Source organism: Pseudoblastomonas marina (assembly GCF_034374265.1).
Taxonomy (GTDB): Bacteria; Pseudomonadota; Alphaproteobacteria; order Sphingomonadales; family Sphingomonadaceae; genus Alteriqipengyuania_A; species Alteriqipengyuania_A marina.
In genome coordinates this window covers 447,095-504,765 of sequence record NZ_CP139718.1, presented here as the reverse complement: position 1 = coordinate 504,765, position 57,671 = coordinate 447,095, and the positions used below count along the sequence as shown (strand labels likewise).

Here is a 57,671-nt window from a genome sequence, read left to right as displayed (position 1 = left end):
CCGCCGGTCGACGGCTATCGCGAAAGCCTCGGCCCGATGGAGCGGCGGATCGTCGAACACGTCTCGCTGGCCAGCGCGGTCGGTACGCCCGCCATGGTCCGCGAGAGGATCGCCGCCTTCGTCAAGCGCACGCAGGCGGACGAGATCATCGTCGCCGGCGCGACCTACGACCCCCGGGCGCGCGAAACCTCGCTGCGCCTGACCGCCGAAGCGCTCGCCTCGTGAGCGATCGTTACGACGCGATCGTGCTCGGCGGAGGCGCGGCCGGGCTGATGTGCGCGGCGCGCGCGGGCCAGCGCGGTAAGCGCGTGCTGGTACTCGAACGCGCGGCCAAGCCGGGGAAGAAGATCCTGATCTCGGGCGGCGGGCGCTGCAATTTCACCAATATCGGCGCGGGCCCGGGCAATTACCTCTCGTCCAACCCGCATTTCGCCAAGTCCGCACTGGCCCGCTACACCGCGCGCGATTTCCTCGCGTTGGTCGAACGCTACGGCATCGACTGGCACGAGAAGACGCTCGGCCAGCTGTTCTGCGACGGATCGGCGCAACAGATCGTCGACCTACTGCTCGCGGAATGCGCGAATGGCGATGTCGAGGTCCGCTGCGGCGAGGAGATCGAAGAGGTCACGCATGACGGTCGCTTCAACGTAGCCACGCAAACGGGCAACTACGAAGCCGATGCGCTCGTGATCGCCACCGGCGGTCCCTCGATCCCCAAGATGGGCGCGACCGGCTTCGCCTACGATCTCGCGCGCCAGTTCGGGCTCAAGGTGGTCGAACCGCGCCCCGCTCTCGTCCCGCTCACGCTCGGCGGCGAGGAAGTGCTGTTTCGCGAGATCAGCGGCGTTTCCGCCCCGGTGGTCGCCAGCGCGGGCAAGGGCCGGTTTCCCGAGGCCGCGCTATTCACCCATCGCGGGCTGTCGGGCCCGGCGATCCTGCAGGCCTCGTCCTACTGGTATCCGGGCGATCCGGTCACCATCGACTTCCTCCCCGAACAAAAGGGCGACTGGCTGCTCGAGCGCAAGCGCGAACAGCCGCGCGCCACGCTGCGATCGACCTTGCGCGAGTTGCTGCCCCAGCGCTTGGCCGACATCCTTGCCGACAAGCTCGCGATCGAGACCGAATTCGGCAATGCCCCCGACAAGGACTTGCGCGCGGCGCAGGAACGGCTTGCGCGCTGGACCTTCCATCCCAATGGCAGCGAAGGCTTTGCCAAGGCCGAAGTCACCATTGGCGGGATCGCCACCGCAGAGCTTTCCTCGAAGACGATGGAAGCGAAGCGCGTGCCCGGCCTCTACGCGATCGGCGAGGCGGTCGACGTCACCGGCTGGCTCGGCGGGTACAATTTCCAGTGGGCCTGGGCGAGCGGGGTGGCGGCGGGCGACAGCCTTTGAGCAACCGTACGAGTCGCGGGCTGACCTGCAACCTGCCAACGGTTCACTCGGACTATAGCACATCGCTTTATTTCAATGATTTACAGAGACTTCTCGCGCCCAATTTGACGGATCGGCCAAACAGGCGCTTAATCGCTTCGCCGTTGTGAATGGAGGATATCCATGCTCCGAATGGTGAAGGGACTGGCCTGTTCGCTGATGCTCGTCGCAACCCCGGCGCTTGCCGAGGAATGGCACGAATTCGCCAAGACCGGAGAGACGATCGGCTTCGTCGACACCGATACGCTCCGCACCGACGCCGCGCCCGTCACCTTCGATATGTTCGTCGGCTACATGTACGGCCAGGGCAAGGATGGCGAGGTCTACTACGTCATCTACCGGATGAGTGCGGATTGCAGCAGCGGCACCCTGACGGTCCTTTCGCTGCGGGCTTTCGATATCGATCGTAAGCCGATTCCCAATGCCAGCCGCGACACGATCGAAGACCCGTTGGCCGAACGCACCTTCGCCAGCGATGTGCACGACCTCGCATGTGTCGCGAAGGGTCGCTCGTCGGGCAAGACGAACGACCCCTATCGCGCGAGCGACGACTATTTCGGCGGGTTCTGAGCGGCCCTAGAACGCTTTCCTGAAATCGATCTCGAACGAGCGACCGTATGGATCGAGCCGATCGGGCAGGAAGGCATTGGGCACATCGCCGTTCTGGTCGACGATCGAACGGCGAGAATCGAAGATGTTCGACACCGAGAACGAGAAGCGCGACCCTTCGAGGAAGGGCACCGCCGCAACGATGCTCTCGCGCTGGTCGAAATCGATGAAGAAGCGCGCATTGAGCGTGAACTGCTCGCCATAGAACAGGTCGGTGCTGCCCGGCAGGCCGCTGCCGTCGACGCGCGTCTCGCCGGTGTAGTTCGCACTCAGGAAGCTGCCGAAGCCGCGATAGAACGCCCCGCCGAAAACGCGGAATTCGTGGCGCGGGCTACCACCGCCCGCAATCGAATCGCCGTCGAGCAGGTCGAGGAACGGTCCGCCCGGGGCGATCAGCACCTCGTCCTCGAGCCGCAGCGTGTAGTCGGCATTGGCGAAGAACCGCCCGCGCCCGTCACCGCCGCCGCCAAAACCACCCCCGCCGCGACGCCCGCCGCGTGACCGCTGCTGGCCACCGCCACCGCCACCGCCGCCTTCGGCGCGTTGTCCGCCCTCACCCCCAGGACCGGCGGCACAGATGCGCTGGCGCAGCTGTTCGGCCTTCTCGGGGTCGATCTCGCCATTCTCGTCCTTGATCTGGTCGAGGATGAAGGACGGGATCGCCGGGCGATCGCCCTCCGCGATCTCGCCACTCTCGGCACGCGCGACTTCGGCCCTGAGGCGTTCGAGGAAATCGGACGGGCTGAGCGAGCACAGTTCCTGCCGGATCGCGGCGAGGCGTTCGCGGTCGGGGCCGCCGGGGGCGCCCGGCGTACCTTCGCTCTCGCCATCGCCGGTGCGGCAGAACTGGCGACGAACGAATTCGACTCGCTGCGGGTCGAGCTCGCCGGCATCGTTCTTGAGCCGCGCCAGCATCTGCGGCGGGAATGGCGGATTTTCGCTTTCCGCCGCCGCCTTGAGGCGGGCGAGGAATTCTTCGGGATCGTCCGAACAAAGCTGGTCGCGCAATTGCTGCATCCGCTCGGGCGAGAACATTCCGCCGCCCTGGCCGCCACCACCACCGCGCGCCTGTGATCCCCCGCCGGGAGGACCGCCGCGACGGCCCTGTGCCGCCGGTTCTTCCCCCTCGGGGAAAGCCGACCCGAACGGGCCGGAGAGGTTGAGCGAGAAGCGCAGCGATTCCGAATTGCGCTCTGCGAAGGTCACCGGGCGCAGGTCGAGCTCCTGCAGTCGCCCGGTCGCGTCGCGCGAGACGCGACCCGGGAAAGCCGCCTCGATCTCGGGCGTGAGCGTCGGGAAGCCCGCGGTCACGTCGTCCGAATCATTGGTGAAATATTCGACCTGGAAGCGCCCGTTCTCGATGAAGGGAAGATTGTAATTGAAGGCGAATTTCCAGTCGCGTTGGGTCTCGCGCAGGAGGTCCGGATTACCTCCGCCGATCACCGTCGCCAGCGTCGTCTCGTTGCGCGCGAGGTCGAAGACGGGCGTGTTGAAGTTCTCGGTCAGCGGACTGCCCAGCTGGGTCAGCGACGGGGCTTCCTGCCGGTACTGGTAGGTCGCGGTGAAGCCGACAGCCTCGATCGGGCGCCAGTTGAGCGAGCTCGACCAGGCATAGAGCGAACCGAAATCGGACAAATCGTTGATCGAGGCCCCGAGATCGAGCGTGATGTCGCCGAGAAAATCGCCGAAGCCTTCGTCGACGCTGGTGATCGGGACTCCCAGCGTCACCCCGCCGGAAAAGCGCGTGCGGTCGAGGAAGGTCTCGCCCAGCCCGCTGCGCGTGTCGTCGCTGCGGATGTCGTTATAGGTGAAGCCGCCCTTCAGCGTTACCAACAGGTCGCCGCCGGGGAGGAGCAAGGGGCGGCCGATCAGCGTTGCGTCGGTATCGAGACGGTTGGTCTTGCTATTGGCGAAATCGACCCCCGCGAGGGGCAGCCCCGGCAGCACGCCGTCGATCGCAAGCGTCCCGGCCAGCGCCTGCGCCTGCAGGATACCGACATCGGCGCGACGATCGATCCGGGTGAAACCCTCGGTATGGGCGCCGTCGCCCGTCAGGCTCAGCTGCCAGTCGCCGATATTGGTCGAAAACGCGCTCCCGATCTGCGCGGTAACGTTGCGGGTGCGCCGCTCGAGCGGATCGGCCAGCGTGCGGACCTGCGTGTTGCCGAGCGGATCGGTGAGGGTAACGGTGTCGAGCCCCGCGAGCGAGCGCGAGCTGCTGCGCGACAGCGTGCCGTTGACCGAGAGCGAGCCGTCCTTGCCGCCCTCCCCGATCGGGACAGCGACCGTTCCGTTGAGCGACAATTCGTCGCTTTCGGGCACTAGCGTGCGGAATTCGGCCGGATCCGGATCACCGGCCAGCCGGTCCTCGGAGCCATCGGCGACCGGTAGGTCGCGGTCGGCCTCGGTGATCCGCTGGCGCGCCTCGGCCTCGAGCGCGAGGCTGATCCTTGTGCTGCCCGAAATATTCAGCGCGCTGGCTTCAAGTTGGCCGCGCGTGAAGCCGTCCTGGAACGGCCCCCCGCCTTCGATCTCGACCGTCTTGGCGGTGAAATTGTCCTTTAGAATGAAGTTGATCACCCGCTGGTTGGGCGAAAAACCGAAGCGGACCGCGGTTTCCTCGGGCAGGACCTCGACGCGCTCGATCGCCTCGGGCGGGAAGTTGCGCAATTCGCGGAAGCCCGAGATGCGCACGCCGTTGAGCAGGATGGCCGGCGGTCCGCCGCCGCGCGCACCGCCCGAGCTGACCGTTGGGCCGAGCTGCTGGACCAGCTCGGCGATCGAGCCTGCGCCGTAGGCCGCGATATCGGCCTCGTCGAGCGTCTGGATCGGTTCCTGCGCCGCATCGACCTGCCCCAGCAGCCGCTCGGCCGAGACGACGATGCAATTGATGTCTTCGGCACAGCTATCGCCGACTTCTGCATCCGCCGCGGCGACGGCATCCTCGCCTTCGGCGTCCTGCGCGATGACAGAAGTGGGGGCGCAGACCAGGGCAATGAGGGGAAGGCCGATCAGGGAACGCAAGGCTTTGCTCCAATTATGAAAACGACCGCGAGCGCGGTCGGGACGAACGCAGTGCCCCGCCGGCATGGCCTTGGGGACGGTGGAGGTACGCAGCAAGTCGCAAAATGTCTCAGCGATGCGCCCTTTTCTTTTGACGTTGTGGCGTTTATGCCGCGCGCCATGCGAAACCTCATCGGAACGAGCCGTTAATGGCGAAAGAAGAACTCCTCGAAATGCGTGGGAAAGTCGTCGAACTACTTCCCAACGCCATGTTCCGCGTCGAACTCGAGAACGGACACGAAATCCTCGGCCACACCGCGGGCAAGATGCGCAAGAATCGCATCCGCGTTCTGGTGGGCGACGAAGTGCTCTGCGAACTGACGCCCTACGACCTGACCAAGGGTCGGATCACCTATCGCTTCATGCCGGGTCGCGGCGGACCTGGCCCCCAGTAAGATAGCAGCGGGATGAGCGACATGAAGCTCGTCCTCGCCTCGGCCAGCCCGCGGCGGCGCGAACTGCTCGCGCGGCTCGGGATCGAGCCGAGCGAAATCGCTGCCGCCGAAATCGACGAAACGCCGGGGCCGAACGAACGCCCGAAGGACTACGCGATCCGCATGGCGCGCGAGAAGGCGATGGCGCTCGCGCGCGCCGATGCGCATGTGCTGGCGGGCGATACCGTGGTCTCGATGGGACGCCGTATACTGCCCAAGGCCGAGGATCTCGACACCGCACAGGCCTGCCTGCAGGCGCTGTCGGGCCGCCGCCACCTTGTGCTGAGTTCGGTCGCGCTGCGCTATCCGGACGGCACGCTCCGTCACAAGCTCAACGAGACGGTGGTTCGCTTCAAGGCCCTCGAACCCGCCGAGATCGCCGCCTATCTCGACAGCGGCGAATGGCACGGCAAGGCCGGCGGCTACGCGATCCAGGGCACGGCCGAAGGATTGGTCCAGTGGATCCGCGGCAGCCATTCGGCGGTAATGGGCCTGCCGCTGTTCGAAACGCGCGCGCTGCTCAGATCGGCGGGCTTTCCCCTTGGCTGAGTGGTATGCCGAGCGCGGGATCGGCGAGACGCGGCTGGTATGCGTCGAACATGATGAAATCGTCGCGGCGAAGCTCGACTGGCACGAGCGCCTAGCAGCCGGAGCACGAATCGAGGGCCGGGTCGCCAAGCGTCGCGCTGGCGCATCGCGCGCCGTCGCCGAGACCGCACGGGGCGAGGAGGTGCTCCTTCAGCGCCTGCCCGCCTCCGCCACCGAAGGCAGCACGGTCACTATCGAAATCACCCGCGCCGCCATCGGCGAGCGTGGTCGGCGCAAGCCGGCGCAAGGAATCGTAACCGACGAAGCCCCACGCGACTGGCGCGCGATCGACGCCCTCAAGGCCGACGGTCACGAAGTGCAGGAGGTCCGCCGCTTCCCGGTCGAGGGCTGGGACGACATCTTGCAATCCGCCTTCGAGGGCACGACCGAATTCGACGGTGGCAGCCTGCTGTTCAGCGCGACGCCGGCGATGACGCTGATCGATATCGACGGGACGCTGCCGCCGCGCGAACTCGCGCTCGCCGCGATCGGACCGCTGGCGCGGCAATTGCGGCTGCTCGACCTGTCGGGCTCGATCGGGATCGATTTTCCTACCCTCGCCGCGAAGGCCGATCGCAAGGCGGTCGACGAAGCGCTGGGCGCAGCGCTCGGCGGATATCGCCACGAGCGGACCGGGATCAACGGCTTCGGCTTCGTCCAGATCGTCAGCCGCGTGACCGGCCCCTCGATCCTCAACCGCGCGCAATTCCGCCGCACCCGCGCGGCAATCCGGCAATTGTTCCGCCGGGCCGAGAGGGTCGAGCAGCCCGGCGCGTTGCTGCTGACCGCGCATCCGGCGCTGCAACCGCTTTTCCGCGACGAATGGCGCGACGAACTCGCGCGGCGGACGGGACGGGAAATCCGCTGGAAAATCGATCCGGCGGTTGCGATCGAGGGCGGATTCGCGCAGGCGATCTCCCCATGAACACGCCCGTCCGCCGCTGCCCGATCTGCAAGAAGCCTCGCGTCGCGGAGCACGCCCCCTTCTGTTCGAAGCGCTGCCGCGACCGCGACCTGGGCGCCTGGTTGACCGATAGTTATGCGGTGCCCGCCGAGCCGGTCGATCCCGAAAGCATCGGGCCGGGGAACTTGGGCGAAGAAAGCGACGATTGACCCCTTGCCAAAGCGTCTGCGCCACGCCATAGGCGCGCCTTCCGAACGCGGTGACTTGTGCACCAGACGACGGAATGCCCGGGTAGCTCAGTGGTAGAGCAGACGACTGAAAATCGTCGTGTCGGTGGTTCGACTCCGCCCCTGGGCACCATTTCCCCTCAATTGAACCTGTCGAGCTCCCCGACGATGATCGGCGCCACGTCGCGCGCGGCATCGCGGCCGATGAACAGGTCCATATGGGCGTAATCGGGGATCACGATCTGCTCGTAGAGCGCCGGATCGTTGTGCGCCGCCAACCAGGCCCGCGTGCGCTGCGCGCCTTCGGGATAGAAGATCTGGTTGTTCGCGCCCGAAAGGAAGGTGATCGGCAGCGCCATGCGATGCACATTCTCGGTTCCTAGATAGACGTCCTTGCCTGCCGCATCGACCACCTTGCCCTCGTGCATGATCGCCGAGAGTTGGTCGAAAGGTTTCAGCGAAATATCGCTGAACATGGAAGCGATCGCGACGTGGGTGGCGTGACCGAGCTGCGCATGGTCGTAGCTCGGGCCGAAAATGCCGAAGACGCGGCGGCAGGCGGGATTCTTGCACTCCTGCCCTTCAGGTACCGGCAAATTGTAGGCGACCGCGTCGATCTCGTAATCGAGCTCGGTTCCCGTGGGCGCGAAGCCGATATGCCCGCCGAGCTGTGCAACCTGCCCCATAAGCTTGGCGGTACCGATATCGGCCTTCAGGTAGTTCATCCAGTCGGTCACCGGATGCAGCGTGAGTTGCGAACTGACCACCGAGCGGATGCCCGATACGTGGCCGGCGGCGAGAGCCATCAGCAGGCTCATCGAGCCCACGCAATGCGCCATCGCCTGCACGCTCTCCGCGCCGGTCCGCGCGCGCACGAAATCGACCGCGGCGGGCCAGTCGTGCTGCGCGACATCGTCGATCGTGAAAGGCTTGGGCGGGTCGAGCGGATTCCCGCTATCGGCGCTGGCGCGATAGTCGAACAGCCAGACGTCGTAATCGGCGGCGCAGAGCTCCTCGACGAGGTTGCGCGCCACCGTGTCGGTCGCGAAACTCGACGCCTTCACCGAGAAACCCGGCGCGAGCAACACCGGCCCCTTCGCGCCGCCCTGGTAACGGGTCAATGCGACCTTCCAGCCGTCCGCCGTCGGCACGACATGCCGCTCCGGCGCGGGCGCATCGAGCGTGCGATGGCGTAGCTCCTCCGCCTGCTTGGCGGGAAAGTCGTTGAGCGTGGCGAGCATGCCGCCATAGGCCTGGAAGCTCGACAGGCCGAACAGCGCCGCGAACTTGGCGAGGAAATATTCGGCGATGGCGTCCTTCGCCGCCGGGACCCGGTAGATCAGATGGCCGGCGAGATTGTCCTGGCACGGCAGGGCGAAGCTCTTCGCCTGCCACATCAGGTCGGTGAGCTCGAGCTTGAGGATTCCCTTGGCGAGCACCGCACCGTTTCCGTCCTCGCCTTCGCTGATCGTCAGGAACAGCGTGGTGAGGTCGGTCCAGGGATCGGAGCCCCTGCGCTGCTGCAAGGTTTTGAAACCGTGGAAGTGCACCGGTTCGCCACCTTCGCGCTCGAGCACCATCACATAGCTCATCAGCCAGCGCTCGGGGCAGTCGGGATCGACGGTCAGCAGGTTGAAGCGGCCATCTCGAACCTTCATCGGTGCAGGCGAAACGAGATCGCAGGCAACCTCGCCCGTCAGCACACCCTGGTGCTCGGGGCGCGAGACCAGCGCATTGAGGTCGTCGGTATGAACGGTCAGTTCGAAGGCGCAGGAGGTCCCCTCGCTCTCGCCCCAGGCGGCACCGGCGGCGAAATCGTCGGAGATGCGCTCGCCCGGGCAGCAGGGATTGCCCAACCCTTCGGCGCTGACGAACCCTGCCATACGCTCGGTAAAGCCGAATTGCGGGCTCATCAGGTCGGGATACTCGATCACCAGCTTCTTCACCGCGCGCTTGGCCTCGTCGAGCGCGCCCTGCGATGCGGCGTGCTCGATCCCCGCCACCGCATGCGCGACCTTGGCCAGCACGCTGTCGTCGACGAGGTGCGCGATGCGCTGGTGGACTTGTGCGAAATGCTTCGGATGCGGCGTGTCCGCCTCGGGTTGTGGAGCTTCGGCCTCGAGCGCGGGCAGCGGGGCTTCTTCGCCCATCGTCCAGTCGATCTGCCAGCCTTCGCGCTGCGCCATCAATTCCATCGCCCGTTCGGCAACGGCAGTGATCGTGAGCAGCGGGTTGACCCCGACGGGCCCGGACATCGCCGCGCCGTCGCAGACGTAAAGCCCGCGATAGGTCGCGTCGCCCTCGCCGGTGAACACGCGGCAGGCATGGTCGATCACGCCGTGGGCCGCATCGTCGCCCATTCCGCAGCCGCCGACCGGGTGGACCGTGACGAGCTTCTTGCCCAGCGGATCGGTCCAGAGCGGGTTGGGGAAGAACTGGCCAGACATCGCGCCGGCGACCTGTGCAAGCACGTTGTTGTCTTGGACGATCGAGGGATCTTCGCCGACCTTGGGCCAGTCGATCTTCAGTCGGTCGTTGTCGAGCTCGAGCGTACCGCGCCCCACTTCGACGCTCATCACGAGGAAGGTCTGAAGGCGCGAGACCGGGCCCTTATAAGCCCATTCGCCGATCGCGCCGGGATCGGACTGGAACGAGAGCCCCATGTCCTTGGCGTCCATCAGCCGCGGCTTGATCTCTTCGATGCCGAAGCGTGCGAAATTGCCGCCATTGGCCTCGCAGAAGAAGAACGCAGGCGCGAGCAGCGGCGCGATGATCGAGGGCACGACGCCTTCCTCCACCACCAGTCCACGCCCGACGTCGGCGCAGTCGCGCATGTCGATCACGCCGGTGATGCACGGCCCCGGCGCGCCCTGATCGGGCACGGCGTCGCTGGCATGGCCGATCGCATTGACCGGCTCGCTGGTGACGTTGCCGTCTTCGTCCTTCGACGTCTTCCAGTAGCTGTCGTAGCTGTAGCCGAGCACGTCGCCATTGCCCGAGAAGCCCTTGCCGAGACGATCGGAGAGCTTCAGCCCGCGTGCTTTCGATCTTAAGAGTATTTCGGTGGAACCGAGCGTTCCTGCTCCCAAAACAACATGTTGTGCAGAAATACTGCGACCGTTTTCGAGGTGGACTATCCAGGTTTCGCCGTCCCGCTCGACCCAATCGACACGCGCTTCGGTGAATATCTGTGCACCGTGGTTCGCGGCGTCGGGCAGGTAGTTCATCAGCGTGGTGTTCTTCGCGCCGACGTTGCAGCCCGAGACGCAATTGCCGCAATCGTTGCAGGCCGGTTGCGGCACGCCGAAGCGATTGGTCTTGTCCTCGAAATTGACGTTGATCGGCGTGCGGTAATGCTTCTGCTGGAGCTTCTCCGCCGCCTCGCGCAACGCCGCCAGCTTGTTCGGCTCGGCGCGACTGGCCGGGTATGGATTGGCACCGAGCATTTCGCGCGCACGGTCGTAGAAAGGTTCGAGCATCGCCGGGTCGTCGCGGAAGGCCTGCGGCCAGTGCCCGGCTTCGAGCAGGCGCGGCTCGATCTCGAGCGACACGTTGGCGTTGATCAGCGAGGTCCCGCCGAGCCCGCACCCGACCAGCGCCCACAGGTCGTCGTTGACGTGCATCTCGAACATTGCGTGCGGATCGCCGAGCCGGCCGCGCCTGGTATTCGCCTGCATCGCATCTTGCGCGTCGGCGAGCTTCTCCGGATATTCGCCTGGGCGGATTTCGCGCCCGCGCTCGACCAAGCAGACCTCGCGCCCTGCGCGCGCCAGCCGCGAGGCCGCGACGCCCGCGCCGTAACCCGAGCCAATGACGACGATCTCGTAGGCATCTTGCGCATGGTCGATATGGCGCGACAGGCGCGCGGCGCGCGGGAACTTGGTGATCGCGTTCATTGGGCCGCCTCCTTCAACACGCAGTGCACGCGGTCGAGGAGGCGCTCCACTGTCTCGGCGCTGCCGCGCTCGATCCGGTTCTTCGTGGCGGCGGTGAAGGCATCCCAGCCCGCGCGATTGGCCTCGACCTGCGATTGCAGCTGCGTGACCAGCGCCGCGTCCTCGCGCGTGCGCATCCCGCAGCCCGCCGCGTGGACCTCGCGCATCCGCCCGCCGACGCAATCGTTGAACAGGCGCAGGCTCGCCACGCCGAGCTGGTCGTCGACGAACATCGCCGCGCCGCCCTGCGTCGCCATCAGAGTCGGCTGGTCGAGCACCCAGCCGCCGGTATTGTAGACGCCGAGCGGCTTGGCGAAGCCGTCGGCCTTCACCTGATCCTGGAACGGCTTGTGGGTGTGGCCGAAGATCAGCGAGCAGTTTTCGGGCACGCGGCCGAGTTCTTGCTCGAGCTGCTTCGCCACCGGGCCCGACATGAACCAGCCGAGATCGTCCACCTCGCCGCGCGACAGAACATGGGCATAGCCGTCGCGCTGCGATTGCGCGGTGCGGCCTGCCGTCAGGTCGACGATCCCGCGGATCGCCTGTTCGACGGTGACCCCGTACTTGATCTCGGTATCTCCGCGCACCCCCATCTTCGTGCCGAGATCGCCGCATACGCGCAGGGCGAGCGCCTCGGCGAAATCGTGGCTCGCGCCCGCATCGAGCATGGTTTCGTAAAGCGTATCGGCCTCGCTGCCCCACTCCCCGCAGGACCCGAGGTTCGACCACAGGAAATCGACCCAAGCGCCGTTCTCGGCCTCGATCTGGGCGATCGTCTCGCCCTTGGGGTCGCTACCCGCGATCCATGCGCGCAAGCGCGAGAGGGTGCGGTACATCGCATCGATATAATGACCATGATGGAAGACGACGGCACGGCTCGCATCTTCATTGGCTACGGCATAATTCGGGTAGGCGATCCGCACCCTCGCGCCGCGCATATGCGCGCGCTTGGTCAGGATCGCTTCCATCAGCTCGCAGCGATAGGTCGGGTTGCCGGTGGCGCGCGATACGTGGGGAATGTCGGACGGGATCTCCGTCTCGGGCGCAGCGGCGATAGCATCGACGAAGGCCCTGTCCTGCGCCATTCGCCACAGATGGTGATCGTGATTGCCGGGGATGCAGAGGATGTCCCGAGAGAAGACCAGCGGCCCGCCTTCGGGCCACAGCGCGTCGACCAGGTGGAGGAATGCGCGGCTGACCGTTCCGAACGGCGTGAGCCCGAGATCGAGCGCATCGCCCATCAGCACCAGTTGCACCGGCTCGCCATCGGATAGCGGAGCGACGGTAGCGCGCAGCGCCTCGCCCAGTCGGCACATCACGTCGGAGGGATCGCGCGCGACTTCCCCGCGATGGTCGAGATGGGTGAGCAGGCCTTCCTTCGCCCCCAGATGCAGATCCGACAGGACGACATGGCGCACGGTCATCGACGATTTCCCCCTCAGCGGCCGGCCTCTGTCCGGCACCGGGGGTATATGAGTAGATTGGTAAGGGTCGCGTTAACTACGATCGGGCGCAGCAGCCGATCAGGGTTCGATGCGTTCGAGCGTGCTGCCCCGCACGTTCTGGCGCTCGAGCTCGATCACAGTGTGCTCGCCGCGCAGGACGACGAAATCGCGCTCGCCCGAGGCAGCGAAGCAACGCAAAACCTCTGCCTTCGAACCCGACCAGACCACGAACAGCTCGCCACCCTCGCAACCGGTGAGCGCGGCTTCGGGGGTGATCTCGGTGACCTTGCCCTTACCCCAGCTGAAGCTCTGGTAGATCGCCGGCGGCACCGATCCCGCCACGAGCAGCAACAAGACCAGAAACAGCGTCGGTTCGCCGAGGCTGCGCGCAAAGGAGAAGACCTCGCGCCAGCCGGGTCGCTCGCCCTCGCGCCGTCCGATCACCCGGAACATCAGCGCCACTGGCACCAGCGCCAAAGCTGTCCAGGCCAGGAGGCGCAGGATGAAGCTCCACATGCCGAGCGGGCCGTTGGCATCGACCGGGCCGAACGCGCCGCGAATCCAGTCCTGGACGGTGTTCGCATTACCGTGAAGCGGGAAGGAATCGGCCAGCATCGCGCGCAAGCCGAGCACCAGCGCGGTCAATAGCGCCACGACCGCGACCCTTCTCCACCACCCGCTCCAGCCGAGCAGGCGGCAGGTGGCGAAAGAAAGGAGAATGATCGCCGCGAACACCACGAGATGGGTCGGCAGCGCGAGCCAAAATGCCATCCGGAGGAACTGGTCGAGCGTGGTGGCGAGGATCGAGAACCCGCCGAGCAGGATGTCCTCGGTGCTGGCGACGAGGAAGAACGGCAGGTCGAGCGAGGCGAACAGGCGATACTGGATATAGGCCGAAGCGAACAGCAACAGCGCGGCCACGATCGAGAACACCTCGATGAAAATCTGGAAGAAGTTCGCGCTCTTTCGCACCCCGGTCGCAGCCGCCTGTTCCGCCATCCTGTCCCCCTCGAACCGATCGGTCGCAGTTCTACGCGAAGTCCGCCGTCGCGCAAGCCAATCGCCCGCCTGTCTGATTTCGTACATCGACCGGCCTGGTCCCGCCCGGCATAGCGAAGCCCTGTCAATTCGAGGGACCAATCGATGAAAATCAACATTTTGCTGGGGAGCCTTGCGATGCTGCCTACCCTGTGCGCACCGCTTCCCATCGAGGCCGCGACGCTCGACGCGTCCGACGCGGAAGTTACCGCGCGTGAACCGTCCGTGATCGACATCGCCATGCGCTCGGTAGTGACGATCTCCTATGGCGCCGAAGAAGACGATCCCGACGGCAGCGGCTTCGTCGCACATGCATCGGGTTTGATCGTCACCAATGCCCATGTCGTCGCTCGGGCCAAGGGCGACACGGTCCGCGTATCTTTCGCCGACGGTCGTACTTTCACGGGCACCGTGGTCGGGCGCGATCCGCGCACGGACCTCGCGGTCGTCAGGATCGAACCCGACGAACCGCTGATCCCGCTCAAGCTCGCGCCTACCTCGAAAGCGGGGCTTGGGACGAAGGTCTTTGCGCTGGGCAGCCCGATGGGAAAGCGCTTCTCGGTGACCGCCGGGATCGTCAGCGGATACGACCGGGCCTACGATGCGGCCTGGCCGGTCGATTTCCTCCAGCACGATGCCGCGCTCAATCCCGGCAATAGCGGCGGGCCGCTGATCGACGAACAGGGCCGGGTCCTCGGCGTCAACACCGCCACCCCGCCCGAAACGCTGTTCGACATGGGGATCGCGCTCGCGATACCGGCCGAACTCGTGGCGCGGATCGTGCCCGAACTCGCCGCGAAGGGCGAGGTCGACCGGGGCGCGCTGGGCGTGAAGGTGTCGAGCGCCGATCCCGCAATCGCAGCCGCCCTGGGAGCCGACGGAGAGAAAGGCCTGCTGGTCGACGAAGTGCTGCCCGGCAGCGCCGCGGCGCAGGCCGGGATGAAGATCGGCGACATCATCCTGGCGATCGGCGAGCGTAAGCTTCGGCTCGCGCGCGACCTGTCGCTCGCACTGCTCGATTCGCGACCTGGCGAAACGCGTGCCATCACCTTGATCCGAAACGGGACAAGGCGGATCGAACAGGTCGCGTTGGGGAAAGACGACCCGACTGCCGGCGAGCGCGGTCGTGTCGCCACACTCTCGCTTTACCCCGTTGATACCTCTGGGAAAAATCGCACCTTCGGCGCCACGTTTTCCGAGCGGGACGGCAGCATCGTGATCGACTCGGTCGAGGAAGGTTCGCTCGCCCAGCTCTACGGGCTTTACGAAGGCGATATAATTCTGGCAGTTAACGGCCAGCAACCGGGTGATCTAGGGTCGCTCCAGGCCAGGGTGGGGTCGATGGGGGGAGATGTTGCAGTGCTGCGCATCCAGCGCGAAGGGATGGGAACGTTCCACGTCGCCCTGCCGCTGACCGCGCGCGCATCGCAGGAACGTCGCCCCGGCGACCAGAAGCGCTTCCCGCAGGGCCCGCTATGAGCGCCGCCGCCACCCTCGACCGCGAAGTGGCCGCGCGCACGGGCGAACTGTTTGCCGATGCCCGGGCGCTGGTGCTCGAAGACGAGATCGGCGAGGAAATCCGAGACGCACTCGATGCTGCCGGGTTCGGCACGGTGGACCTCGTGACGACCGGCGAGGACGCGATCGAGCGCCTTGCGGCCACGACCTACGACGTCGTCCTGCTCGACCGGATCAATCCGGGCCTCGAAGGGCTCGAAGTGCTCGACCGCATCCGTGCGGGGGAAGGCCTCGCCACCCCGGCCGATACGCCGGTGCTGGTCTATTCGCTGCTCGGCGGAGAGGACCAGCGGATCCACGGCCTGCTCGCGCGCGGGGCCGACGATTACATCCCCAAGCCCGCCAGCCCGGAAGAGCTCGTCGCCCGCGTCGCCGCGCAGTTGCGCGGACGCAAGCCCGCCAAGGCGAAAGAGGAATGGTCGATCTACCCGCTTGCGATCGACGAACAGGCGCGCGTGGTAAGCATCCATGGCGAACCGATCGCGCTGACCACGCGCGAGACCGACATCCTCGTCGAACTCCACCGCGAGCAGGGCAATCCCTTGAGTCAGTCGATGCTGTGGGACCGCTGCTGGATCGGCAAAGGCTGGAGCCACATCCCCGAGGAATACGCCAATACGGTCGACCAGGCGATCAAGCGCCTGCGCCGCAGCCTCAAGAAGCAATGCAGCGCCATCCCCGAGGCCTATCACCCGCTGGTGGTCAATATCTGGTCGCAGGGCTTCGCCTTGCGCAACCTCGCCAACCTGGCGGTCGGAGACGAAACGGCGGATGGCGGCGTTGGATGAACGCGGCGCGCTCCAGGGTTGGCTCCCGCTGCGTACCTGGCTGGTGGTCGCTGCGCTTGCCGCCCTCGCGCTTGCCGCACTCACCTTCGGATTGCTCCAGCTGGTCTCGCAAAGCGCGCGCGAAACCGCACTGGTCCGCGCCGAAGCCGATGCCGCGCTTCTCGCCAGCAAACTCGACAGCCTGCCTCGAGATCTCCGACCCGAGGAACGCGCGGCGGAGGTCGAAACGCTCGTGCGGATCCGCGCGCTCGAAGGCAGCGACGGTGGATTGTGCGACAGCGGCGAGCGCCAGCGCGCCATCGCCCTGCTGCGCCGCCCCGGCGGAGATACGATCGGCACCAACGGGGTCGACTGGCCGCGCGGGCTTTCCAACCGCATCGCTCTGGCGAAGGAGGTTGCCTGCCAGGCCGATGGCGGCGAGGCGATGGTGGTCACGCGCGAACTCGATGACGGGACGCAGCTGCTGCTCGGTCGCACGGTCAGCCGCGATCCGAAGCTCGTGCGCTCGGCCTATCTGCTCGCGGCCGGGATCGCGCTTGCCTTCCTGCTGCTCTCGATCGGGCTCGCCTCCTATCTCGCGCGCAGTTGGCGCAGGCGGCTCGATACCTTCAACGCGCTGCTCGATCGCGCCGATGCCAACCGTTTTTCCGAGCGCGCCGACGAGGACGATCCGCGTCCCGAGTTCCGCCTCCTCGCTCACCATCTCAACGCACTGCTCGGACGGTCGGCCGACATGATCGCGGGGCTCGGCCGCCTCCACCGCCACGTAGCACACGATTTGCGCGGGCCCGTCATGGTCGCGCGCAAGCATCTCGAGGCGATCGACGGCGATGAGGCACAGGAGGAACGCCTCGCGGCTGCCGATGCGCGCCTCGCGCTGGTCGACAAACGCTGCCGCACCCTGCTCGGCATCATCGATGCCGAGGTCAGCCCACGCGCCCAGTCGATCGTCCGCGTCGACGAACGCCTGCGCACGCTGGTCGACGATATGTTCACCTATCTCGCCGACGAGAAGGAGCTCACCTTCGAGTGTGACCTCTCCCCCGCGCAGACCCGCGCGGTAGGCGATTTGCTCGACCGGATGCTCGAGAACGTGCTGTCGAATGCTATCAAGTTCGCCGAGCCAGGTTCGACCGTGCGCTGTTCGGTGGTCGAGGCCGTCGGCGAGGTTCGTATCTCGGTCGAGAATGACGGGCCGCGCGTACCCGAGGACACGATCCGGCGGATCTTCGAACCGGGCTTCAGCGACGCGCTCGGCCAAGCCAGCGGACACGGGCTCGGCCTCGCGCTGGTCAAGACCGTCGCGCTGCGCGCGGGCGGCGACGTGCGCGCGACCAATCTTGCCGCCGGATTCCGGCTCGACATCATCCTGCCGGCAGTCGCCGGTTCCGATAGCCTACCATCCACTGGGAGAAGCCATTGACCGTTCGTCGCCTGATCGCGCTTGCCGCGAGTGTCTCCGCCCTTGCCCTGTCGGCCCCCGCGATCGCACAGACCGCCACGCCGGTGCCGTTCGACGAGGATCGCGGGGTCTATTCCTATGCCCCGCAGATCGCCGAAGCCTCGCGCTCGGTGGTCAAGGTGCTCACCATGGGCCGCGATCCGCGCGAAGGCCCGGGTGCCGAGCCCAAGGCCTCCGGCAATGGTTCGGGCGTGATCGTCGATGCCGCGCGCGGCGAGGTCGTGACCAACAACCACGTGGTCGAGAATGCGACCTCGGTCAGGATCGAGCTGTCCGACGGCCGGATCTACGACGCGACGGTCGTGGGGCGCGATCCGCAGACCGATATCGCACTGCTGCGGATCGAAGCGCGCGATTTGCGTCCGATCGAACTTGCCGACAGCTCGCTGCTGCGCTCGGGCGACCTCGCCTTCGCGATCGGATATCCCTTCGGGATCGACCAGACGCTGACGATGGGCATCATCTCGGGCACCGGGCGCAGCGGGATCGGCGACGGCATCGAGGATTTCATCCAGACCGACGCGGCGGTCAATCCCGGCAATAGCGGCGGCGCGCTGATCGATTCGCGTGGCCGTCTGATAGGGATCAACACCGCGATCTATTCGCGCGGCGGAGACAATGCCGGGATCGGCTTTGCGGTGCCGATCAACATGGCACTCGCAGTGCTCGCCCAATTGCGCAACGACGGCGAGGTCCGGCGCGGTCGCATCGGGGTGAGCATCGCGCCGATCGACGCCCGGTCGGGCACCAGCAATCGCGGCGCGCTGGTAGAGCGGGTCGAACCCGGCAGCCCCGCAGCCGAGGCCGGGTTGCGGCAGGGCGACGTGATCGTCGAGGCCAATGGCCGCACGATCAACACGCCCGGCAATCTCACGGCGATCATCGGGGTCGCCGCGCCGGGGACGCAAGTCGCGCTCGGCATTAGGCGCGGCGGGCAGACGCAGCGCCTGACCCTGCGGGTCGCCGAACCGCGCCGGGTCGAGGTCGCCGAAGCCCCGCGCGGTGGCGAACCGCAGGGCGGCCAAGGCGGCGGAGGCGGTTCGCTCGCCGCGCTCGGTGCAACCTTCCGCGACAAGCAGGCGGGCGACGGCTTTCCCGAACAGGTTCGCGGTGCCGTGGTCGCATCGGTCCAGTCCGGCTCGCTGGCCGAACGCTCGGGGCTTGCCGAAGGCGACCTCGTGATCGGCGTCAACGGCGAGCGCGTGGCGAGCGCGGCCGACCTGTCCGAAGCGCTGCGCAACGTGGCCGGGAGCGCGACACTGTTCGTCGCGCGCGGCAACAATTTGATTCAGATTCCGCTCCGCCAGTGACGCGGCGCGATATCCATGCAAGAAAAAGCAAGTCGAAGGAGGGAAGATTTCGCAAACTATAAGAAGTTGTCAGTGTCGATGATCCCGATCACCCGGCATAGTCATGCCACCTGGTCGAACGGATCAGCCAATTTTGGGGCGACGCAAAGAGTTTCGCCGCCACATTGTGAGGAGTAAGTTGGAATGAAGTACGTGAACAACAAGGTGATGGCCGCGCTACTCGGCGTAACCGTGCTCGCATCTGCCCCCGTCGTGGCGCAGGACAAATCCGGCACCAATGTCGGCGAAGACGCGGGCGAGCTGAACGAAAGCGGGAAGCTGGTCGAAAAGGCCGCGCTCGGCTATCGCCTCGCCGAATATGCCCGTGCCGCCGAAGATCCGCAGGCGATGCTCGTCGCCGCGCGCATCCTCAAGGGTATCTCGCTGCGCAGCAGCGACAATACCGGCGAGATCGTGGCCGAGGGCGATGCCAAGCCCGAGACCGGCAAGGCTGCCGCGGCGGTCACCGCCGACACCCTGCTCGACGAAGCCGCCGCGCTCGCGATCGACGACGACGACCTGCTCGCGATGATCGAGGACACCCGCTCGGCCGAAGCCAAGGGCGCGACCAACGGCCCGATCTCGATCAGCCGCTGGGTCCCGAGCTCGACCGCGTGGAACGTGGACTTCAACGCCCGCGGCGGCGAACCGCTGCTGGTTGCCGCACGCCGCGACAGCGCGACCCCGGTCGACATGAAGGTGTTCGACGAGAACGGCTACCTCGTGTGCCAGGACATGAGCCACAACGTGGTCATGCGCTGCCAGGTCAACCCGGCCTGGACCGGACCGTTCCGCGTCCAGCTGATCAACCATGGCGGCTCGGGCTCGGGTGTCCAGCTGCTGACCAACTGAGCCGAACCGGAAGGGGCACCGTTCATTCGAGCGGTGCCCTTTCGCACCATCCTGCCGCTGCTCCGGGCGGCCCATGACCATCCCCAGTACGGGAACCCGATCGATGAACCGTCTCGCCCGCTACGCCCTGTTGCCCCTCGCCCCGCTGCTGATAGCGGCGCAGGATCCCGGCGAGATCGAGATCGAACCGGTCCCGCCGCCCGAGGAATTGCGCTCCGAGGCCTTCGTCGCGGCGCAATACGCACAGATTTCCAGCGCCGCCGCCGCGGTCGACAAGGTCACCGCGCGCTTTTCCGCTGGCGATAACGCGCTCGCGCAACTCGAACAGCAGCGCGACGAGAAGCTCGCCGAACTGCAGGCGATCGATCGCCAGTTCACCGCGCTGATCGAGCGCGGCGACCAGGTCAGCGAGGAACAGCGCCGCGAACTCGCCGAGCGCCGTCGCAGCGTGCGCGAGGAAGTCACCGCGATCGAGGACCGGATCAACACCGATTTCCCGCAATATTTCGAATTGACCCGGCCCAAGCCGCTCGCGATCGCGCAGGCGCAGGCATTGCTCAACGAAGACGAGGCGATGCTGGTCGTGCTCGTCGCCGACGACGCGTCCTATGTCTGGGGCCTGACCCGCGACAAGGCCGACTGGATCCGCTCCGAAGCGATGAACGAGAAGGCGCTTGCCGAGGCGGTCGCTACCTTGCGCTCGAGCATGGGGGTGAAGGACACCCGCTCGGGCGGCGTGATCGACCAGACCGAGGGCGAGGAACAGACCGATGCGGGCACGCTGGTGTCCTATGCCGCGCGCCCGTTCGACCGGAAGCTCGCTTACCGGATATATTCCGAACTGATCGCCCCGCTCGAGGACACGATCGGGGGCAAGGAAGTGCTACTGACCCAGGTCAGCGGCGCACTCACCGCATTGCCGCTAGGCCTGCTGGTCACGAGCGACCCCGAAGGTCGCGACGACGATGCCAATGCCTTGCGGCGTACCGACTGGCTGATCGACGATTACGCGCTCGCCGAACTGCCCTCGGTCTCGAGCCTGCGTGCGCTGCGTTGCCTGCTGATCGCGCGTGCCGAAGATGCCCACCCGGGCTGCGAGACCGCTTCGGGATCGTCCAATTACGCCCGAACCGCGCGCGCCGGAGTGGCGCTTGCGGGCTACGGCGCACCGACCTTGACCGGCAACCCCGCCACCACCGAGAACGCCGGCGATGCCGAGAAGGCATATGATGGGCAGCTCGCCGACACCGAGGCGCTGCGCGGCCTGTCGAAGCTCCCGCATGCCAAGATCGAGCTCGAGAATCTCGGCAAGACTTTCGGCAGCGCAGCGAAGATCGTCACCGGGGACCAGGCGACCGAAAGCGCGGTCAAGCAGAGCAAGGAAATCGAGCAGGCACGCTTCGTCGTGTTCTCGACCCACGGCCTGCTCGCGACCGAGGTCGGCAGCGTGGCCGAGCCGGGACTCGTCTTCACTCCGCCCAGCGCCGACGCGAAAAGCGAGACGGACGACGGTCTTCTCACCGCCTCCGAAGCCGCTGCGCTCAACCTCGCCGCCGACCTCGTCGTGCTGTCGGCCTGCAATACTGCGGCTGGCAGCGGTGAACCGGGTGCCGAAGGCCTGTCTGGCCTCGCCCGCGCCTTCCTGTTCGCCGGAGCACGCTCGCTGATGGTGAGCCACTGGGCGGTGAGCGACCGCGCAACCTCGCTGCTGATGCAGAACACCTTCAGCCGGCTGCAGGACGGCGACGTCGCCAGCCGCGCCCGCGCCCTGCAGACCGCTATGCAGGAAGTCCGCAACTACCCGGACTTCACCATGGTCAACCCGGTGTTCTGGGCCCCCTTCACGCTGGTCGGCGAACCGGGGGCATGAAGTGGATCTCGGCGGCGCAACGGGCTCTTGGTCAGGCGTCGCTGCCTGGCTCTTGACCGGGACGCTGCTCTCGCTCTCGCTTGCCGTTCCGGCTGCCGCGGCCGATTTCATCGACTGGCATCCGACCCCGCCCGCCCTAGCCGAAGCTGCTGCGGCGGGAGATTTCGCGACTGCCAAGGCTGTCGCGATCGAAGCCACCGGCGAATGCGCCGAACGGCCCGACTGGCCGCCCGATACCGAGCCCCTGTTCGCGATGCACTGCGCCGGCCCGTTCCTCGACCTATTCGCGCTCGCCGTCGAGCAGGGACAATCGCGTATCGCCGAAACCAGTGCGCGGGTGGTCTACCACTTCTTAACCGGTGAAGCCGCGCCCGACGATCCGCTGCAGGTCCTGAGGGCTGCCGCCGAAGAGGTCGGCCGCAACGAGGAATACCTGCGCTCGGTCCCGTTCTACGATTACTGGGCGCAGCGCGACATCGCCGCGCGTGGCGACCAAGCGACGCGCGAGATCGCCGCGCTCGCACTCGAACATGCGCAATCGCAGCTCTACGCCACTGCCGCCGTGCTGTTCGAACGCCTGCTGTTCGACCGCGGCGCGAGCGCCAAGAAGGCCGATCCGGCCTGGTCGCGGGCGTTCGTGCGTTCGCTCATTCGGAGCCAGCGCAGCGACACCGCGATCGCCTATCTCGATTCCGGAGTTCACGGGCTCGATCCGGGCATCGAAGACAAGCTTCGCGGCTGGGCCCTGATGCAGCAGGGCAGCTACGACAAGGCCGACGACAGCCTGCGTCGCGCCTTCGGCTCGGGCCTGGGAGACCGCGAAACCGACCTCTTGCTAGGGCGATTGCTGCGTCTGCAGGGGCGGCTCGACGAGGCGATGCCGATCCTCGAACGGCTGGTGGGCGACGATCGCGCGGTGATCGAGGACGAAGCGGCGGCCGGCGCACTCGACGACGAGGGGTGGTACGCCGTCAATGTCAGGCTTGCCCGCGCGCTCGGCGAGCTCGGGCTCGTCGCGCTGGCTGGCGGCGACCTCGAGACCACTCGGCGCGAGCTATCCGAAAGCTACAACCGGTTCACCGTGGTGGGCGATTTCTACCCGCCCGACGGCGCCGAATTCTTCGCCGGCCAAGGCGAAGCCGAACTTGCGCGGGGCAACTGCCTAGGTGCCGAAGGAGCCTTTGCGCGGGCGCTCGAGATCGACCTGATCTTCAAGGGCAGGAACTACCCGCTCGTGCCGGTGCGCGAGATCGGGTACCGCTATTGCTCGCCTCGCGAGAACGGCGAAGGGGCGATCATCGATCGCGAATTCGCCGACGCATGGCGCAGCATCGCGGCGACGTGGGATGAAGCACATCCCCAACGCGTTGCCAGCGCAGGCATGCTGGGCACCTATTATCTCGAGGCTTCGCCCCGCCCGCGCCTGGCGCATGCCTTCTTCGCCTCGGCCGCTTCCGGGGCGCAGGCCATCATCGCGGAAGAGGCCGGCTCCGACACCGCTAGGCTTCGCAGCGCTGCCAAGTATCGCCCCGTGTTCATCGGTCAGGTCCAAGCGGCGTGGCAGCTCGGGAATCCCGTCTCGTGAGGACGAGCGCTCTCTGGGCCTGCGCGATCCTGCTCGCCGTGCCTCGTCAGGCCGAGGCACAGGAATTGCGACAGCCGTCTCCCGCACTCGAGGCGGCGATGGGAGCGGGCGATCCCGTCTCGAGCGCCTCTCTTGCCGCAACCGAAGTCGAGTCCTGCATTGCCGAAGCCGGGCCCCAGCCGAACACCAAAGCGCTTGCGCCCTGCGCACTGCTATTGATGGTCGCCGCCCAGCTCGCGCAGCAGGCGGGCGAGACCGTCGATGCACTCCGATTCGGTGAGGCTGCGGCATTCGTCGCGCGCGAGACGTTCGGCGAGGACACCGATATCGAGGCTTATGCGCGACTGGCGCGTGGGCAGGCGCTGCTCGAACTGGGCCGGAACGACGACGCCGAGGCCGAGCTCGAGCCGGCCCTGGCGATCGCCCGGCAATTGTTCGAAGCAGACAGTCCTGAGCTGATACCGTTCCTTGGCGCGCTTGCCCTCGCGCGCTTCACCCGCAACGATCCGGCCAGCGCCCGCGCGCTGTATGAAGAGGCATTGCCGATCGAGGCCGACCCGCTGTTCGCGGCGGATCTGCGGGTGAATTACGCCCGAGTGCTCTATGTCCTGGGTGACACGGAGGCGAGCCTCGACCAGGCACGTAGCGCCGCCGGGGCCTTTGCAGAATTGCTGGGCGAGACTTCTAACAAGACGATCGAGGCGCGTACGGTGGTCGCAAACGCCCTGACCCGGCTCGAGCGGGCGGACGAAGCCATCGGCTTGCTTACTCCGCTGATCGCCCAGCTCGAAGGCCGTAGCGAAGTGGAATGGCTGCTCGCCGACGCACTGCGGATGAAGGCGGTCGCGCTGATCGAGAAATCGGAATTCGCCGCCGCCGAGGAGCTGCTCGAACGTGTCACGAGCATGGTCGATCGGGTCTACGGGCCCGATTCCGGGATGCAGTCGCAGATCGCGGCATTGCTCGCCACGGTGCGGAAGGGTGCCGATGCGCAAGTCGCCGGGCAAGGCGAGTTTCCGGTGCCGCCGTCGTTCTGGGAGCATTTCTACGCAGGTCGCTTTACCGAGGCGATCGCGCTGCTCGATCCGGTCGGCAAGGCCTGCATCGCCGCGAACAGCCCCGACACGATCGACCCGGCGAAGCTCGGACCATGTGCGACACTCGTTGCGCTGGCGGGGCTGACCTATTCGTCACTCAACGAGCTCGAACGGGGACGCAGCTTCGCCGAACTTGCCGTCGCGATCGCGGAGGCGAGTTTTGCCGATCCGTCGCCCGAACTCGGCCTCGCGCTGTTCGTGCGTGGAGCAGTGTTGCAGCAGGGCGGCAGGGTGCAGGAATCGATCGCGCCGCTCGAACGGTCGATGGGCATGCTGGAGGACCAGCCCGACACCCGTTTCGCGCCCATGCAGTTGCTTGCCGCGGCCTATCTACAGGCCGGTGAATACGAGCGCAGCCTGGCGCTCATCCGCGCCGCCACGACGCTCGACATCCCGCCGCTCATGCGGCTCAACTTCACCGATATCGAAGCCCAGGCGCTCGCCTCGCTCGGCAGGCTCGACGAGGCGGAACAGCTCGTGCGCGACGCTATTGCCGGCACCCCCGAAGCCCTGCCCACGACCCGTCTCAAGCTTCAGCAGGCGCTTGGCCAGGTCCTCACCGCGGGGCGCCGGTATGACGAAGCGATCGCGGTCCTCGAAGCTCTGTTGCCGCAAATGCGCGCGACCTTCGGCGAGCACCCGATCACCGCACGTACGCTCGATGCGCTGGGGCTTGCCTATGTCAGCGCGGGCCGCGCGCGCGATGCCACCACCGCGTTCGACCAGGCGCTGACGATCATTCGCGCGCTCGTCGGGGACGACAACCCGCTGACCGGCGTCGCCTACAACAATCTCGGCCTAGCGCTGCTGCAGACCGGCGAAGGCGAGCGAGCCGCGCGCTCGTTCATCAGGGCGGTGGAGATCCTCCAGTTGCAAGAGCCGATCAATTTCGATCTATTCGCACAGGTAGCGCTCAATCTTGGGCGGATGACCGAACTGCTCGATCGTCCCCAAACCGCGCTCGAACTGGCCGACAACGTGCTCGAGATCGTCGCCGCTCGCGCCGAGGGAGACGTTGCGCTCACCGGGCGCGTGCGCGCCGCACGAGCCAGCGCGCTGTTTTCGTTGGGGCGGTTCGGCGAGGCGATCGACGATGTCGCAATCGCGTGGGACATTGCGCAGGGCGATGCGCGCCTCGCCGATGTCGCCGCCGGACTAGCCACGATCCGCGCGCGAGCCGAGGCCGGGCGCGGCGATATCGCGGCGGCGCGGCAGTGGTTCGACGAAGCCGCCCGCCGGGCGGGTCTGAGCTTCACCCGGACCGACGCCAATCGCCTCGCGATCCTCTATTACTTCGCCATGTTCGAACGCGAAACCGGGCGCGATCTCGCGGCGGCGCGCTCGTTGCTGCGCGAAGCGGTGGGCGGCTCGCTCGCGCGGATCGAATCATACGACGATTTCGACGCCGCGGCGCAGCGTGAGATGCGCAGCCTCGCGACCCTGTTTCGCGACCAGGTTGCGATCGTGTGGGCGATCGAGGAGGCGCAGTGATGCGACGTGCGATGATGGCAATGCTCGGGCCGGTGGCAGTAGCTCTCCCGGCTCCTACCATCGCGCAATCGGCTGCGGTCTTCCGGGCCGAGCCCGATTACAGTTTTTCTGTCGAAACCGGGGACGGGGCAGAAGACAAGGCTGCCGCCCTGTGGGCCGAGCTTCGGACCCGTTTCGCCGACGATCCCGATCTCGCGCTCGCCGCCGAAGCGCAGGTGGCGGCCGACCGGGGTGATATCCTCGCCGCGATGCAGGCCCAGTCGGGGGCGGTGGTCGATTGCCGTCAAGAAGCCCGCGACGATTGCGCCCCGCTGTCGCTCGGCTCGGCCGTGCTCGGGCGCTTCTATCGCGATAACAAGGACGTGCTCGAATTCGCGGCACTCCTTTCTGCCGGAGACGAGCCGTCGCTCGAGGCGGCGCAAGCGATCGCACCGGTGGCGATGCGCCTCGAGCTGACCGAAAAGCTCGAGAACGTCCGCGCCGCGAGCACGCTGCGCGAGCGCGCGGTGGCGATCTACGAGGCCGAGGGTGGCGAGGTGCCGTGGGAGCTGATCGCTGCCTATTTCCGACTGTCGGACAATTACCGCAGCCAGCGGCGTTATTCCGAGGCCGAGGCCGCACTCGAAAAGGCCGCGGCGCTGGCCGACGAAACGTGGGATTTCGATGCCGCGGCCAAGGGGGACCTCGCGCTCCAGCTGGCCGAACTCTACGCCGATATGCGCCGCCCGGCCGCTGCCGAGAATCAGGTCGCCAGGGCACGCGCGATCCTCGCACAATGGTTCGAGGCCTATGAACAACTGCCGCTCGAAGCCGAGGCCGCCTATGCCCGCTCGCTGCTCGGTGCCAACCGGCTCGACGAGGCCGAAACCGTGTTCGAAGCGATTGAACGGAGCCTCGACGCGCGCATGGGGTTGCCGTTCGAGCCGGTCGCGGTCCGGCTGATGCTCGACCGCGGGGAATTGCACGAACGCCGCGGCGAGCCCGCTGCGGCCGAGGAAATCTATCGCAATATCGTCACGCGTGCCGCCGCCGCGAAGGTCGAGGAAAGCCCGCTGGTCGCGCGGGCGCTCAAGCGGCTTGCCGGGACACTGCAACGCCAGCAGCGGCTCGACGAGGCCGCGCAAACCTTTTCGCGAGCGCTCGCGATGCTGACGGCAACGGTCGGCAAGGCCCATCCCGCAACCGCCGACACGCTGCTCGAGGTCGGCCGGGTCGATGAAGCCGGCGGCCGTCTAGCCCGGGCGCGCGAAGCCTATGCCACCGCACTCGCCTATCTCGCTCCCTTCCCCGTCGGGCTCGACCACGCGGTCCTGCAGTCGAGGATTGCAGCGGTCGACGCCGCGCTGGACGAGAAGGACGCGTCGCTGGCGCGGTTCGCGCGCGCCGCCGAAGCTTTCGACGAAGCGATTGGCGCCTCGGCCTCCCCCGAACGGGCGCAGGCGCTCCACGAATGGGGTAAGGCCCTGATCCGCTTCCGCCAGCCGACGGCTGGCCATGCGAGGATGCGCGAGGCGCGCGCAATGTTCGCGCAGGTCGCCGATGAAACGAATCTTGCACGGATCGAGGCGCTCGCAGGCGAGGCCGAACTGCTGGGAAGTCGAGATCCAGGCGAAGCCTATGGCGCGATCGCCACGGCCACCCGCGGAGCGGTGCGGCGGATGGAAAGTTACGAGGGCTTCGATCGCGGCGCCCAGGCCGAACTTGCGCGGTTTGCCCCGGTTTTCGCGCGCCATGTCAGGATCGCCTGGGAGGTAGGCAATGCGCGCTAGTCCTGTCCTTGCACTCCTCATGCTGACTGCTTCGCCCTCCATGGCGCAGGAGCAGACCTACCCTGTGCCGGACGCAGCCGCACAGCGCGCCCTGCAACGACAATTGCCATCGGTCATCGGGGCGCTCGAAGAACGCGTGATCGCCGACTGCGAAGCCGCGGCGCTCGGGAGCGCGGCGTGCCTCGAGGTCCTCGCCTGGGCTGCGGGGGAAAGCTGGAGCCGGCGCGAGGCGCGAACCGATTACGCGGCGCGCGCAGTCACCCTCGCCGAAACCCACCTGGCGGCGGACGATCCGCGCCGCGCCACCGCCTATATCGCGATGGCGCGCGCGGTCGAAGGGCCGACCAGCGACAATCTCGATTGCGAAAAGCCATGCCCCGCCATCGTCGCCGCGCAGCCCTGGCTCGATAAGGCGAAGACCGTGCTCGAGGCAGCGACGCCGCGCGATCACCTCGCGCTCGCGCTTGCCTATCGCGAATTGGGCGGAAATCTCTACGCACAGGGCAAGCGTGTCGAGGGCGATGCGCTGACGGACCGGATGCTCGACACGCTCGTCGCAGGATTGCCGGATACCTATGCGCGCCTGCGCCGCGAGATCGACGACCTGATCTACAATATCGAGACCACCGGCCAGCAATATGCGCGTGCGGAGGCCATGCACAGGATGCGGATCGCCGCGACCGAGGCGGTTTCGGGGGAAGGCGCGACTCTGGCCGGCGACTATGCCGCATTCGGCCGCAACCTCGCGCGACAGGGAATGTTCGAGGCTGCGGGGCAAGCACTCGACAACGCGATAGCCCTGTCGACTGTCCATGCCTCGGACGATTTCGAATTCGTGGTTTCGCTGCTGGTCGAACGATCCGTTCTCGCCGAAGCGGTCGGCGAGACGGAACGCGCGATCACATTGATGCAACGCGCAATGGAGCTTGCTGGCGATCGGACCGTAGAAGACGGATTGGGCCTGCCGCTTCGCGTGCGTCTCGGTCGGCTGCTCGAACAGGTGGGCAGGAGCGACGAGGCGCAGCCGTTGCTGGTCGAGGCCTATATTGCCGACCCGGACAATATCGAGACACTTTCGACGCTGGCGCAACACCTCGCCAAGAACGGTGCGCCCGAGAAAGCCGAAACGCTCTATCGCGGTGCGCTGGCGAAAGCCGATGCGGCGACCGGGTTCGATGCCGCGTTCGCCGATCTGAGCCGCGCCTATCTGCGGATGGGGCTGGGCCGTCTGCTGCTCGAACAGGGAAAGATCGAGGAGGCCGAGGCGGAGCTTTCCCAGGGGATCGTCGAATGGCAGCGCACGGTGTCCTGGCACACGGCCTTTCTCGACCTTCGCTTCCTTCTCGCCGAAGCGAAGCTGCGTCTGAAACGACCGGAAGATGCGCTGTCCCAGCTTGCGGCCGCCAGCGCACAGACATCCGGCATGTTCGGCAGTGCCAACCCGCTGCGCATCGACACCGATCGCCGCGCCGCCACCATGATCGACGAACGGCTCGGACTGCATCCGGCCGCGTGGACCTATTACGCGCGCGCAGCCTCGGGCGCGAAGAACCGGATCGACAGCTACACATCGTTCGATAACGAGGCGCAGCGTGAATTGCGCGGCTACCGCCCGCTCTTCCTCCAGCAGGTTGAGGCGGCGTGGCGCTATAGCGAAAGGGGCGTCGACCGATGAGCTGTCAGAATTCATCCGTAGTGGGCGCGCGCGCCATGCGGCACAACCGTCCCATGCAGAGCCGAGGAACCTTCAAGCCGATGCGTCGATCCATCTCCCGTCTCGTTGCGCTGGGGCTTGTCTTCGGTTCTGCAGCCATAGCTCCCGCCTCCGCCCTCATCCCCGTGGCGGAGGCGGACATCGGCACCGACGAGGCCGGCGATGCCGCCAAGCGGATCGAGACCGCCGCTCTGGTGCGCGACCTGGTCGCGTGGGCGCGCGCGCAGGAAGACCCCGAAGCACTGATCGTCGCGGCACAAATCCTTGCCAATTCCAACATCGTGCTCGCCGCCGCGGATGACGCAACGCTCGAGATCGGGCAGGTCGAGCGCGAGGACTTCCCGATCATCGAACCGCTCACCCTGCTCGCCGAAGCGCGGGTGCTGGCCGACGACGATCCGGACATCCTCCAACGAATCCTCGATATGATCGCTTCCGAGTCGAAGGGGTTCCTGCCCCAGGCAATCGTCTACACGCACGATTTGAAAGGCAGCGGGCGGCTGGTCATGCGCGCCCGCGCCGAAGGGGGGCGGCCCGCGCTCGTCCGCGTCCGGGGCGACGGCGATGCCCGCCTCGAAATGGTGGTGCGCGACGAGGCGGGCCGCGAAGTTTGCCGCGATGCACCCGGTCGTGGAGAGCGCGGAGCCGATCTGGTATGCCGCTGGACGCCGACCTCGACGGGCAATTACCGGCTCGAATTGCTCAATCGGGATCGCGTGTGGACAAGGACGCTGGTGGTTTCGAACTAGGGGGATTGGAATGTTTCTTCGACGGATGGTCGCGGTGTTCGCCACGCTCTCGGTGCTGCTGGTACCCGGAGCACTTACCGCGCAGGACGACGGCCAACCCGAAGGCCGGATACGCGCGCTCGTCATCGGCAATGTCGGCTACGATCCGAGCAAGTATCAGGTCATCCAGTGGAAGCCGCTGGTCGGGGCCTACAACGATGCCGTGATGATCACGCAGAAGCTGCTCGACGAAGGCGTGTCGCGCGACGCCATCACGCTGCTGACCGATCCGCCGAGCGCCGAGCTGCGCGAGCAGAAGCGCGGGCTGGAGCTGTTCGAGACCGACATCGTCCCCGACGGTATCGGGACCCGTGACAACATCCTCGGCGCGCTCAAGCAGTTGGCGCTGACGACGCGGCCGGGCGACGAAGTGCTGATCACCTTCTCCGGCCACGGCTACCAGCAGCGCGAAATGGTCGCGGGCAACGAGCCCGACGGGCTCGACGAGATCTTCATCCCGCTCGACGTGCGCGACCCAGCGCCGGGCGATAGCGAGAAACGCCTCCCGGGCGCGATCACCGACGACGAGATCGGTGCCGCGATCGACGCGATCCGCGCCAAGGGCGGCAACGTTACCTATCTCGCCGATTACTGCCATTCTGGCGATTCGATGCGCAATGCGGGCGAGGACAGCGACCTGCCGCCCGCCGGCCTGCTCGCCGAGCCAAAATTCGCCGATATCGGCGATGGCGATTTCGTTCAGGACCTCGCGGTCGAAGCCTCGAAGGGCAAGCCCGGCTGGGGGTCGTTCGTGGCGATGATGGCGGCGCCCTCGGCGATCCAGGCCAAGCAGGAGCGTGCGCCCGGTTTCTGGCCGCGCGACGAGCAAAAGACGCTCGGCATCCTGACCGCCTACAGCTTCGCCAACCTCTCCAATCCGCAGGTCGTGACCTATCGCGACCTCGCCGCGCGGGTCGGTTCGAACTTTTCGGAATACGAGAAGAAGGCGCCGCGCCCGCTGTTCGACGGCGATCTGGACCGCCCTATCCTCGGCGGGTTGCTCAAATCGGCCAGCGATGAACGGCGCGACAGCTGGCTCGTCACCAAGCCGCGGCGCGACCTCGAGGCCGAGACGATGGCGGTCGCGAGCCTCGAAATGAGCGCCGGCGCGTTTCAGGGCGTGACCGAAGGCACGATCATCGCCTTGTCGAGCGTTCGCGGCGAAGGCGAGAAGGTGCTGCTTTACGGCCAGGTCGCAAGCACCACCGCTTTCACCGCCAAGCTCGTCCCCGTGTCCTTCAACGGCATCGACGCCGCGCAATGGCAGGATATCCGCGATGCAGATGGCGATCGTTTCAGCAGGGAGGCCAAACTGATTGCCACGGTCGCCCAGCGCCCGGTCGACGTCTCGTTCCGCGTTGCACGGCCCGCACCGCCGAGCAATCCCACGCCCGCGCAGAAGGTCGCGCTCGAATGGTTTGCGCAAACCGAACCTGGTCCGCTCGGCGCGACCTTCGTTGCTCCCGGGGAAGAGGCAGAGTTGGCCTTTCGTCTCGACGGCGACCGGTTGGCGATGGAAGAAGCCGGGACGCGGGTGACCGATTACGGCACGATGGACCTTGGCGAACTGATCGCACGTGGGGGCGAGGACGAAGTCGCGGGCGTGCTCGGCCCGGCGATCGTGCGCGCCGCGCGGTTTCATAAATTGCGCAAGGTCCTGGCCTCGAATGACGGGCTCGGGACGCAGGAAGACAACCCGGCCGAAAAGGTCGCGATACGGTTCCACCTGCTGCGGCAGGACGATCCGGTAGACGCCGAGGGCAATTGCAGGGTTCCCCCCGACGCCGGATTGGGCCGCGAGCAGGTTTCGCCGCTGTCTCGCCCGCTCGGCGAGAGCGGCTTCGCGACCTCCGACGGGCGGATCTTCCGCAAATGCGACATCCTGACGGTCGAGATCGAGAACGTCTCGAACGAGGAAATCTACGTCAACCCGCTCTATTTCACCTCCTCGGGGGCGATCTACTGGCGCGCGGCGCTGCGCGATCGCACCGATACGCGCTATCCGCCAGGGCGGAAGGGCACGTTCCACATCCAGTTCGCCAAGGCGATGGAAGCCCAGCGGCTGCAGGACGAATTGATCGTGCTGGTGTCCGAAGCGGGCGACGGCACCGCGGTCAGCTTCGCCCAGCTCGGCCAGGGCCCCGTGCTCGAGGCGGCTTCCAAGCGCGAGGCGCAAACCGCAGGCATGACACTCGCCGCCTCCACCCTGCGTTCGGGCCCGTCGCGCGGGATCGCGGTCGAGGACATCATCGCCTCGATCTTCGGCGGAGCCTCGCGCTCGGGCACGGTGGGCAAGGCGTCGGCGACGGGCGCAGTACGGTATGAATTCGGCATCCCGCCCGCCACCGACCAGTAAGGGTTCGAAAGACCTTCTAGAACGACCCGTTGATGTTGAAGCCGAAGATCGGCCCGATCAGGCGGTCGCGGCGTTCCTCGAACAGCACCGGGCTCGCGTCGCGTAGCCCGGTGTAGACCGTGCGGTCGCGATACTGCCGCGCGTCGAAGATGTTGGCGATATAGGCGCTCACGCGCAGCCCGAAGACGTCCTTGTGCTCGACGAACACGTCGGCGAATGTCGGACCTTCCCAATCTCGCTGTTGCTGGTCGCTGCGATAACGGGGCTGGTTGTGCGAATAGTTCGCGCTGAAACCATAGGCCCAGTCGCTGCCCGGGATATCGTGGCGCAGGCCGATGTTGAGCTGGGTGTCGGTGAACCCGCTCCACTGCCGAGCTTCGCCGGTGAAGGGATCGCGCAATTGCGATTCCTGCCAGACGAAGGTGACATCGCCACGCACGCCCTTGAGCCCGATGGGATCGAAGGTGATGGTCGAGTTCCAGACCACCGCCCGCGCCCAGGCGCTGTCGATATTGCCGACCGCTTCGCCACCGGTCACCGGCACGATGTCGACATAGTCCTCGACGTCGCGAACGATGAATCGGAACTGGGTCGAGCCCCATTCGCCCAGCTGCTTGTTGATTTCGCCCTCGTAGGACCAGTCCTGTTGCGGCCGCAGATCGTTGTTGCGGGCATTGCCGGTCCCGTCGTTGAGGTTCGCCCGGGCGAGGAAATCGAAGAATGACAGCTGCCCGACTCGGCGACTGACCTTGGCCGAGATTGAGAGGTCCTCGTACGGGTTCCACGACAGGGTGAAGGTCCCCTTGGGTCGGGTGAATTCGCGCGTCTGCATCGTCGTCCCGGTGGTCGTGATGGTCGAGTTTTCGGCTCCGGCGGTGAGCTGGAACGAGAGCTTGTCGGTCAGCGACCGGCCGAAACTCGCCATCGCCTCGTAGCGATCCTCGGACACGCCGCCGGTCCCACCCGGGAACGGGACTTCGACGAATTCGCCGCTCGCCGGGTCGAGCGTGAACAGGCCCGAGACGTTGTCGAGCGTGTTGAACGCCGCCTCGGTCGCGATCTGCGCATCGCCGCCGAACAGAGGGAAGCTGTATTCGGAGCGCGCAATCGTCTCGCCCGATTGCCCGTCGCGCGTGAAGCGGATGCCGTCGCTCGGCGTCGCGTCGAGAAAGTCGGTGGTGATGGTAGTCTGCGAGGGCTGGTCGTTGAAGCGGCGCAGGCCGATCAACTTGAGCCTTCCCGGCCCGAGCCCGAACTCGACGTCGCCGCCGATCTCGAAATTCCAGCTGTCGCTGCGATCGCGCACGAAGCGGTCGCGATCGGGCAGACCTCCGCCGGTGCGGAAGCCGTCCTCGTGGAAGCGCTGGTAGACGCGCTGGTACGAACCGTTGAGATGCGCGATCGTGTCGCCCGCCGGATCCCAGGTCAGGTTCGCCGAGACCTGCGGGCTGTCGTAATATGACAGGACGACATCGTCGCGCACTTCGGTAACGTTGCCGCCCGCATCGAGGATCAGCGTCTCGCCGCCTGCACCGCCACGGCCGCTATTGTTGTTGTTGAGCCCGAATTCATACGCCAGCTCGCCCGTCCTGCCCGACACCGAAACAGAACCTCGGGTCAGGAACGGATCGGTGAAATTGGTGCGGAATTGCGGCGACCAGCGGAACTGGCCCTTCAGCTCGTCGGCGCGGAACACGACATTGGCGACCTGCCCCGAAAGGCCGGGAATCTCGAGCGTCGCGCCGTCGACGATCTCGATCCGGGCGACGTTCCCCGCCGGGATGCGCGAGAGCTGGGCGAAAATATCGTCCGACTTGCTCGACGGGCGCGCGCCGTTGAACAGCACGTTCCCGGTCGCCTGGCCGAGCCCGCGCTGCTGGTCGCTGCCGCGGATCGAGAACCCCGGAACGCGGTTGAGCATGTCGAGCGCGTTGCTCGGCGCGTAGCGGGTGAAATCGGCCGGGGTGTATACCTGCGCGGTCGTGTCGTCGGCGGCGGACGCGGGCGCTTCCGTCGGTTCCGGAGGCGGAGCGTCGCTGGTTTCCTGCGCGTGGGCCGGAAAGGCGGCACAGGCGACGGCAAGTGCGAGCGTACTGGTCAGGGTCTTCATTATTCTCGTTCTCTCCCATGTGTGTCCCCCACATGCCCCTTGTCCCGCTCGCCGATTACGAATGTGGTCGGTCGCTGGCGCGGCCGGTTCGACCAACGACGTTCGTTATCGACAGATGTAATCGATCGGCCGATGAACGGCAGCGTTAGGTAGCGCAGTGCAACCGAACCGGCCGGCGCACCCAAACTGGTTTCAATTGAAATTATCTCTGGCCAGCACCGGTCTGGCGCGGCATTAGGAACCTCTGACAGGCTAGAGAGGTTGCACGCACGTGGACTATCAGACGGGATTCCTGAATCACTTCGCCACCGAGGCGGTCGATGGCGCGCTGCCGGTCGGGCGCAACAGTCCGCAAAAGCCGGCCTTCGGCCTCTACGCCGAACAGTTCTCGACCACCGCCTTCACCACCCCACGCGTCGAGAATCGACGCTCGTGGCTTTACCGGATGCGGCCCACAGCCGCGCACGGGAAAATGCGCAAGGCCGAAGAAGTCGGCACGCGCTGGCTGAGCTCGCCACTCGATTGCGCCATCGCCGACCCCAATCGGATGCGCTGGGATCCGCTCGCCCAGCCCGAAGGAGATGTCGATTTCATCGACGGCATGACGACCTATTGCGCCAATGGCGATGTCGCCGCCTGCGACGGGCTCGGCGTGCACCTTTATAGCTGCAACGCCTCGATGAAAGACCGCGCACTGCAGGTGTCGGATGGCGAAATGCTGATCGTGCCGCAGCAGGGCACGCTGCACCTCACCACCGAGTTCGGCCGTCTCGACGTGCCACCCGGCCATATCGCGGTGATCCCGCGCGGCGTGCGCTTCGCTGTTGCGGTCGACGGTCCGAGCGCAGGCTACGTTGCGGAGAATTACGGCGAGCCGTTCCGCCTGCCCGATCTCGGCCCGATCGGCGCCAACGGCCTTGCCAATCCGCGCGATTTCGAAGCGCCGGTCGCGTGGTACGAGGATCGCGATTGCACCTTCACCGTGGTCCAGAAATACCAGGGCCATTTCTGGACCGTGACGCTCGATCATTCACCGTTCGACGTGGTCGCATGGCACGGCAACACGACGCCCTGTCGATACGACCTCGCGCGTTTCAACACGATCGGCACGGTCAGCTTCGACCATCCCGATCCTTCCATCTTCACCGTCCTCACCAGCCCGAGCGCGATCCACGGCACCGCCAATTGCGATTTCGTGATCTTCCCGCCGCGCTGGATGGTGGCCGAGGACACGTTCCGCCCGCCCTGGTTCCATCGCAACGTGATGAGCGAGTTCATGGGGCTGGTGCACGGCGAATACGACGCCAAGGAAGGCGGCGGCTTCGCCCCGGGCGGGGCCTCGCTCCACAACCAGATGAACGGCCACGGGCCCGATGCGCATTCGACGCAGAAGGCGATGGAGGCCGACCTCGAACCTCACAAGATCGACGACACGCTTGCCTTCATGTTCGAATCGCGCTGGCCCTTCAGGCTGGCGCGGCAGGCGTGCGAACTGCCCGGCCGGCAATCCGATTACGACGATTGCTGGACCGGCTTCCCCAAAGCGGAGCTTCCATGACTGTTATCACCGACCACACCCACGATCTCGACGCCCGTTCCTGGGTTCTCGGCAGCGAAAACCATCCGGATTTCCCGATCCAGAACCTGCCCTTCGCGATCTTTTCCAGCGGCGGCTCGAAGAAGCGCGCCGGGGTCGCGATCGGCGACATGATCCTCGACCTCGAGGCAGCGGCCGACCACATGGCGGACGATGCGCGCAAGATCGGCGAGTTGGGCAACCGCGCCAATCTCAATGCGCTGTTCGCTTGTGGATCGAAAGCAATGACGACGCTGCGCCATGCGATCTTCGAGCTGCTGACCGACGGCGGCAAGCAGGCGGCGATCGAACCGCTGCTCTATCGCGCGAGCGAGTGCGAACTGCACCTGCCGTTCGACATCCGCGACTACACCGATTTCTACACTGGGATCCACCACGCGACCAATGTCGGCAAGCTGTTCCGACCAGACAACCCGCTGCTGCCGAACTACAAATATGTGCCGATCGGCTATCACGGCCGCGCCAGCTCGGTGCGCGTCTCGGGCAGCGAGGTGACCCGTCCCAAGGGCCAGACCAAGGCGCCCGACGCCGATGAGCCGAGCGTCGGCCCGACCAAGCGCCTCGATTACGAACTCGAAATGGCGGTCTGGGTCGGCAAGGGCAACGCACTGGGCGAGCCGATCGACATCGCCGATGCGAAGAACCACATCGCGGGGATCGGCATCCTCAACGACTGGTCGGCGCGCGACCTGCAGGCGTGGGAATACCAGCCGCTCGGCCCGTTCCTCGCCAAGAGCTTCCACTCCACGGTCAGCCCGTGGATCGTGACGCTCGACGCGCTCGCGCCGTTCCGGGTCGCGCAGGACGCGCGCCCCGAAGGCGATCCGCAACCGCTCGACTACCTGTTCGATGACGACGACCAGGCCACCGGCGCGCTCGACGTGCGGATGGAAGTCCATCTCTCGACTGCCAAGATGCGCGAGAATGGCGAGGTTCCACACTGCCTGAGCACCGGGCCGATGACGGCGATGTACTGGACGGTGGCGCAGCTCATCACCCACCATTCCTCGAACGGGTGCGACCTCAACCCCGGCGACCTGCTGGGCACCGGCACGCTGACCGGCGACACGCCCGACAGCGTCGGCTCGCTGCTCGAGATCACCAATGGCGGCAAGGAACCGCTGACGCTGCCCAATGGCGAGACGCGCACCTTCCTCGAGAACGGCGACGAGATCGTGATGACCGCTTATGCGGAAAAGGACGGCGCGGCACGGATCGGCTTCGGCGAATGCCGGGGCCGGATCGCGGCCGGCCCGATGGGCTAAGCGCCTCCTTCAATTGCCTTCGCGTACCCTTGCGCGTATAGGACCGTCTTCGCCCCGGCCCCGCTAGACCAGCGCGCCGGGGCGTCGTGTTTCACGAATGCCGAGGACCACCTGCATGTCGCGTCGCCGCCAGATCTACGAAGGCAAGGCCAAGATCCTGTATGAAGGCCCCGAACCGGGCACGATCATCCAGTATTTCAAGGACGATGCGACCGCCTTCAACGCCGAGAAGAAGGGCACGATCAACGGCAAGGGCGTGATCAACAATCGCATCAGCGAGCACATCTTCACACGGCTGTCGCATATCGGCGTGCCGACCCACTTCATCCGCCGCCTCAATATGCGCGAACAGCTCGTCCGCCAGGTCGAGATCGTGCCGATCGAAGTCGTGGTGCGCAATGTCGCGGCGGGCTCGATCTGCAAGCGCCTGGGCATCGAGGAAGGCCAGCCGCTGCCGCACACGCTGATCGAATATTACTACAAGGACGACGCGCTGGGCGATCCGCTGATCGCCGAGGAGCACATCGCCTGCTTCAACTGGGCGGGCCACGAGGAAATGCAGGACATCGCCGCAATGGCGATCCGCATCAACGACTTCATGTGCGGGATGTTCGCCGCGATCGATATCCGCCTGGTCGATTTCAAGCTCGAATTCGGGCGGCTGTGGGACGGCGATTTCAGCCGCATCATCCTCGCCGACGAGATCAGCCCCGACGGATGCCGGTTGTGGGACATGGAATCGGGCGAGAAGCTCGACAAGGATCGCTTCCGCCGCGATCTCGGCGGCGAGAGCGAGGCCTACCAGGAGGTCGCCCGCCGTCTCGGTCTGCTGCAGAACGAGGATGGCGGCCCGGGCGAGGTGCTCGACATGAGCCACGCCCGCTCGCGCCTGCGCCCGACCAAGAAGTAGCCGTTCGGCGGCCCATGCCGCCGTTCATCGCATAGCGGGTTGAACCGACGGCGCTTTCCGGCATGGTACCACCATGCTGAAACACCTGTTTGCGTCCGTCGCGCTTCCCGCGCTCGTCTCCCTTGCCACCGTCGCAACCGCCCAGTCGCAGGATGCGGCGGCCGTCGCCTCGGTCACTGCCCCCGCCGAGGATGGCGATTCCGACTGGGCATTCGAGGAGAGCGATATCCCTGTCGATCCGGGCTTCGTTTTCGGGCGGCTCGACAACGGCATGCGCTACATCATCCGCCAGAACGACACGCCCGCCGGCCAGGGCCTCGTGCGGATGCATATCGAAGCCGGCGCGATCGACGAGCGCGAGGGCGAAAGCGGCTATGCGCACTACCTCGAGCACATGGCCTTCAACGGTTCGACCAACGTGCCCGAGGGCGAGATGGTCAAGCTGCTCGAACGCAAGGGGCTGGCCTTCGGCGCCGATACCAATGCGCAGACCGGTTACGACCACACGCGTTACAAGCTCGACCTGCCGAACAATAGCGAAGACCTGTTAGATACCGCGCTGATGCTGATGCGCGAGACCGCCGGCGAACTCACCTTCGCGCCCGAGGCGGTCGATCGCGAGCGCGGCGTTATGCTGGCCGAAAAGCGCGATCGCAACAATTTCGCCTATCGCAACGGCCGCGACGGGCTGGAATTCGCCTATCCCGGCTCGCGCCTCAGCCGGAACGAAATCGCCGGCACGGTCGAAGACCTCGAAAATGCGACATCCGAAAGGCTGCGCGCCTTCTGGATGCGCGAATACGTTCCCGCCGCCACCACGCTGATCGTGGTCGGCGATTTCGACCCGGCGATGGTCGAAGCGAAAATCCGGGCAGAATTTTCCGACTGGCAGCGCGAAGGCGCGGTCGACCAGGCCGATTTCGGCCCCGTCAATCCCGCGCGCGCCGGGCTGACCGACATCTACCTCGATCCCTCGCTCCCCGAGATCGTCGATTTCTCGCGTCACGGTGCCTATGTCGACGAGCCCGACACGATCGCCCGGCGCAAGGAAAACACCTTGCGCAGCATCGCCTACGGCATCATCGCGCGCCGGATCGCGCGGATCGCGCGGTCGGAGGACCCGCCGTTCCGCGGTGCCGCTTTCTCGACCTCGGACGTGTTCGATGCGGGCCGCACCACTTCGCTGGTGGTCCAGACCGTCGACGGTGAGTGGCAGCGCGGCGTCGATGCGGTTGTGGGCGAATATACCCGCGCGATGGCGTTCGGCTTTACCGAGGCCGAAGTCGCCGAACAGGTCGCCAATCGCCGCAACGGGCTCGAAACCGCGACCGCCAATCAGGACACCCGCAGCAATGCGACGCTGAACGGTGCGGCGGTCGCGCTGGTTCAGAGCGAGATCGTGCCCTCCGAACCGGCCGACGGTCTCGCGCGCTTCAACAGTTTCGCCGACGAAATCACGCCCGAGACGGTGCTCGCCGCACTCAAGCGCGATGCGGTGGCGCTCGACGATCCGCTGATCCGCTTCGTCGGCAAGAGCGCGCCCGAAGGCGGTGAGGCCGCGCTGCGGGCCGCCTGGGACGCGGCGATCGCCCGCGCGCCCGAACCGCTCGAGGAGGAAGCCGTTCTCGTCTGGCCCTATACCGATTTCGGCACGCCCGGCGCCGTCGTCTCCGACACCCTGACCGAGGAGCTCGATATCCGCACGCTGCGCTTCGGCAACGGCGTGATGCTCAACCTCAAGCAGACCGATATCGTCGACGACCAGATCCTCGTCCAGGTCAACATCGACGGTGGATCGCTGCTCGACACCAAGGAGGATCCGCTCAAGACCCAGCTGGTCGGACTGATGACGCAGGGTGGCCTCGGCGCGCTCACCCTCGACGAATTGCAGACCGCGCTCGCGGGAAGGAGCGTGGGCAACGCCTTCGGCCTGACCTCGGATACCTTCGTGTCCTATGTCGGCACCAAGCCGCGCGACCTCGAACTGCAGCTCCAGCTGCTGGCCGCATACCTCGTCGATCCGGGCCTCCGCAACGATCCGGTCGTGCGGTTCCGCGCCGGCCTCGACGATGTCTTCGCGCGGCGTTACGCCACCCCCAGCGCCGCCTACGGTACCGGGATCGGCCGCATCCTTTCCGACGGCGATCCGCGGTTTACCGCGCCCGAAAAGGAGGCGTTGATGGCACTCGATTTCGAGCAGCTGGAAGCGGCGATCGGCGATCGCCTCGAGAACGGCGCGATCGAGATCGGCGTGGTCGGCGATTTCGATGCGCCGGCGGTGATCGATGCGGTCGCCGCGACATTCGGCGCACTGCCGCAGCGCGAAGTGGAATTCCGCGAGGATTTCGGCATTCGCGAGCGTAGTTTCACCGCGACCCGCGGGCCGGTCGTAATCGAGCACGAGGGCGAGGCCGACCAGGCGCAGTTGCGGTTCATCTGGCCGACCGCCGACGACAGCGACTTCGAGCGCGACATGCGCCTGTCGTTGCTCGCGCGGGTGGTCGACATCGTGCTAACCGACACGCTGCGCGAGGAGCTCGGGCAAGCCTATTCGCCCTTCGCGGGGAGCAGCACCTCGCGCATCTATCCCGATTACGGGACTTTCCTCGCGGGCGCCTCGCTCGAGCTGGCGCAGCTCGAGGCGGGCCGCCAGGCGATCATCGCCGCGATCGAGGGCCTGCGCGCCGCGCCGGTCGATGAAGACCTGCTCCAGCGCGCGCGACAGCCGCTGCTCGAGAATTACGACAATGCGCTCAAGACCAATGGCAGCTGGATGAGCCTGGTCGCCGATGCACAGCGCAATCCGCGCGACCGTGAGCGGTTCCTCCAAGGCAAGGAGGTCGCCCTCGCGATCACCGGCGAGGAGCTCCAGGCGCTGGCGATCGAATATCTCGATCCGGCACGCGCGGTGCAGGTCGAGGTCGTTCCCAAGCCTGCGGCGGACTGAGCGAGACGTGCAAAGCCGCGTGGACAGGAGTCAGGGGCCGATTGCGCTGAGCAGCCGCTCTGCTACAGGGCGCGGCAAGCAGTCGATGGAGCCCCGCCAATGAAAGTCCGCATCTTCGTCCGCCTCAAGCCCGGTGTGCTCGACCCCCAGGGCCGCGCCGTCCATCATGCCCTCGAAGGGCTCGGTTTCGACGGTGTCGACGATGTGCGGATCGGGCGGATGGTCGAATTGGACGTCGCCGACGACACCAGCGACGAAGCACTCGACAAGATGTGCGCGCAGCTGCTCGCCAACACGGTGATCGAAGATTACCGGATCGAGAAGGTCGACTGATGGCGTTCCGTTCAGCCGTCGTCACCTTCCCCGGGTCGAACTGCGATCGCGACATGGCGGTCGCGCTCGAGCAGGTATCGGGCACCGCGCCGCAGCGGGTCTGGCATGGTGATGCCGAACTGCCCGAAGGTCTCGACTTCGTCGCACTCCCCGGCGGGTTCTCCTATGGCGACTACCTGCGGTCCGGCTCGATGGCCGCCAACAGCCCGATCATGCGCAGCGTCAAGCGCGCCGCCGAACGCGGCGTGCCGGTGCTCGGCGTGTGCAACGGCTTCCAGGTGCTCGCCGAAGCCGGGCTGCTGCCCGGCGCGCTCATGCGCAATGCGCAGATCACCTTCGTCTGCCGCGACGCGACGCTCCGCGTCGAAAACGCGCAATCGCTGTTCACTTCGGGTTACGAGGCGGGACAGGAGATCGTGATTCCGGTCGCGCACCACGACGGCAACTACTTCGCCGACGACGAGACGCTCGACCGGCTCGAGGGCGAAGGCCGAGTCGCGTTCCGTTATCTCGAGAGCTGCAACGGCTCGGCGCGCGACATCGCCGGCGTGCTCAACGCGGCAGGCAACGTGCTTGGCATGATGCCCCACCCCGAACGCGCGATCGACCCTGCCCACGGCGGGACCGACGGTCGAGCCCTGTTTGAAAGCGCTGTGCGGTCACTCGTGGACGCTTGAGCCTCTTTCCTAGTCAATCGAACGCCGGATACGGCTCATCCGGGTCGATTGGCTTCGCGGCATGAGCGGTGGCGTGCAGCTGCAGGCCAGTGGGCTGCTGCGCTCCAGTCCAGCACCGATTTCGTGATCGAGCGTCAAGCGGACACGACCGAGAGGGACGTCCGCAGTCCAATCAGGCCAAGGCAAGGGCGACTGCCCGCCCGCAGCGGCTTCGTAGCGAAGCGGAGAGAACCGCCGCGGTGACGTTAGCCCGGATGGGCGTGCGGTAAGAAAGTCAGGCCGCCGCGCCCTGGGCCGGGGTACGATCGTTCGAGAACAGCGCACGGGCATCGGCGGCGGGCATCGGACGACCGTAGTAGAAGCCCTGGATCTTGGTGCAGCCGAGCTTGCGCACCATGGCGAGCTCTTCTTCGGTCTCGACGCCCTCGGCGGTGGTGGTCATGTCGAGGCTGTCGGCCATCGCGACCACCGCACGAATGATCGCGAGACTTTCCGGATTGTCGACCGCAGCACCCTGAACGAAGCTGCGATCGACCTTGATCGTGGAAAAGCGCATCTTGCGCAGGTAGCCGAGCGAGGAATAGCCGGTCCCGAAATCGTCGAGCGCGACCCCGCAGCCGAGCGCCATGCACTGCTCGAGCGTGGTGCGCGCGGCGCTGTCGTCGCGCACGAAGATGCTTTCTGTGACTTCGATCTCGAGTCGGTTCGGGGCCAGCCCGCTGACCGCCAGCGCATTGACGACCGAAGCCGAGAAATTGGGATCGAGCAGCTGTTCGCCCGAGACGTTGACCGCGACGCGAATGTCGTCGGGCCAGGTCATCGCCTGGATGCACGCTTCCTGCAGCACCCATTCGCCGATCGGAACGATCAGGCGGGTATCCTCGGCCAGCGGGATGAACTTGCCCGGGCTCACGAAGCCGTGTTCGGCGCTGTTCCAGCGCACCAGCGCTTCGAAGCTGAGCACGTTTTCCTTGTTGGCGTCGACGACGGGCTGGAAGTTGAGCGTCAGTTCCTCGCGTTCAAGCGCGCTCCGTAGCGCGAATTCGAGCTGGCGGCGTTCCTCGGCCGATGCGTGCAGCGATGGCTCGAACGTATAGTGCTTGCCGCCGCCCTCGTCCTTCGAACGGTACAGCGCGAGGTCGGCGTTGCGCATCAGCGTCTCGACCGTCTTGCCGTCGCGGGGGCCGATCGCCGACCCCACGCTCGCGCCGACGAATAGCGTGTGATCGTCAACCTCGTAGGGCTGCGACAGCCGCGTGATCACGGTCTGGGCGATCCGGTTCACGTGGCTAAGGTCGGAAGCGTCGCGGATGACGATCGCGAATTCGTCCCCGCCGAGTCGTCCGCAGGTCTCGTTCTCGCTCATCAGTTCCTGCAGCCGTTCGGAGACCATCGCGAGCAGCTTGTCGCCGACCAGGTGGCCGAGCGTATCGTTGACCGCCTTGAAGCGGTCGAGATCGATCATCAGGAACGCGCAGCGCGTGCGCCATTGCGCCGCGAAACGGAGGGCCCCGCCCAGGGCCTCGGTGAGGCACATACGGTTGGGCAGTCCGGTGAGCGTATCGTAACGCGCCATGTAGGCGATTTTCTCGCTGGACTCGCGCTGCTCGGTCACGTCCGACCCGACCCCGCGGAACCCGTCGAAATTGCCGTTCTCGTCGAGCTTGGGAGTGCCCGACAATTCCCACCAGCGATCTTCACCGTCGATCGTGACCTTGACCAACAGGTCGGAAAAGCTGTCGCGGCGCTTGAGGCGCTCGGCGAGATCGTGGAGCGAACTGTGGAACTGGCCGCTTTCCCAGTTCGAGCCAGCGATGAGTTGGACCAGCGGCAGGCCGTCGATGTCCTTCGATTCGCGGCCCATCGCATAGGCGAAGCGCGGCGAAACCGAACGCACCCGGCGGGCGGTGTCGATTTCCCACAGCCAGTCGCCCTCGCCTTCCTCGAATTCGCGCAGCAGCATCGAGACGACTTCGCTCTTTTCGGCAACGCCGGCCTCGGCGATCCGCGCCGCCAGGAAGCTGCGCGCAGAGCCGATCGTCCCGATGGTCACGAGCGGGACATAGACGACAGTCAGCACGACCATCTCCCACATTCCGTTGTAACCGAAACCGGCGGCCGCCACGGTGCCGACGAGCAGGCCGAACAGCACCGTCCCGAGCGGAACCGCCGCAAGCGTGATCGCATTGGCAGTCAGCAGCAGGACGATGATCGCCCACAGCTCGAGTTGCGCCTCGACCCCGGCGAACGGTCCGAAGGCGGCAACCGGCACCACCCAGGCGGCTGCGGTCGCAAGCGCGCCGCGTGCGTGATTCTCGATTTCCTGCTTGTTGATGCGACGCTTGTCGGCATCGCGCATGCCGATGTCCTTGCGCCAGTTGAAGAACACCGCAGCACCCAGCACCGCGAGCCAAGCCATGATCGCGTAGCGGTTGCCGATGTTCCAGAACACCGAAACGGTCGCGGCGGCGGCCAGGGCATGGAACAGGACGCGGGCAAGGGCGATCCGGGGCAGGCAGGCATATTGCAGCCCGCGCAGCCACTCCCACCCCTCACCGGCCGGTTGCTTGAGCCCAAGCACTGCCAGCGAGGAGAGGCTCTGCGGCAGCTTCGCCGAGTTGTGTTCCCGATCCTTCACAGGCTGCGCGATAGCAAAAAACCGTTAGCGGAGCGTAAAGGACTTCTCAAACAATCGAAAAAAACCGGCGTATTTTCAGGCGATTAACCATTTCTATTCGACGGTGACCGATTTTGCGAGATTTCGCGGCTGATCGACGTCGGTACCTTTCGCCACGGCCACGTGGTAGGCGAGCAGTTGCACCGGCACGGCATAGACGAGCGGTGCGATCAGCGGATGGACGCGCGGCATCTGGATCGTCGCCATGCAGCCCTCGCCCGCCTCGGCGATCCCTTCGGCATCCGAAATCAGCACGATCTTGCCGCCGCGCGCGGAAACTTCCTGCATGTTCGACACCGTTTTTTCGAACAACGGGCCAGAGGGCGCGATGACGATCACCGGCACGTTGTCGTCGATCAGTGCGATCGGGCCGTGCTTCATTTCGCCCGAGGCATAACCCTCGGCGTGGATGTAACTGATTTCCTTGAGCTTGAGCGCGCCTTCCATCGCCAGCGGATAGTCCTGCCCGCGGCCGAGATAGAGAACGTCGCGCGCCGGCGCAATCAGCGGCGCCATGGCAGCGATATCGTCGTCGCGATCGAGCGCAGCGTTGAGGCAGGCCGGGGTTTCGAGCAGGTGGTCGACGATTTCCTGTTCCTGGTCGCGGGACAGGCGCCCGCGCTTGACCGCCATATGTGCCGCGAGCGCCGCCAGGACTGCCAGCTGGCAGGTGAACGCCTTGGTCGAGGCGACGCCGATCTCGGGGCCCGCATGTGTCGGCAGCAAAACGTCGGCCTCGCGCGCCATGGTGCTGGTCGGTACGTTGACGACCGCGCCGATCGTCTGGCCGTTTTCCTTGCAGTGGCGCAATGCGGCGAGCGTATCGGCGGTCTCGCCGCTCTGCGAGATGAACAGCGCCAATCCGCCCGGTTCGAGCACCGGCTCGCGGTAACGGAACTCGCTCGCGACATCGATGTCGACCGGCAGGCGGGCGAACTGTTCGAACCAGTATTTGGCAACCAGGCCGGCATAATAGGACGTGCCGCAGGCGACGATCGTGACGCGTTCGATCGCGCCGAGATCGACATCGAGCTGCGGCAGCGCGACCGAGCGGTTTTCCTGGCGGACGTAGGATCCCAGCGTCTGCGCGACGACGGTCGGCTGTTCGAAGATCTCCTTGAGCATGAAGTGACGATATTCGCCCTTCTCCATCGCCGCGGCCGACGCGCCCGACTGCTTGACCTCGCGCTCGACCGGGTTGTTCTCCGCGTCGTAGATCGTCGCACCGTCGCGCTCGATCACCACCCAGTCGCCTTCCTCGAGATAGGCGATCTGCTGGGTCAGCGGCGCTAGCGCCAGCGCGTCCGAGCCGAGATAGGTCTCGCCGTCCTCGTATCCGACCACCAGCGGCGAGCCGAGCCGCGCGCCGATCAGCATGTCGGGATGCGACTTGAACGCAACTGCGATCGCGAAGGCACCGCGCAGGCGCGGCAGGACCGATTTGACCGCCTCCTCGGGCGAGGCGCCGTTCTCGACCTCTTCGGACAGCATGTGCGCAACGACTTCGCTGTCGGTCTCGCTTTCGAAGGTGCGCCCCTTGGCGCGCAGTTCCTCGCGCAGGCTGCGGAAATTCTCGATGATGCCGTTATGCACCAGCGCGACATGCTCGGTGGCGTGCGGATGCGCGTTGTTGGCGGTCGGCGCACCGTGGGTGGCCCAGCGGGTGTGGGCGATCCCGATATCGCCAGGCGCAGGATTGTCGGACAGTTCGGCGACGAGGTTGGAGAGCTTGCCCTCGGCCCGGCGGCGGATCATCTCGCCATTGTCGAGCGTGCAGATCCCGGCGCTATCATAGCCGCGATATTCCATCCGCTTGAGCCCGTCGACGAGCCGGTCCGCAACCGCGCGATTGCCGACGATACCGATGATTCCGCACATGGATTATTCCTCTCTCAGAGCGTGTAGGGAATGCGCACACCCGGCATCGCCCGGGGGAAGGCGAGGGTGTTTCGCGTGATGTAGATCCGACCGGTGACCTGCGCGGCGGCGAGCCCGATCGCGTCGCCGAGTGCCATCTGGGGGTTCTGTTGCAGCAAGGACGCACCGCGGCGGGCGACGTCCTCGCCCAGCTCGACGACCTTGAAATTGTCGATGAAGGCTTCGACCCGCTCGGAATCGTCCTTCGCGCCGGCAAGGATTTCGGTCCAGCCAAGCCGGGTGATCCAGCGTTCCGGATGCTTGATAAGCTCGGTCCGCGCATCGGGGAGGCCGACCAGCGCGTCGACCAGGATCGCGCTGTCGAACAGCACGCCGGTCATGCGCCCTTCCCGTTGCGGATACGGCGTTGATATGCCTGCCCCTCGCCGACATCGCTGCGATCCCGCCAGATACCGAAATATTCGTCGATCGCGCGCCGCGAGGAGCCCAAGCGCATCTGCGCGACCGCCTCGCGCACCAGAGCCGTGCGCGACACGCCGAGTTCCTCGGCGCGGCGATCGAGCCACTTGATATCGTCGTCGGGAATCTCGACCAGCGTGCGCATGGCCAGGCTGATATCACGCTATGATATCATGTCAATCGGTGAAGAGCGTGTCCTGCTGTTCGGCAAAGCGCTCGGCCATCGCGACGCTGACCGGGCGGGCAGCTTCGCCGGCGCAAGGCAACGAGGATATCCTGCGCTCGCCGCGATAGACATATGCCCCGTCTTCGAACCTAGGATCGTTCGGCTCGCCTGGCGTGAAATTGGTCCGGATCACTCGGCTGTAGATCACGTAACGGACGTCGCCGCGCGCGAAGCTCAATTGCGCCTCGCCGCCACCGGAATAAGGCACCGAGGCCCATTGCATGCCGCGCTCGTCGAAACTGGTCGGCCAGGCGAGCTCGGGCGGTTCGTCGCCCTGCCCGAAACGGTACTGCGCGTATTGGCGGCCCTGCTCGTCGCGCTGCACGCACACCGCGATGGTGCGTCCGTCGCGTATGGTGCAGCTGAAGATCGTCGCTTCGGTTTCGGCGCAGGCCGAGGTGGTGGGGTGGTTTGCCGGGGAGAGGGTCGAATCCTGTTGCGGCGCGGCCTCGGCCATTGCCCCTTCCTCGCCTGTCTCTATCACGGTTTCGGCGTCCGACTTATCCGCGTCGGATGTATCGCAGCCCGCCAAGGCCAGCACGCAAAATAGTGGCCCGATGGCTCTCACTTCTTGTCCTTTTCGGCGGCCTTCTTCTTCTTCATCGCGTCGTGGAATCGATCGGCCCAGCCGGGTTTAACCAGCTGTTCGGCGCGCTCCATCCGCATCTCGCCATCCTCGACGTCGCGGGTGACCGTGCTGCCGGCGGCGACGATCGCGTCGCGGCCGATCCGTACCGGCGCGACCAGCGCTGAATTCGATCCGATGAAGGCGCGCGCGCCGATCTCGGTGCGGTATTTGAAATAGCCGTCGTAATTGCAGGTGATCGTGCCCGCCCCGATATTGGCGTTCTCACCCACCGTGGTGTCGCCGAGATAGGTCAGGTGGCTGGCCTTGGCGCCCTCGCCCAGCGTGGCCTTCTTCATTTCGACGAAATTGCCGACGAAGCTGTCTTTTTCCATCACCGCCCCCGGCCGCAGGCGGGCATACGGGCCGACCTTGCAATCCTCACCGACGGTCGCGCCCTCGAGGTGGCTGAACGAGCGGATCAGCGCACCGCGCGCGATCTTGACCCCGGGGCCGAACACGACATGCGGCTCGATCGTAACGTCGTTCGCAATCTCGGTATCGTAGCTGAAGAACACCGTGTCGGGCGCGCGCAGCGTGACCCCCGCCGCCATCGCCTCTTCGCGCTTGAGCTCCTGCCACTGCGCCTCTGCCACGGCGAGCTCGGCGCGGCTGTTGATCCCCGCGACCTCGGCCTCGTCGCCGGCGGTCACGGCGGCGCAGCTCCGCCCGTCGGCGATCGCGATATTGACGATATCGGGGAGGTAGTATTCGCCCTGCGCATTGTCGTTGCCGACGCGGCGCAGCAGTTCGAAGATGTCGCCCTTGCGCGCGGCCATCAGGCCCGAATTGCACAACCGGCAAGCGCGCTCGCCCTCGTCCGCGTCCTTGTATTCGACCATCTTGGAGATGCGGCCGTCGTCGTCCGCTACGACGCGGCCATAGGCGAGTGGATCGGCGGGTTCGAAACCGAGCACGACCACTGCGGGCTCGTCATCGCCGTGCAGGCGCTCGGTCATCGCACGCATGGTTTCGGACTTCACGAACGGAACGTCGCCGTAGAGCACGAGCACGTCGCCCTCGAAATCCTCGAGCGCGTCCTCGGCCTGCTGGACGGCGTGGCCCGTCCCCAACTGGGGTTCCTGCACGCGATAGGTCGCGCGTTCACCAAGCTGGTCTTCGATTTGTTCGCGGCCTGCCCCCACGATCACCACCCGGCGCCTGGGCGACAGTTCCTCGGCGCTGGCGAGCAGGTGCTCGAGCATCGGGCGTCCGGCGATGGGATGGAGGACCTTGTGGAGGTCCGATTTCATCCGCGTCCCCTTGCCCGCGGCGAGGACGACTATAGCGAGGTCATGCTTGCTCATGGCCTGCGCAATGGCAGTATTTCGCGACAGTTTCCATAGATTGCGCCGCATTACGCACCGCCTTGCCGCTACGGCATCGGCCCCCGCGAAACACGCTGTTGCAAGCCGTTTCGGAACATGTCACTTCGCCCCCGATTGATCCTAAGCGATTGACCCTCCCGTAAAGCACTTTTCGAAAGGCCCCTCCCATGTCCATCGATTTCACCGACAAGGTCGCCATCGTCACCGGAGCCGGCGGCGGCATCGGCCGCGCCTATGCGCTCGAACTCGCCAAGCGCGGCGCGAAGGTCGTGGTCAACGATCTCGGCGGCGCGCGCGACGGCACCGGTGCCTCGGACGCGGCAGGCAAGGTCGTCGAGGAAATCGAGGAAGCCGGCGGCACCGCCATGGCGAACGGCGCCTCGGTCACCGATTACGACCAGATGGTCGACCTCGTGGCGCAGGCGAAGGACAAGTGGGGCGGCGTCCATATCCTGATCAACAATGCCGGCATCCTGCGCGACAAGAGCTTCGCCAAGATGGACCCGGCCGATTTCGAGCTGGTGGTCAAGGTCCACCTGCTCGGCAGCGCCTATGCAACCAAGGCCGTGTGGGAAACCATGCGCGAACAGAATTACGGTCGCATCCTGATGACCGCGAGCAGCACCGGCCTGTTCGGCAATTTCGGCCAGGCCAATTACGGTGCCGCCAAGCTCGGTCTCGCTGGGCTCACCAAGACGCTCTACCTCGAAGGCGCGAAGTACAACATCAAGTGCAACACGATTGCGCCGGTCGCGGCGACGCGGATGACCGAGGATATCCTGCCCGAACAGGCGCAGAAGATGTTCGGCCCGGAAAACGTCGTGCCCGCCGCGCTCTACCTCGTCAGCGAGGACGCCCCGACCAATGCGATCGTCGGTGCCGGCGCGGGTGGCTACCACTCGAGCTTCGTCACCATGAACACGCCGGTCATCCTGCCCGAGGACGAGCGCTCGGTCGAAGGGTTCGCCGCGCATTGGGACGAAATCTCCAAGGTCGAACATGCCAGCGTCCCGCAGAATGGCGGCGAACAATCGATGGCGATCATGGCGGCGTTGCAGAAAGCCCAGCAGGGCTGATCGCTCCCACCGGCGGTCCACCCCGCTCGACCGACGCCCACAAGGGCGTATTGACAAACTAATACACCTCGGAATACCCTCCTTGCTCCAACAGGGAGGGTTTTTCCAATGTACAGCGAAACCGATCTACGCTCCGCGGTCGAAGCGGGTGCGATCAGCAACGAGGCTGCGCGCGCTCTGCGCTCGCATGTCGCGTCGATGAAGGACGCCGTGCCGGCCGATGCCGAGCATTTTCGCCTCATCACTGGCTTCAACGACATCTTCGTTTCGATCGGCGTGGTCATCATGCTGCTCGCCGCGGTCGGGATCGGGCAGGCGATCGGCGGGGCGTATGACGAGGGCACGATCGTGCGCGACGGGTTGCAAATGCTGTTCGGTGGCGCGCTCGCCGCAGGGACCGCCTGGATGCTGGCCGAATTCTTCACTCGCAAGCGCCGTATGGCGCTGCCCAGCATCATTCTGCTGCTCGCCTTCGTACTCGGCGTCGCCGGCGCGACTCTGGGCGCCGCGGTGGCTGCGATCGGACCGGGCGATGGCACCCCAGACTGGATCGGCGGGATCATCGGTGCCTGTGTCGGCATCGTGACCGCCGGTGCCGCGTGGCTGCACTGGAAACGGTTCATGGTCCCGATCACGATCGCCGCGCTGGTTGCGGCGCTCGCACTGACCGTGATCAGCCTGATCATCGCCGCAGTGCAGCCGAGTGAGCCCGAAACCTTCGTGCTCGCGCTGGTGTTCGTCGCTGGCCTTGCAATCTTCGCTTTCGCGATGCGCTGGGACGTGTCCGACCCCCGGCGCGAGACCCGGCGTGCCGACGTCGCCTTCTGGCTCCACCTGCTCGCCGCCCCGATGCTTGCCCACCCGCTGTTCTCACTGATCGGGGTGACCGACGGCGAAGCGACCGGGGTCGGCGCCGCGATCGGGGTTCTCGCGATCTACGTGCTGTTCGGGATCGTGGCGCTGGCGGTCGATCGCCGCGCGCTGCTGGTCTCCGCGCTCGCCTACGTGCTGTTCGCGCTGACCTTCCTGTTCCGCGAGTTCGGCTTCGTCGAACTGAACTTCGCGCTGACGGCGCTGATCATCGGATCGGCGCTGCTCTCGCTCTCAGCCTTCTGGTCGCCGATCCGCAAGGCGGTCGTCACCAAGCTTCCGAGCGACTGGCGCGCCAAGCTGCCGGCGACCGAGCTGGCTGCGGCCTGACGTGACCGGATCGAGGGGTGGCAGAGGGCCGGTGCTTCCGCTCCTGCCCTCTGCCACCCACGAGAGCTAAAGATCGTGAACGTCCTTACGGCTGCACGACAAGGGAAGCTTCGGTTTGCCCAGAGTCTGGTCATCCTGGCTCTGGCTGGCTTGCTCGTATTCTACCACGTCTACACTCTGTGCGATCTGTACCTGTCCGCCGGGTCCAGCAGTCCCTCGATCTTCGACCACATTCAATCGGTGCTGCGCCTCGCGATAACGCTCAGCCTTCTCGTGGTCGTAACAGGTCGTCGAGGCGGATTGTGGGGTATGTGGCTCAGCATAGGGGGCCTCGTTGCGTCGCAATACTGGGCCCATTTCGGGAACCTACCGGTCGATTTCACCGAAGGCCGACACCCACTCTCCTATCTCAAGGGCTTCATCTTCCCGACCATCATCACCGTCGCCTTCCTCTATGGCCGAAGACAGGTTTCGAACGGACGCCTCTAGTCGCCGACCGACTTCAGCAACCGCCGCTCGATCGGGGCCAGCACGCCGCTCAGTTCCTGGCCGCGCTTGAGCACTTGGCCCTGCTCGCCGATCAGCGCCCACATGCCTTGCCGATTGCGCAGCGCCGGGCGTTTCTCGATTCGCGCTTCGGGGCGTTCGGCGGCGCGGCGGAAGGCAGCGAAAGCGGCGTATTCGCGGTCGAAATCCATCGCGTAATCGCGCCATTGCCCGGCCGCGACCATGCGTCCGTAGACATCGAGGATGCGCTGCAACTCGTCTCGCTCGAAGCCGATCTGTCCGCCCTTGCGCGGGAACGGGAGCAGCATGCCGGTTCCGATATTCATCCGCCGGTCTTGGCCCCGGACGTGGTGTCGTCGTGCGCCGCGACGGCGGCGCGCAATTCGGCCAGTTCGGCCTCGAGGACGGCGAGGCGTTCCTCGTGGCCCTCGTTCGGTTCGCAGGGCTCGCACGGTTCGCGGCACGGCGTCCCGTAAGGCATGAAGTCCTTTGCCCATTCCTCCACCGGCATCAGCGTCGAGCGTGCCTTGAGGCCAACCATCGTCGCGCCTTCGGGCACTTCATCGGTGACCACGGCATTGGCACCGATACGCGCCCGGTCGCCCACGGTGATCGGGCCGAGCACCTGCGCTCCGGCCCCGATGATCACGCCGTTGCCGATCGTGGGATGTCGCTTACCCGGCTCGCCATTGGAAGGATTGGTCCCGCCCAGCGTGACGTTCTGGTAGATCGTCACGTCGTCGCCGATCTCGGCGGTTTCGCCGATCACGGTGAAGCCGTGGTCGATGAAGAAGCGCGCGCCGATCTTCGCCCCGGGATGGATGTCGATCGAAGTCAGGAAGCGCGCGAAATGGTTCACGAACCGCGCGAAGAAGAACAGCCCACCGCCATAGAGCCAATGGGCGATTCGGTGGAGACCGAGCGCGAGGACGCCGGGATAAAGCAGGATCTCGGCGCGCGAGCGCGGCGCGGGATCTCGCGCGCGGATCGAATCGAGATAGCTTTTCAGGCCGCCGAACATGGCATCTCCCGTTCGCTAGAGCAGGTCGGGCTGATCCGCTTCCGGATCGCCACCCTGCAGGATATCGAGCGCATCGCGCCATATCGCAAGGGTTGCGGGTTGTTTTCTTTCAAGGCTCAGACGGTCGATCGTCTCGACGAGTTCCTCGATCGCGGCGTAATCGCGGGTAGCCCGCGGAACGAGATAGGCGCTCGCGCCATCGGGCATCGGCACGCCGCGCGCGGCCGCGTGCTCGGCGATCAATTCGGCCAACATCGCATCGTCGGGCGGGGCGATCGCAAGCTGGAGCGCTGCCCCCATCCGGCTGCGCAGGTCGGACAGGCGGATGTCCCACGGACCTGCTGCGCGGGTCAGCAATAACGGTCGCCCGGCCTCCTGCGCGCGATTCCAGAGGTGGAACAGCTCGGTCTCGTCCATTCGGTCGGCATCGTCGATCGACTGGCCCGCTCCCATCCCGGAAAACCAGCGCGCGAAAAGCGACTTGCCAGAGCGCGGTGGTCCGGCGAGCACGGCGGTGTGAAACGGCCACCCCTCGGGGGCCTGGAGCGCCTCAGCGGCTGCGCGATTCCCGTTGCCGAGCACGATCCGCCGCGCATCGCCCGGCATCGCCGCCGACAGCGGCAGCGCGATCTGCCGCGCCTTTTCGGTCATCGGGATATGGTCAGCCGGTTGCCGCTGCCGCTGACATTGAAACCGGCATCGCGCAGGCCCGAGCGCAGCGTGTCTTCGTCACCGGTGAAGATCACCGAGAGTACCGAGGTGCCCCCGAGCGCGGTCGAACGGATCGAAGCGCTGCCGACGCCCGGCACGCCCCGCACTGCCGCCAGCGTGCTGTCGATCGCCGCCGCATCGGGCGAGGCGAACTGGAGCTGGAAGGACTGGACAGGCACCGAGGTCTGGCGTGGCGCGGGCGCATCGGGATCGGTTTCTTCCGGCGTGATCGTCGGTTCCGGGGCCGGCGGTGGGTTGAGCGCGCGCCGCCCGGCCTCGATCAACGCGGCGATCTCGGCCGGGATCGTCTGCGTGCGCTGCAACGAACTGTCGGGCTTGAGCAGCCCGCGTTCGAGCGCGACTTCGTAAGCGGTGTTCATCCGCTCGACCGCGCGCGCCAGCATCTGCGGCAGTTGCTCCTGGCTCTCGGCGCGCATCTCGAAGCTGTAGAGATAGGTGTTGTCGGGGCCGTAGCGCGCGGTGAAAGTCCCGTCGACCGGGCCGCCAGGATAAGAAAAGTCGAGCTCGGCCATCGGCATGATGACGTCCGACGCATCGAACTGGCCGAGCACGTTACGCCACCAGATCCGGCTGCGCTGCGCGGGATTGCCCGCCGTAATCAACAGCGATTCGCCGCCGAAGCCCGAAGGGCGAACATAGTCGATGCGGCTGTCGCCAGCCCGATATTGCGCCCAGGCGCGCTGCCACGGCCCGCGCACTTCATACACCTGCGCGGTCCCGGCGGTGTAGAGCACGGGGATCGTCAGCAGCGGGGCCGAGCGCGAACCGCCACGCGTCCCGCCGACGAACTGCCCGGCGCGCTGGCGATCGAACACCACGCCGAGCGTCGCGATGTAGCGGCGCGCGCCGATCTGCTCGCGCTGGATGATGATTGCGCTCGACATGCCTTCGAGTTGCGAATCGGACATCTCGGGTCCGCCGAGCTTGGCCCAGCCCTTGCGCCGCGCTTCGATCCAGCCCTTCTCGCGCGCGTCGTCGCCGTCCGATCCGGTGGTATCGACCTCGATGTCGTAGACCTCGATATCGCCGGTGCTGGCGAGCGGCGCGATCCCGCGCTCTCCCTCGACCTGCGCCCACAGCGCCACCCCACACAGCGCGAGCGCAAGCGCCGCCACGACCACGATCGTACGGCGGGTAACGGACGGAATACGGAGAGGCGAAGCTAGCGAGATCATCGAACCGGTGGGCTTTTGCCCAATGGGGCGTGGAAATCCAAGCGCGAAAGCGTATGGAGCCGGATATGACGGCGGACAAGGACAGTTACACCTACGCAAAAGCGGGTGTCTCGATCGAAAGCGGCAATGCACTGGTCAAGGCCATAGGCCCGCTGGTGAAGGCCACGGCGCGCCCCGGCGCGGATGGCGAGATCGGCGGATTCGGAGGCTTTTTCGATCCCAAGGCGGCCGGTTACGCCGATCCCCTGCTGGTCGCTGCGAATGACGGCGTCGGCACCAAGCTTAAGCTCGCGATCGACCATGGTCGCCACGACACCGTCGGGATCGATCTCGTCGCGATGTGTGTGAACGATTTGATCGTTCAGGGCGCCGAACCGCTGTTCTTCCTCGATTATTTCGCCACCGGGAAACTCGAGAACGGCATCGCGGAACGCGTGATCGGGGGCATCGCGGACGGCTGCAAACAGGCTGGCTGTGCGCTGATCGGCGGCGAAACGGCGGAAATGCCGGGCATGTATGCCGAGGGCGACTACGATCTTGCGGGTTTCTGTGTCGGTGCGGTCGAACGCGGCGAGCAGCTGACCGGCGACAGGGTCGCGGCGGGCGACGTGCTGCTCGGCTTGGCCAGTTCGGGCGTGCATTCAAACGGCTATTCACTGGTGCGGCGGCTCGCCGCGGACAAGGGCTGGAAGCTCGATCGTCCGGCGCTGTTCGACAACGAACGGCTGCTGATCGACGCGCTGATCGAGCCGACGCGCATTTATGTCGAGAGCCTTCTCCCGGTGATCCGCAGCGGCCGGATCCATGCCCTCGCCCATATCACCGGAGGTGGCCTGCTGGAGAACTTGCCGCGGGTTCTGCCCGAGGGCCTGCACGCCACCGTCGACGCCGACGCTTGGGACCAGCCCGGGCTGATGGCTTTCCTCCAGGCGCAGGGGAATATCGAGCCGTCCGAGATGGCACGCACCTTCAACTGCGGCATCGGCATGGTGCTGGCGGTGGCGGCTAACGAAGTCGCCTCGGTAACCTCTGATCTCGAAGCGGCCCGCGAAACCGTGTTCTCGATCGGCCGCATCTCCGAGGGGACCCGTGGCTGCACGGTGAAGGGTTCGCAGGGGACATGGGCGGCGCAAGAGGACTGGTCGGCGACGCATGACGCGTGAACGCGCGAAAGTCGCGGTACTGCTGTCGGGCACCGGCACCAACATGGCCGCGCTGCTCTATGCGAGCAGGTTCGACGATTCCCCCTACGAGATCGTACTCGTCGCGAGCAACGATCCCGATGCCGAAGGCCTCGCGCTCGCGCGCGACGAAAATGTGCCGACATTCGCGCTGGCGCATCGCGGAATGGACCGCACCGAGCACGATGCGGCGATGGATGCGGCAATCCGCGAAAGCGGCGCACAATACATCGCGCTGGCAGGGTATATGCGGATTCTCGGGGCTGAAATCGTCTCGCGCTGGGAAGGACGCCTGCTCAATATCCATCCCTCGCTGCTACCCAAGTACAAGGGGCTCGACACGCACGCCCGCGCGCTCGAGGCGGGCGATGCGACGCATGGTTGCTCGGTTCACCTGGTAACGCCCGAATTGGACGACGGGCCGGTGCTCGGCCAGCTCGAGATCGCGATCCGCTCCGAAGACACGCCCGAGACGCTCGCCGCACGGGTGAAATTTGCCGAACACCAGCTCTATCCGCGCGTGCTCGGTCGGTATGTCGGGCGATGCTACGATCCGGACTGGCTGCTGCAGCGCGTTCGCGAGCTGGCACTGGCCCAGGTCGAGACCGAGGAGCGCCCGAGCCACGGTGCGCCGGGCTGGAAGCTGGCGGGCAAGAGCGGCAAATACTTCGCCTATTTCAGCGATCGCCATCACGGCGAGGAAGCGATCTCGCTCCTGGTCAAGACGAGCGGGGTCGACGAGATGAACGCGCTGATCGAGCGCGACCCAGAGCGCTATTACCGCCCCGCCTATTACGGAACTGCGGGCTGGATCGCGCTCCGGCTCGACCGGCCCGATACCGATTGGGATCATGTCGACGACTGGCTGGCGCGCAGCTGGGCCGCGGTCGCGCCCAAGCGCCTGGCGAAGCTGCAGCAGGTCGCAGACGAGTTCTAGGGCGTTCCGACGAGCAGGCTGGCGAAGCTGCCGCCGGTGGGTGCCGGACGCTTCTGCATCAGCATGCGCGCGAGCGGGGGCGGATTGCCGCGTCCGAAGCTCTGCCAGGCGTAAAGCATTCCGTCCCTCACTTCCGCGCGCCACAATGTCTTGCTCGCGAGGCGCGGATCGCGCGCCGTGGTGAAGCCGGTCAGCAAGACCTCGGGCAAGGTCACCGTCTTCTTGTCGATGTGCATCGTGAAAAGATCGTCGAGATGCGCAAACCGCTCGAGGGCGAGCGCGCAATCGTCGCGGCCCCGGATCCGCCCGCCGACACTGTCGATATAGGTCACGTCGGGATGGAGCAGCTGGGCGGCCGAGCGGGCGTCATGTGCATTAACGGCGGCAATAAAACCGTCGACCACGCGCAGTGCCTGTCGGGATTTCCACACCATGCGACTCGGCATAGCAGCCGAACGAACTTTGCGCGAATCGATTAACCCAAGCAATTTACGG

General features: G+C 66.1%; 46 protein-coding genes and 1 tRNA gene (1 of these 47 cut by a window edge). 31 read left to right on the top strand and 16 right to left on the bottom strand.

Annotation, left to right across the window (positions count from 1 at the left end; all coding sequences use genetic code 11):
• The 3 genes from T8S45_RS02430 to T8S45_RS02420 all read left to right on the top strand — a co-directional run.
• Nucleotides 1-225 carry the 3' end of an LLM class flavin-dependent oxidoreductase gene (locus tag T8S45_RS02430; protein ID WP_322294539.1) on the top strand. The gene continues 759 nt to the left of window position 1, outside the view, so only the last 225 of its 984 coding nucleotides appear in the window; its start codon lies off the left edge, out of view; the stop codon is at nucleotides 223-225.
• The gene (locus tag T8S45_RS02425) at nucleotides 222-1,394 is read left to right on the top strand and encodes a BaiN/RdsA family NAD(P)/FAD-dependent oxidoreductase (RefSeq protein WP_322294538.1); all 1,173 of its coding nucleotides are present in this window, start codon (nucleotides 222-224) and stop codon (nucleotides 1,392-1,394) included. The genes T8S45_RS02430 and T8S45_RS02425 overlap by 4 nt, the downstream gene beginning before the upstream one ends.
• Before the next feature lie 162 nt (nucleotides 1,395-1,556).
• Nucleotides 1,557-2,003, top strand: coding sequence for a hypothetical protein (locus tag T8S45_RS02420; protein WP_322294537.1), 447 nt, complete (start codon nucleotides 1,557-1,559; stop codon nucleotides 2,001-2,003).
• A 6-nt stretch (nucleotides 2,004-2,009) separates the two neighbouring features.
• Here the strand turns inward: T8S45_RS02420 and T8S45_RS02415 are convergent, their stop codons facing one another.
• Nucleotides 2,010-5,066 (bottom strand): TonB-dependent receptor plug domain-containing protein, encoded by a 3,057-nt coding sequence (locus T8S45_RS02415; protein WP_322294536.1) that lies wholly within the window; start codon nucleotides 5,064-5,066, stop codon nucleotides 2,010-2,012.
• Nucleotides 5,067-5,254: 188 nt separating this feature from the next.
• Here T8S45_RS02415 and infA point away from each other — a divergent pair, with 188 nt between their 5' ends.
• The 5 genes from infA to T8S45_RS02390 all read left to right on the top strand — a co-directional run bounded on the left by infA (nucleotide 5,255) and on the right by T8S45_RS02390 (nucleotide 7,391).
• On the top strand, nucleotides 5,255-5,500 hold the full coding sequence (infA, locus tag T8S45_RS02410; protein WP_160616537.1) for a translation initiation factor IF-1: 246 nt from the start codon (nucleotides 5,255-5,257) through the stop codon (nucleotides 5,498-5,500).
• Nucleotides 5,501-5,512: 12 nt separating this feature from the next.
• Entirely contained in the window at nucleotides 5,513-6,088 is a 576-nt protein-coding gene (locus T8S45_RS02405) for a Maf family protein (protein ID WP_322294535.1), read from the top strand.
• Nucleotides 6,081-7,052, top strand: coding sequence for a ribonuclease E/G (locus T8S45_RS02400; protein ID WP_322294534.1), 972 nt, complete (start codon nucleotides 6,081-6,083; stop codon nucleotides 7,050-7,052). Before T8S45_RS02405 ends, T8S45_RS02400 begins: the two co-directional genes overlap by 8 nt.
• A complete protein-coding gene (locus T8S45_RS02395; protein WP_188641461.1) occupies nucleotides 7,049-7,240 on the top strand; it encodes a DNA gyrase inhibitor YacG in 192 nt (63 codons plus the stop codon). Before T8S45_RS02400 ends, T8S45_RS02395 begins: the two co-directional genes overlap by 4 nt.
• Nucleotides 7,241-7,316: 76 nt before the next feature.
• Nucleotides 7,317-7,391, top strand: a tRNA-Phe gene (locus T8S45_RS02390).
• A 7-nt stretch (nucleotides 7,392-7,398) separates the two neighbouring features.
• Here the strand turns inward: T8S45_RS02390 and T8S45_RS02385 are convergent.
• The 3 genes from T8S45_RS02385 to T8S45_RS02375 form a co-directional block, all read right to left on the bottom strand.
• Nucleotides 7,399-11,154: an alpha/beta fold hydrolase gene (locus T8S45_RS02385; protein ID WP_322294533.1), complete on the bottom strand. Its 3,756-nt coding sequence runs from the start codon at nucleotides 11,152-11,154 to the stop codon at nucleotides 7,399-7,401.
• A complete protein-coding gene (locus T8S45_RS02380) occupies nucleotides 11,151-12,617 on the bottom strand; it encodes a metallophosphoesterase family protein (RefSeq protein WP_322294532.1) in 1,467 nt (488 codons plus the stop codon). The genes T8S45_RS02385 and T8S45_RS02380 overlap by 4 nt, the downstream gene beginning before the upstream one ends.
• Nucleotides 12,618-12,716: 99 nt before the next feature.
• Nucleotides 12,717-13,637, bottom strand: a complete 921-nt coding sequence (locus tag T8S45_RS02375) for a hypothetical protein (protein WP_322294531.1) — start codon at nucleotides 13,635-13,637, stop codon at nucleotides 12,717-12,719.
• Nucleotides 13,638-13,781: 144 nt separating this feature from the next.
• Between T8S45_RS02375 and T8S45_RS02370 the strand changes: the two genes are divergently transcribed.
• The 12 genes from T8S45_RS02370 to T8S45_RS02315 all read left to right on the top strand — a co-directional run bounded on the left by T8S45_RS02370 (nucleotide 13,782) and on the right by T8S45_RS02315 (nucleotide 32,315).
• A complete protein-coding gene (locus tag T8S45_RS02370; RefSeq protein WP_322294530.1) occupies nucleotides 13,782-15,155 on the top strand; it encodes a trypsin-like peptidase domain-containing protein in 1,374 nt (457 codons plus the stop codon).
• Nucleotides 15,152-15,982 (top strand): response regulator transcription factor, encoded by an 831-nt coding sequence (locus T8S45_RS02365; protein WP_322294529.1) that lies wholly within the window; start codon nucleotides 15,152-15,154, stop codon nucleotides 15,980-15,982. The genes T8S45_RS02370 and T8S45_RS02365 overlap by 4 nt, the downstream gene beginning before the upstream one ends.
• On the top strand, nucleotides 15,966-17,405 hold the full coding sequence (locus T8S45_RS02360) for a sensor histidine kinase (RefSeq protein ID WP_322294528.1): 1,440 nt from the start codon (nucleotides 15,966-15,968) through the stop codon (nucleotides 17,403-17,405). Before T8S45_RS02365 ends, T8S45_RS02360 begins: the two co-directional genes overlap by 17 nt.
• Complete coding sequence (locus tag T8S45_RS02355; protein WP_322294527.1) at nucleotides 17,402-18,754, top strand: trypsin-like peptidase domain-containing protein; 1,353 nt, start codon at nucleotides 17,402-17,404, stop codon at nucleotides 18,752-18,754. Before T8S45_RS02360 ends, T8S45_RS02355 begins: the two co-directional genes overlap by 4 nt.
• 183 nt (nucleotides 18,755-18,937) lie before the next feature.
• Nucleotides 18,938-19,645, top strand: coding sequence for a hypothetical protein (locus tag T8S45_RS02350; protein WP_188641453.1), 708 nt, complete (start codon nucleotides 18,938-18,940; stop codon nucleotides 19,643-19,645).
• A 103-nt stretch (nucleotides 19,646-19,748) separates the two neighbouring features.
• Nucleotides 19,749-21,515, top strand: coding sequence for a CHAT domain-containing protein (locus T8S45_RS02345; protein ID WP_322294526.1), 1,767 nt, complete (start codon nucleotides 19,749-19,751; stop codon nucleotides 21,513-21,515).
• Nucleotides 21,516-21,567: 52 nt separating this feature from the next.
• On the top strand, nucleotides 21,568-23,100 hold the full coding sequence (locus tag T8S45_RS02340) for a hypothetical protein (RefSeq protein ID WP_322294525.1): 1,533 nt from the start codon (nucleotides 21,568-21,570) through the stop codon (nucleotides 23,098-23,100).
• The gene (locus T8S45_RS02335; RefSeq protein ID WP_322294524.1) at nucleotides 23,097-25,688 is read left to right on the top strand and encodes a tetratricopeptide repeat protein; all 2,592 of its coding nucleotides are present in this window, start codon (nucleotides 23,097-23,099) and stop codon (nucleotides 25,686-25,688) included. The genes T8S45_RS02340 and T8S45_RS02335 overlap by 4 nt, the downstream gene beginning before the upstream one ends.
• Nucleotides 25,688-27,457, top strand: coding sequence for a tetratricopeptide repeat protein (locus T8S45_RS02330; protein WP_322294523.1), 1,770 nt, complete (start codon nucleotides 25,688-25,690; stop codon nucleotides 27,455-27,457). Before T8S45_RS02335 ends, T8S45_RS02330 begins: the two co-directional genes overlap by 1 nt.
• The gene (locus T8S45_RS02325; RefSeq protein WP_322294522.1) at nucleotides 27,447-29,132 is read left to right on the top strand and encodes a tetratricopeptide repeat protein; all 1,686 of its coding nucleotides are present in this window, start codon (nucleotides 27,447-27,449) and stop codon (nucleotides 29,130-29,132) included. Before T8S45_RS02330 ends, T8S45_RS02325 begins: the two co-directional genes overlap by 11 nt.
• Nucleotides 29,133-29,212: 80 nt before the next feature.
• Nucleotides 29,213-29,920 carry a hypothetical protein gene (locus T8S45_RS02320; protein ID WP_188641447.1) on the top strand — a complete coding sequence of 236 codons (708 nt, stop codon included), beginning with the start codon at nucleotides 29,213-29,215 and terminating at the stop codon, nucleotides 29,918-29,920.
• Nucleotides 29,921-29,930: 10 nt separating this feature from the next.
• Nucleotides 29,931-32,315 carry a caspase family protein gene (locus tag T8S45_RS02315; RefSeq protein ID WP_322294521.1) on the top strand — a complete coding sequence of 795 codons (2,385 nt, stop codon included), beginning with the start codon at nucleotides 29,931-29,933 and terminating at the stop codon, nucleotides 32,313-32,315.
• 16 nt (nucleotides 32,316-32,331) lie between these two features.
• On the opposite strand, the gene T8S45_RS02310 is transcribed toward T8S45_RS02315, so the two are convergent.
• Entirely contained in the window at nucleotides 32,332-34,425 is a 2,094-nt protein-coding gene (locus T8S45_RS02310) for a TonB-dependent receptor plug domain-containing protein (protein WP_322294520.1), read from the bottom strand.
• 271 nt (nucleotides 34,426-34,696) lie between these two features.
• Here T8S45_RS02310 and hmgA point away from each other — a divergent pair, with 271 nt between their 5' ends.
• From hmgA to purQ, 6 genes are all read left to right on the top strand, one after another.
• Complete coding sequence (gene hmgA, locus T8S45_RS02305) at nucleotides 34,697-35,983, top strand: homogentisate 1,2-dioxygenase (protein ID WP_322294519.1); 1,287 nt, start codon at nucleotides 34,697-34,699, stop codon at nucleotides 35,981-35,983.
• The gene (fahA, locus tag T8S45_RS02300; RefSeq protein WP_322294518.1) at nucleotides 35,980-37,287 is read left to right on the top strand and encodes a fumarylacetoacetase; all 1,308 of its coding nucleotides are present in this window, start codon (nucleotides 35,980-35,982) and stop codon (nucleotides 37,285-37,287) included. The genes hmgA and fahA overlap by 4 nt, the downstream gene beginning before the upstream one ends.
• A 115-nt stretch (nucleotides 37,288-37,402) precedes the next feature.
• Nucleotides 37,403-38,197, top strand: a complete 795-nt coding sequence (gene purC, locus T8S45_RS02295; RefSeq protein ID WP_188641442.1) for a phosphoribosylaminoimidazolesuccinocarboxamide synthase — start codon at nucleotides 37,403-37,405, stop codon at nucleotides 38,195-38,197.
• A 73-nt stretch (nucleotides 38,198-38,270) separates the two neighbouring features.
• Nucleotides 38,271-41,144 (top strand): M16 family metallopeptidase, encoded by a 2,874-nt coding sequence (locus tag T8S45_RS02290; protein ID WP_322294517.1) that lies wholly within the window; start codon nucleotides 38,271-38,273, stop codon nucleotides 41,142-41,144.
• Nucleotides 41,145-41,243: 99 nt separating this feature from the next.
• Entirely contained in the window at nucleotides 41,244-41,477 is a 234-nt protein-coding gene (gene purS / locus T8S45_RS02285; RefSeq protein ID WP_322294516.1) for a phosphoribosylformylglycinamidine synthase subunit PurS, read from the top strand.
• Nucleotides 41,477-42,154, top strand: coding sequence for a phosphoribosylformylglycinamidine synthase subunit PurQ (purQ, locus tag T8S45_RS02280; RefSeq protein ID WP_322294515.1), 678 nt, complete (start codon nucleotides 41,477-41,479; stop codon nucleotides 42,152-42,154). The genes purS and purQ overlap by 1 nt, the downstream gene beginning before the upstream one ends.
• A 274-nt stretch (nucleotides 42,155-42,428) precedes the next feature.
• On the opposite strand, the gene T8S45_RS02275 is transcribed toward purQ, so the two are convergent.
• The 6 genes from T8S45_RS02275 to glmU form a co-directional block, all read right to left on the bottom strand.
• Entirely contained in the window at nucleotides 42,429-44,792 is a 2,364-nt protein-coding gene (locus T8S45_RS02275) for a putative bifunctional diguanylate cyclase/phosphodiesterase (protein WP_322294514.1), read from the bottom strand.
• A 93-nt stretch (nucleotides 44,793-44,885) separates the two neighbouring features.
• Entirely contained in the window at nucleotides 44,886-46,709 is a 1,824-nt protein-coding gene (gene glmS, locus T8S45_RS02270; RefSeq protein WP_188641438.1) for a glutamine--fructose-6-phosphate transaminase (isomerizing), read from the bottom strand.
• A 14-nt stretch (nucleotides 46,710-46,723) separates the two neighbouring features.
• Nucleotides 46,724-47,089: a PIN domain-containing protein gene (locus tag T8S45_RS02265; RefSeq protein WP_188641437.1), complete on the bottom strand. Its 366-nt coding sequence runs from the start codon at nucleotides 47,087-47,089 to the stop codon at nucleotides 46,724-46,726.
• Nucleotides 47,086-47,313 carry a ribbon-helix-helix domain-containing protein gene (locus T8S45_RS02260; RefSeq protein ID WP_322294513.1) on the bottom strand — a complete coding sequence of 76 codons (228 nt, stop codon included), beginning with the start codon at nucleotides 47,311-47,313 and terminating at the stop codon, nucleotides 47,086-47,088. Before T8S45_RS02260 ends, T8S45_RS02265 begins: the two co-directional genes overlap by 4 nt.
• 31 nt (nucleotides 47,314-47,344) lie before the next feature.
• Nucleotides 47,345-47,851, bottom strand: a complete 507-nt coding sequence (locus T8S45_RS02255) for a hypothetical protein (protein ID WP_322294512.1) — start codon at nucleotides 47,849-47,851, stop codon at nucleotides 47,345-47,347.
• 107 nt (nucleotides 47,852-47,958) lie between these two features.
• Nucleotides 47,959-49,326 (bottom strand): bifunctional UDP-N-acetylglucosamine diphosphorylase/glucosamine-1-phosphate N-acetyltransferase GlmU, encoded by a 1,368-nt coding sequence (glmU, locus tag T8S45_RS02250; RefSeq protein ID WP_322294511.1) that lies wholly within the window; start codon nucleotides 49,324-49,326, stop codon nucleotides 47,959-47,961.
• A 188-nt stretch (nucleotides 49,327-49,514) separates the two neighbouring features.
• Between glmU and T8S45_RS02245 the strand changes: the two genes are divergently transcribed.
• From T8S45_RS02245 to T8S45_RS02235, 3 genes are all read left to right on the top strand, one after another.
• Complete coding sequence (locus T8S45_RS02245) at nucleotides 49,515-50,423, top strand: SDR family NAD(P)-dependent oxidoreductase (protein ID WP_188641433.1); 909 nt, start codon at nucleotides 49,515-49,517, stop codon at nucleotides 50,421-50,423.
• A 108-nt stretch (nucleotides 50,424-50,531) separates the two neighbouring features.
• Nucleotides 50,532-51,623 (top strand): hypothetical protein, encoded by a 1,092-nt coding sequence (locus T8S45_RS02240; protein WP_322294510.1) that lies wholly within the window; start codon nucleotides 50,532-50,534, stop codon nucleotides 51,621-51,623.
• Nucleotides 51,624-51,773: 150 nt separating this feature from the next.
• Nucleotides 51,774-52,112 (top strand): hypothetical protein, encoded by a 339-nt coding sequence (locus tag T8S45_RS02235; protein ID WP_188641431.1) that lies wholly within the window; start codon nucleotides 51,774-51,776, stop codon nucleotides 52,110-52,112.
• Here the strand turns inward: T8S45_RS02235 and T8S45_RS02230 are convergent.
• The 4 genes from T8S45_RS02230 to T8S45_RS02215 are packed head-to-tail and all read right to left on the bottom strand — an operon-like array spanning nucleotide 52,109 to nucleotide 55,058.
• The gene (locus tag T8S45_RS02230; RefSeq protein WP_188641430.1) at nucleotides 52,109-52,456 is read right to left on the bottom strand and encodes a DUF2794 domain-containing protein; all 348 of its coding nucleotides are present in this window, start codon (nucleotides 52,454-52,456) and stop codon (nucleotides 52,109-52,111) included. The genes T8S45_RS02235 and T8S45_RS02230 overlap by 4 nt on opposite strands.
• Nucleotides 52,453-53,151, bottom strand: coding sequence for a serine O-acetyltransferase EpsC (gene epsC / locus T8S45_RS02225; protein WP_188641429.1), 699 nt, complete (start codon nucleotides 53,149-53,151; stop codon nucleotides 52,453-52,455). The genes T8S45_RS02230 and epsC overlap by 4 nt, the downstream gene beginning before the upstream one ends.
• Nucleotides 53,152-53,166: 15 nt before the next feature.
• Nucleotides 53,167-53,802, bottom strand: a complete 636-nt coding sequence (locus T8S45_RS02220; RefSeq protein ID WP_322294509.1) for an HdaA/DnaA family protein — start codon at nucleotides 53,800-53,802, stop codon at nucleotides 53,167-53,169.
• Nucleotides 53,799-55,058: a heavy-metal-associated domain-containing protein gene (locus T8S45_RS02215; RefSeq protein WP_188641427.1), complete on the bottom strand. Its 1,260-nt coding sequence runs from the start codon at nucleotides 55,056-55,058 to the stop codon at nucleotides 53,799-53,801. The genes T8S45_RS02220 and T8S45_RS02215 overlap by 4 nt, the downstream gene beginning before the upstream one ends.
• Before the next feature lie 65 nt (nucleotides 55,059-55,123).
• Between T8S45_RS02215 and purM the strand changes: the two genes are divergently transcribed.
• The gene (purM, locus tag T8S45_RS02210; protein WP_188641426.1) at nucleotides 55,124-56,221 is read left to right on the top strand and encodes a phosphoribosylformylglycinamidine cyclo-ligase; all 1,098 of its coding nucleotides are present in this window, start codon (nucleotides 55,124-55,126) and stop codon (nucleotides 56,219-56,221) included.
• Nucleotides 56,211-57,176: a phosphoribosylglycinamide formyltransferase gene (gene purN, locus T8S45_RS02205; protein ID WP_188641425.1), complete on the top strand. Its 966-nt coding sequence runs from the start codon at nucleotides 56,211-56,213 to the stop codon at nucleotides 57,174-57,176. The genes purM and purN overlap by 11 nt, the downstream gene beginning before the upstream one ends.
• Here the strand turns inward: purN and T8S45_RS02200 are convergent.
• Nucleotides 57,173-57,610 carry a nuclear transport factor 2 family protein gene (locus T8S45_RS02200; protein ID WP_188641424.1) on the bottom strand — a complete coding sequence of 146 codons (438 nt, stop codon included), beginning with the start codon at nucleotides 57,608-57,610 and terminating at the stop codon, nucleotides 57,173-57,175. The genes purN and T8S45_RS02200 overlap by 4 nt on opposite strands.
• Nucleotides 57,611-57,671 lie beyond the last annotated feature (61 nt).

Bases quoted from the DNA above. Each gene is read 5' to 3' on its own strand.
- T8S45_RS02420 (WP_322294537.1), top strand. From the start codon at position 1,557: ATGCTCCGAATGGTGAAGGGACTGGCCTGTTCGCTGATGCTCGTCGCA.
- infA (WP_160616537.1), top strand. From the start codon at position 5,255: ATGGCGAAAGAAGAACTCCTCGAAATGCGTGGGAAAGTCGTCGAACTA.
- T8S45_RS02405 (WP_322294535.1), top strand. From the start codon at position 5,513: ATGAGCGACATGAAGCTCGTCCTCGCCTCGGCCAGCCCGCGGCGGCGC.
- T8S45_RS02395 (WP_188641461.1), top strand. From the start codon at position 7,049: ATGAACACGCCCGTCCGCCGCTGCCCGATCTGCAAGAAGCCTCGCGTC.
- T8S45_RS02385 (WP_322294533.1), bottom strand. From the start codon at position 11,154: ATGAACGCGATCACCAAGTTCCCGCGCGCCGCGCGCCTGTCGCGCCAT.
- T8S45_RS02380 (WP_322294532.1), bottom strand. From the start codon at position 12,617: ATGACCGTGCGCCATGTCGTCCTGTCGGATCTGCATCTGGGGGCGAAG.
- T8S45_RS02375 (WP_322294531.1), bottom strand. From the start codon at position 13,637: ATGGCGGAACAGGCGGCTGCGACCGGGGTGCGAAAGAGCGCGAACTTC.
- T8S45_RS02370 (WP_322294530.1), top strand. From the start codon at position 13,782: ATGAAAATCAACATTTTGCTGGGGAGCCTTGCGATGCTGCCTACCCTG.
- T8S45_RS02365 (WP_322294529.1), top strand. From the start codon at position 15,152: ATGAGCGCCGCCGCCACCCTCGACCGCGAAGTGGCCGCGCGCACGGGC.
- T8S45_RS02360 (WP_322294528.1), top strand. From the start codon at position 15,966: ATGGCGGCGTTGGATGAACGCGGCGCGCTCCAGGGTTGGCTCCCGCTG.
- T8S45_RS02350 (WP_188641453.1), top strand. From the start codon at position 18,938: ATGAAGTACGTGAACAACAAGGTGATGGCCGCGCTACTCGGCGTAACC.
- T8S45_RS02345 (WP_322294526.1), top strand. From the start codon at position 19,749: ATGAACCGTCTCGCCCGCTACGCCCTGTTGCCCCTCGCCCCGCTGCTG.
- T8S45_RS02330 (WP_322294523.1), top strand. From the start codon at position 25,688: ATGCGACGTGCGATGATGGCAATGCTCGGGCCGGTGGCAGTAGCTCTC.
- T8S45_RS02325 (WP_322294522.1), top strand. From the start codon at position 27,447: ATGCGCGCTAGTCCTGTCCTTGCACTCCTCATGCTGACTGCTTCGCCC.
- T8S45_RS02320 (WP_188641447.1), top strand. From the start codon at position 29,213: ATGCGTCGATCCATCTCCCGTCTCGTTGCGCTGGGGCTTGTCTTCGGT.
- T8S45_RS02315 (WP_322294521.1), top strand. From the start codon at position 29,931: ATGTTTCTTCGACGGATGGTCGCGGTGTTCGCCACGCTCTCGGTGCTG.
- T8S45_RS02310 (WP_322294520.1), bottom strand. From the start codon at position 34,425: ATGAAGACCCTGACCAGTACGCTCGCACTTGCCGTCGCCTGTGCCGCC.
- fahA (WP_322294518.1), top strand. From the start codon at position 35,980: ATGACTGTTATCACCGACCACACCCACGATCTCGACGCCCGTTCCTGG.
- purC (WP_188641442.1), top strand. From the start codon at position 37,403: ATGTCGCGTCGCCGCCAGATCTACGAAGGCAAGGCCAAGATCCTGTAT.
- T8S45_RS02290 (WP_322294517.1), top strand. From the start codon at position 38,271: ATGCTGAAACACCTGTTTGCGTCCGTCGCGCTTCCCGCGCTCGTCTCC.
- purS (WP_322294516.1), top strand. From the start codon at position 41,244: ATGAAAGTCCGCATCTTCGTCCGCCTCAAGCCCGGTGTGCTCGACCCC.
- purQ (WP_322294515.1), top strand. From the start codon at position 41,477: ATGGCGTTCCGTTCAGCCGTCGTCACCTTCCCCGGGTCGAACTGCGAT.
- glmS (WP_188641438.1), bottom strand. From the start codon at position 46,709: ATGTGCGGAATCATCGGTATCGTCGGCAATCGCGCGGTTGCGGACCGG.
- T8S45_RS02265 (WP_188641437.1), bottom strand. From the start codon at position 47,089: ATGACCGGCGTGCTGTTCGACAGCGCGATCCTGGTCGACGCGCTGGTC.
- T8S45_RS02260 (WP_322294513.1), bottom strand. From the start codon at position 47,313: ATGCGCACGCTGGTCGAGATTCCCGACGACGATATCAAGTGGCTCGAT.
- T8S45_RS02255 (WP_322294512.1), bottom strand. From the start codon at position 47,851: ATGGCCGAGGCCGCGCCGCAACAGGATTCGACCCTCTCCCCGGCAAAC.
- glmU (WP_322294511.1), bottom strand. From the start codon at position 49,326: ATGAGCAAGCATGACCTCGCTATAGTCGTCCTCGCCGCGGGCAAGGGG.
- T8S45_RS02245 (WP_188641433.1), top strand. From the start codon at position 49,515: ATGTCCATCGATTTCACCGACAAGGTCGCCATCGTCACCGGAGCCGGC.
- T8S45_RS02240 (WP_322294510.1), top strand. From the start codon at position 50,532: ATGTACAGCGAAACCGATCTACGCTCCGCGGTCGAAGCGGGTGCGATC.
- T8S45_RS02230 (WP_188641430.1), bottom strand. From the start codon at position 52,456: ATGAATATCGGAACCGGCATGCTGCTCCCGTTCCCGCGCAAGGGCGGA.
- epsC (WP_188641429.1), bottom strand. From the start codon at position 53,151: ATGTTCGGCGGCCTGAAAAGCTATCTCGATTCGATCCGCGCGCGAGAT.
- T8S45_RS02220 (WP_322294509.1), bottom strand. From the start codon at position 53,802: ATGACCGAAAAGGCGCGGCAGATCGCGCTGCCGCTGTCGGCGGCGATG.
- T8S45_RS02215 (WP_188641427.1), bottom strand. From the start codon at position 55,058: ATGATCTCGCTAGCTTCGCCTCTCCGTATTCCGTCCGTTACCCGCCGT.
- purM (WP_188641426.1), top strand. From the start codon at position 55,124: ATGACGGCGGACAAGGACAGTTACACCTACGCAAAAGCGGGTGTCTCG.
- purN (WP_188641425.1), top strand. From the start codon at position 56,211: ATGACGCGTGAACGCGCGAAAGTCGCGGTACTGCTGTCGGGCACCGGC.
- T8S45_RS02200 (WP_188641424.1), bottom strand. From the start codon at position 57,610: ATGGTGTGGAAATCCCGACAGGCACTGCGCGTGGTCGACGGTTTTATT.